The organism is Methylobacterium sp. P5_C11, from assembly GCF_054049775.1.
In genome coordinates, this window is the sequence record NZ_JBFULS010000041.1 from 1 (window position 1) to 48,749 (window position 48,749).

Here is a 48,749-nt window from a genome sequence, read left to right on the forward strand (position 1 = left end):
GCCCGGGCTGCTGGTGCCGGTGGCCGCGTTGGTGTTGACGCTGCCGCCCGCCGCCACCGTGCCGGCCACCGCGTTGGTGGTGGCCGCACCCGGCGCGTTGCCGCCCGAGGTCGAGACGTAGATCTGCTTGAGCGTCTCCGGCGTCTCCAGGTAGCGCGGCGCGATCTCCATCACGACGTGGTACTGGTTCAGCGGATTGTAGATCGTCGAGACCTGGCGCTGGCCGAAGGCGTCATAGAGGGTGTTGTCGATCTTGTTCGGCGTGATGCCGTAGCGGAACGCGGTCGCCCGGTCGATCACGACCCGGCTCTCCAGCCCGCCTTCCTGCTGGTCGGACGTCACGTCCGCGAAGGTGGGATCCTTCTGGAGGGCGGCCACCAGCTTCGGGGCGGCGGCGAACAGCTCCTCGGCGGTATCCCCCTGGAGGGTGTACTGGTACTGGGCGAAGCTCTGGCGCCCGCCCATCTGCAGGTCCTGGCGCGGGAAGACGTAGAGCCGCGCGCCCGCGACCTGCGCGAGCTTCGGCCGCAGCCGCGCCATCACGGCCGAGATCGGCGCCCGCTCGTTGAGGGGCTTCAAGCCGACGAACACATTGGCCGAGTTAGTGCCGCGGCCGCCCGTGAAGCCGACGACGCTTTCCACCGCCGGGTCCGCGCCGACGATCGCGGTCGCCTGCTTGAGCTTCTTCTCCATCGACTGGAACGAGATGCGCTGGTCGGCCTGGATGCCGCCCATCATCTGCCCGGTATCCTGCTCGGGGAAGAAGCCCTTCGGGACGATCACGTAGAGGTAGACGTTGAGACCCACCGTGGCGAGCAGGCTCAGCAGGACGAGGCGGGGATGCGCGAGCGCCACCGCGAGCGTCCGCGCGTAGGCGCCGAGCAGCCAGGTGAAGCCGCCCTCCAGGATCCGGATCAGCCAGTTCGGTCGCCGCCCCGCCGGGGGTTCGCCGTTCGGGCCGTGCCCCTCGGCCCGGAGCAACCGGGCACACATCATGGGGGTCGTGGTGAGCGACAACACCAAGGAAATCAGGATCGACAGGGACAGGGTGACGGAGAATTCCTGGAAGATCCGACCGACGAGGCCGCCCATCAACAGGATCGGCAGGAATACCGCGATGAGCGACAGGCTCATCGAGATCACCGTGAAGCCGACCTCCCGGGCGCCGATCAGCGCCGCCTGGAGCCGGGGCTTGCCCTCCTCGATGTGCCGCTGGACGTTCTCCAGCACCACGATGGCGTCGTCGACGACGAAGCCGGTGCCGATGATCAGGGCGGTGAGCGACAGGATGTTGAGCGAGTAGCCGAGCAGGTACATCGCCGAGAAGGTGCCGATGATCGAGATCGGCACGGCGACCGCCGGAACCAGGGTGGCCCGCCAGGAGCGCAGAAACCCGAACACCACCAGGATGACGAGGCCGACCGCCACCAGCAGCGTCTCCTCGGTGGCCGAGAGCGAGGCGCGGATCGTGGCGCTGCGGTCGCCGGTGAGCTTGATGTCGATGCCGCCGGGGAGCGCCGCGGTGATCTGCGGCAGGGCCTCCTTCACGGCGTTGATGGTCTCGACCACGTTGGCGCCGGGCTGCTTGTAGACGAACAGCAGCACGCCGGACTTGCCGTTGACGATGCCGAGGTTGCGCTTGTCCTCGACGCCGTCGAGCACCTGGCCGACATCGGTGAGCTTCACCGCCGCGCCGTTGCGGTAGGCCACGATGATGTCGCGGTAATCGGCGGCCTTGCGGCCCTGGTCGTTGGCGTAGAGCTGGTAACGGCGGTCCCCGGCATCGATCTCGCCCTTGGGCGAGTTGGCGTTGGCGGAGGCGAGCGCCGCCCGGATGCCCTCCAGGCCGATGCCGTAGTTGAACAGGGCCGTCGGATCGAGTTCGACCCGCACGGCCGGCAGGGACGAGCCGCCGATATCGACGTTGCCGACACCGGGGAGCTGCGAGAGCTTCTGCTGCACGACGGTGGCGGCGGAATCGTAGACCTGGCCGCGGGTCAGCGTCTCCGAGGTCATGCCGAGGATGATGATCGGCGTGTCGGCGGGGTTGAACTTCCGGTAGGTCGGGTTCTGCCGGAGGGCCGTCGGCAGGTCGGCGCGGGCGGCGTTGATGGCGGCCTGCACGTCGCGGGCCGCGCCGTCGATGTCGCGATTCAGGCCGAACAGCAGGACGATCCGGGTGGAGCCCAGCGCGTTTGTGGACGTCATCTCGTTGACGTCCGCGATGGCGCCGAGCCGCCGTTCGAGGGGCGCCGCCACGGTGGTGGCCATGGTCTCGGGCGAGGCCCCGGCCATCTGCGCCTGGACGAGGATGACCGGGAAGTCGATCTGCGGCAGCGGCGCCACCGGCAGCTTCAGGAAGGCGAACAGCCCGGCGAGCAGCACGCCGATCGTGAGCAGCGTGGTCGCCACCGGCCGCCGGATGAACGGCTCGGAGATGTTCACGGGTGGGGGCTCCCGGCTTCAGGCCAGGACGCCAGCTGCGTGAGAGACGGTGTCGGGCCACCGACCTTCGTCGCGGCAGGGGTGTTCGCCCCAATCGGTCGGTGACCGGTGTCGGTGGCAAAGCGCGACCTGCCCCCTCTCCCGTGCGAGAGAGGGTTGGGGTGAGGGGCGAGAACGTTCAGGATGGAGCACGCCATCGACGTACGGAGCCGTCGCGACTTCTCCGGATGCCGCACACCCCTCACCCTGTCCCTCTCCCGAACGGGAGCGGGGACCCGCGCTCCAGACAGCAGCTTTAGGGCCGCCTGCGACGGCTGACACCGCAAGCCCGCCGAGGGGGGAGGGAGAGCCGCGGGATCGTCCCGCCCCGTCACGGCAACACCTCGCCGCCTTCAATCTCCGGGCGCCGCCCGGAAATCCGCCGCTCCAGCCGGTCAAAAGCCAAATAAATCACCGGCGTCGTGAACAGGGTCAGCACTTGGCTGACGATCAGGCCGCCGGCGATGCAGATGCCCAGCGGCTGGCGCAGCTCCGAGCCGACGCCGGTGCCGAGGATCAGCGGCACCGCGGCGAAGAGCGCCGCCAGCGTCGTCATCAGGATCGGCCGGAAGCGCAGGAGGCAGGCCTGGAAGATCGCCTCGCGGGGCTCGAGCCCGTCCTCGCGCTCCGCCTGGAGCGCGAAGTCGATCATCATGATCGCGTTCTTCTTCACGATGCCGATCAGCAGCACGATGCCGATCACCGCGATGATGTCGAGCGACAACCCGAACAGCATCAGGCCGAGCAGCGCCCCGATCCCCGCCGACGGCAGGGTCGAGAGGATCGTGATCGGGTGGATGAAGCTCTCGTAGAGCACGCCCAGCACGATGTAGACCGTGACGATCGCCGCGAGCACCAGGAACAGCTCGTTGCCGAGCGCCGACTGGAAGGCGAAGACCGAGCCCTGCGGCACCACGCGGAACGAGGGCGGCAGCCCGATCGCGGCCCTGACCCCGTCGATCGCCTCCACGGCCTGGCCCAGGGCCGCGCCCGGGGCGAGGTTGAACGACACGGTGGTGGCCGGGAACTGGCCGAGATGCGAGATCAGGAGCGGCGCCCGCCGCTCGCTGATCCGCGCCACCGCGGAGAGCGGCACCTGCCCGTTGGTCGCCGTCGACGAGGGCAGGTAGATCGCGTCAAGGCTGCGCAGGGTCGTGTGCAGCTTCGGATCGGCCTCCAGGATCACCCGGTACTGGTTGGACTGGGTGAAGATCGTCGAGATGATGCGCTGGCCGAAGGCGTCGTAGAGGGCGTTGTCGATCGTGGCCGGGGTGATGCCGTAGCGGCCGGCGGTGGGCCGGTCGATGGTCACGTAGGCGGCGAGTCCCTGGCCCTGGTGGTCGCTCGCCACGTCGGCCACCACGGGCGACTTCGCCAACGCCTCGGTGAAGCGCGGCACCCAGGTCTCGAAATCGTCGATGTTCGGGCTCTCGAGGATGACCTGGTACTGGGTCGCCGAGACCGCGGTGTCGATGGTCAGGTCCTGGACCGGCTGCATGTAGAGCCGCATGCCGGGCTGATGGGCGGCGGCCGCCGAGATCCGCCGGATGATCGCGCTGGCGGAGGCCGTGCGCGCCGCCTGGGGTTTCAGGTTGATCAGCATCCGGCCGGAATTCAGCGTGACGTTCTGGCCGTCGACCCCGATGAACGAGGACAGGCTCGCCACGTCCGGATCCTTCAGGACGATCTCGGCCATCCGCTGCTGGCGCTCGGCCATGGCCGCGTAGGAGACCGACTGGTCGGCCTGGGTGATGCCCTGGATCACGCCGGTGTCCTGCACCGGGAAGAAGCCCTTGGGGATCACCACGAACAGGTAGACGGTGAGTCCCAGCGTGCCCAGAGCCACCAGCAGCGTCAGGCCCTGGTGGTCGAGGACCACCCGCAGGGAGCGCCCGTACGACGCGATCGTGCCGTCGATGGCGCGTCGGCCGAGGCGGGACAGAGCGCCCTCCCGCCGGCGGGGCGCGGCCTCGGGCACGTGCTTCAGGAGCCGCGCGCACAGCATCGGCACCAAAGTCAGCGACACCACCGCCGAGATGATGATGGTCGCCGCCAGGGTGATGGCGAATTCGTGGAACAGCCGCCCGACCACGTCGCCCATGAACAGGAGCGGGATCAGCACCGCGATCAGCGAGACGGTCAGCGAGATGATGGTGAAGCCGATCTCGCGCGAGCCCTTGAGCGCCGCCTCCAGGGGCGAGTCGCCGGCCTCCACGTGGCGGGCGATGTTCTCGATCACCACGATGGCGTCGTCGACCACGAAGCCGGTGGCGATGGTGAGCGCCATCAGCGACAGGTTGTCGAGGGAGAAGCCGTAGAGGTCCATCACCGACAGGGCGCCGACCAGCGACAGGGGCACCGACAGGCTCGGGATCAGGGTCGCCGACAGGCTGCGCAGGAACAAGAAGATCACCAGCACCACCAGGGCGATGGCGAGGCCGAGCTCGAACTGCACGTCCTCCACGGAGGCGCGGATCGTGGTGGTCCGGTCGGTGAGCGGCGCCACCGCCACGGCGGCCGGCAGGCTCGCCTGGAGCTGCGGCAGCAGCGACTTGATCTTGTCGACCGTGGCGATGACGTTGGCGCCCGGCTGGCGCTGGATGTTGAGGATCACGGCCGGCGTCGCGTCGGCCCAGGCGCCGAGCTTGGTGTTCTCGGGCCCCTCGACCACGTCGGCCACCTCCGAGAGCATCACCGGGGCGCCGTTGCGGTAGGCGATGATCGCGGAGTTGTAGGCCTTCGGGTCGCGGATCTGGTCGTTGGCGTTGATCGCGTAGGACTGCGTCGGCCCGTCGATCGTGCCTTTCGGCGTGTTGACGTTGAGGTTGGTGATCGTGGTGCGCAGGTCGTCGATGTTGAGGCCGTAGGCGGCGAGCGCCCGCGCGTTGAACCGCACCCGCACGGATGGGCGCTGCCCGCCCGAGATGCTCACGAGGCCGACGCCCGCCACCTGGCTGATCTTCTGGGCCAGGCGCGACTCGGCGAGGTCCCGGACCTGGGTGAGCGGCAGGGTCTTGGAGGTCAGCGCCAGCGTCAGGACCGGCGCGTCGGCCGGGTTGACCTTGGCGTAGACCGGTGGCGCCGGCAGATCCGAGGGCAGCAGGTTGCCGGCGGCATTGATCGCCGCCTGGACCTGCTGCTCGGCGATGTCGAGGGACAGGTCCAGGCTGAACTGCAGGGTGATGACCGAGGCGCCCGCGGAGGACTGCGAGGTCATCTGGTTGAGGTTGGCGAGCTGGCCGAACTGCCGCTCCAGGGGCGCCGTGACCGAGGAGGTCATCACCTCGGGGCTGGCGCCCGGATAAAAGGTCTGGACCTGGATGGTCGGGTAGTCGACGGCCGGCAGCGCCGAGACCGGCAGGTTCAGGTACGACACGCCGCCGACGATCAGGATCGCCAGCATCAGCAGCGTCGTGGCCACCGGGCGGAGGATGAACAGGCGGGACGGGTTCATCGCCGGCGCCCGCTATCCATCCCCGGGCCGGGGAGGGTGACACGTCCGGGCCTCGGGATCGCGAGGGACGGGTCTCCCGGGCTCGCCCTCATCCTGAGGCGCCGAAGCGGAGCGGAGGCCTCGAAGGAGCCCTCCAGACAGCGCTGCGATCCCTGGAGCCTTCCTTCGAGGCTGCTGCGCAGCACCTCAGGATGAGGGTGCGATTGGGACCGGCCTCCCGAAGGATTCCCGCGAACAGGGGCGGTGAGGCCGCGCGTCCTGCGCGCTGCCCCGCTCACTGCGCCTGACGGCGCCGGTGCCGACGACCGCCCTCCGCTGCGCCCTGCGCATCCCCGGCGCCGCCGGCCGACGTGCCGGGCTTCACCTCAGTCTTGCCGTCCGTCCTGCCGTCCGTTTTCGCCGCCGCGGCCTTGCCGTCGCCCGCGGCCGCTTGCGCGCCCTCGGTGATCCGCACCGGCGCGCCGTCCTTCAGCCGGTCGGTGCCGTCGGTGACGACACGGTCGCCGGGGTTCAGGCCGGAGACCACCACGGTGGTGGTCCCGTCGGTCTCGCCGGTCTTGATCGGCCGGACCGTGACCTTGCTGTCCCCGTCCATCAGGTAGACGTAGGTGCCGGGCGTGCCCTGGAGCAGGCTGGAATTCGGCACCAGGGTCGCGCCCCGCACCGTGTCGACGGTCAGCTTGGCGTTGACGAACTGGTTCGGGAACAGCTCCTCGTCGGAATTGTCGAACAGCGCGCGCAGCTTCACCGTGCCGGTGGTCGTGTCGATCTGGTTGTCGACTGTGTCGAGCCGCCCGGTGGCGATCTCGTGGGCGTCGCCGCGGTCATAGGCCCGCACGGTGAGCTTGGCGCCCGCCCGCACCTGCCGCATCACCCGCGCGACGTCGTCCTCCGGCAGGGTGAAGATCACCGAGATCGGGTGCAGCTGGGTCACCACCACGATCGCCGTGGAGGCGGCCGAGATGTAGTTGCCCTGGTCGACCTGCCGCAGGCCCACCCGGCCGTCCACCGGCGACGTGATGTGGGTGTAGGCGATGTTGAGCTTCTGCTGGTCGACGAGTGCCTGGTCGGCCGCGACCGTGCCCTCGTTCTGCTTCACCAGGGCGCCTTGCGTGTCGACGTTCTGCTTCGAGATCGAGTCCTGCCGGTTCAGGGTCTGATAGCGCTGCAGGTCGAGCTTGGAGTTCTGGAGCAGCGCCTGGTCGCGGGCGAGCTGGCCCTGGTACTGGGCGAGCAGCGCCTCGTAGGGCCGTGAATCGATCTGCGCGAGTTCGTCGCCCGCCTTCACGGTCTGGCCCTCGCGGAACTTCACCTGGGTGAGGTAGCCGCTGATCTGCGACTTCACCGTCACGGTGGCCAGCGGCGTCACCGTGCCGAGGCCCTGGAGCACCACCGGCATGTCGCCGGTCGTGACCGCCGCGATGCCCACCGCCTGCGGCATGTCGGCGCCGCCGTGCCGGCCGCCGCGGCCGCCGGTCCGTTGAGCGGTGGCGGGCTCCGCGCCCTTGTCGGTGCGCGCCTCGTACCAGCGATGGCCGATCGCACCGGCGCCGGCGAGCAGCACCAGGATCACGAGCCAGCGGATCGGCCGGAACCGCCGCCTCCGGACGTCGCGCACGGGCGCCTCACCGGGCTGATAGGCCCGGGCCGTGTCGGTCCGGATCGGAGAACTCTCGTTCATGCCTGACTAGAGCACAGGCCGGCCGCCTGCGCGACCGTCGGCACCCTATCCCTCGCTGTCCAAGCCCCCATTCCGGCCTCCGCGGCGTCGCATCCTGCCGCACCCCGGAGAGCCGCGTTGGAGCGGCCCTCCCGTCCGGGTCGACGATTCCGATCCCGCGGGCGGGAGCGTAAGCCCATAACGTTGTCCGGGCTCCGAACGGCTCCCTGCCGCGGCGACATGTTCACCGAACCGCGTCGCCGTGCGGGTCCAGAGGTGCCCGTTCAATGCGCCGTCACTAGGGCGACGAGGTTTCACTCGTGTTGCTGGCTTCCGCCGGATGGATCCGGCGCCGCGTAGGCCCGCAGCACCGCATGGAAGGCCGCGTCCACGGGCCTGACCGCCACGGCGCGGCGCAGGCCGATCCCGAGGCCGCCGATCAGCAGAGCCAGGGCCAGGCAGACGAGGAGGGCGTGCGAGGGGGACCGCATCGTCGGGTTCCGGTGCCGGTCCGGCGATCGGAGCGGACGCCCCCGGACATGCCGAAAGGGCCACCGACCCGCAAGTCGATGGCCCTTCGTGAGGACCGGAGCGGCACCCCGCTGACGGGGCGAGGGGGCGAAGCCCCGCCGGCGGTTGCGCCGCTCCGGCCGTGACCGCAACGTACGGTACGAGTGATGAATGTCAACATTCGTCAGTCGATCGGTGCGAGCTGGAATCGGGGTCTGTGCGAGCGCGCACATTCCGCAACGTGCGGCACCCATGGTAGAGGCCGCGGCGGAGCCGAGTTCCGTCAACAGGTCCTGCCCGCAAATCCCGCCCGCAAATCCCCTTCGGATCGAGCCCACCGATGTCCGGCATCGCGTTCCGCGCCGCATGAATCCCCTCTTCGCCGCGCTCCCGACGACGGTGTTCGAAACCATGTCGCGGCTCGCGCGCGTCCACGGCGCGATCAACCTCGGCCAGGGCTTCCCCGACGATCCGGGCCCCGAGGATGTCCGCGCGCACGGAGCCCGGGCGCTCCGCGAGGGCTGGAACCAGTATCCGCCGATGATGGGGCTGCCGGCCCTGCGGGAGGCGGTCGCCGCCCATTACGCCGCGCACCAGGGTCTCGACCTCGATCCCGAGACCGAGGTGATGGTGACCTCCGGGGCCACCGAGGCGCTGGCCGGGGCGCTCCTGGCGCTGATCGAGCCCGGCGACGAGGTCGTGCTGTTCGCGCCCATGTACGACGCGTACCTGCCCCTCGTCCGGCGTGCCGGCGGCGTGCCGCGGATCGTGGCCCTGCAGCCTCCGGCCTTCCGCCTCGACGAGGCGGCCCTGGCGGAGGCGTTCGGGGCGCGCACCCGGGTCGTGGTGCTGAACAATCCCCTCAATCCGAGCGCGACGCTGTTCGCGCCCGACGACCTCGACCTGCTCGCCCGCTACTGCCGACGCTTCGACGTGACCGCCCTCTGCGACGAGGTATGGGAACACGTGGTGTTCGACGGTGCCCGCCACCGGCCGCTGATGGCGCTGCCCGGGATGCGGGAGCGGACCGTGAAGATCGGCTCGGCGGGCAAGATCTTCTCCCTCACCGGTTGGAAGGTCGGGTTCGTCATGGCCGATGCCCGGCTGATGCGCGGGCTCGCCAAGGCGCACCAGTTCCTCACCTTCACCACGCCCCCGAACCTCCAGGAGGCGGTGGCCTACGGCCTCGGGAAGCCGGTCCCGTGGTTCGAGACGATGCGGGCCGGCTACGCCCGCTCCCGCGACCGGCTGGCCGGCGGCCTGCGCGACCTCGGCTTCACCGTGCTGCCGGCCCAGGCCACGTGGTTCCTCAACATCGACATCGCGGACCTCGGCTACGCCGACGATGCGGCGTTCTGCGAGGCGCTTGTCACCCGGCACGGCGTCGCGGCGATTCCCGTGAGCGCCTTCTACCCGGATGCCGCGGTGCGCAATATCGTCCGGCTGTGCTTCGCCAAGGAGGACGCCACCCTGGATGCGGCTCTCGACCGCATGCGCGGCCTCGCCGGGAGGGCGGCGTGAGCCGCGGGGGCGCCGTCCTTGCGGGGATCCGACCGGGGGGCCACATCGTTGGGCACGATGGCTTCCCCACGGATCCCGACCATGGACTTCACCCAGGCTGCCCAGGCCGGGCGCTTCGCCCGTGCCGAGACCTTGTCCGGCGGCGAGACCCGCTCCGGCCCCCGGCCCGCCTTCCTGTCGGCGGATCTCGGCCGCGAGGCGAGCCTCGCCCGGCTCGAGACGCTGGCTCACCTGATGGACACGGCCTTCGTCATCCCGGGCCTCAACCGGCGGGTCGGGTTCGACGCGCTGATCGGCCTCGTGCCGGTGATCGGCGACGTGGCCGGCATGGTGATCTCGTCCTTCATCGTCTACGAGGCCAAGCGCCTCGGGGCGCCGCGCTGGATGCTCGCCCGGATGGGGCTGAACGTCGCCTTCGACGGGCTGATCGGCGCAGTGCCGCTGGCGGGCGACCTGTTCGATGCCGCCTTCAAGGCCAACCGCCGCAACGTCCGCCTGCTGCGCCGCTGGATGGAGCGCAGCGGCGACGTGCGTCCCACCGAGATCGACGGCACCGCGACCCGGCTCGACGGCTGAGCGCGTCCGGCATCCGCTCCGCAGGCGGTTCAGCGCCCGCCCGGCCGGGTCCCCCGGCGGTGGGATCGCGCGCGGCGTGGTGCGGGAGGCAGCACGGATGAACGAAGTCACCCGTCCCGGTGGCGGCGAGGTCGTGCCGGCGCCGATGCCCGGCGCCCAGCCGCTGGTCCTGCGCCCGGACGAGGGCGCACCGCCCCCGGTCCCGACCGAGGCCGCCGGCCGACGTCTGCGCCTGTCGCCGCTCAACCGGCGCCGCGTCGACAATTTTCGCCGCAACCGGCTCGGCTACGGGTCGTTCCTGATCTTCGCGGTCCTGTTCGTCGCGAGCCTGTTCGCGGAATTCATCGCCAACGACCGCCCGATCCTGCTGTCCTACAAGGGCGAGTGGCTCGTCCCGGTGCTGGTCGACTATCCCGAGGAGAAGTTCGGCGGATTTCTCGCCACGACCGATTACCGGTCCTCCGAGATCCGCAAGGAGATCGCGGCGAACGGCTGGGCGCTGTGGCCGCCGATCCCGTTTTCGTACGACACGATCAACGAGGATCTGCCGACGCCCTCGCCGTCGCCGCCGACTTGGATGCTCACGGACGCGCAGTGCCGGCCCGTGGCGGAGAAACTCGGCGGGACGACCTGCGCGGACATCCCCTGGCACTGGCTCGGCACCGACAACACCACGCGGGACGTGCTCGCGCGGGTGATCTACGGCTTCCGCATCTCGGTGCTGTTCGGCCTGATCCTGGCGGCCATCTCCTCGGCGATCGGCGTGGTGGCCGGGGCCGTGCAAGGCTATTTCGGCGGCTGGGTCGATCTTGCCTTCCAACGCTTCATCGAGGTCTGGGGCGGAATCCCGACCCTCTACCTGATCATCATCATCTCGGCCTTCATCGCCCCGGGCTTCTTCGTGCTGCTCGGGATCATGCTGTTGTTCTCCTGGGTGTCGCTGGTCAGCGTCGTGCGCGCCGAGTTCCTGCGGGCGCGCAACTTCGAATACGTCCGGGCCGCGCGGGCGCTGGGCCTGTCGAACATCCGGATCATGACGGTCCATCTGCTGCCGAACGCCATGGTGGCGACGCTGACCTTCCTACCGTTCATCCTCAACGGCTCGATCACCACCCTCACATCGCTGGACTTCCTGGGATTCGGGCTGCCGCCGGGGTCGCCGTCACTCGGCGAGCTCCTGGCACAGGGGAAGGACAATCTGACGGCCCCGTGGCTCGGATTGACAGGCTTCCTAGTCATCGCCGTGATGTTGAGCCTGCTCGTCTTCGCCGGCGAGGCGGTGCGCGACGCCTTCGACCCGCGCAAGACGTTCGTCTGAGGCCCAGACCGGCGGGCGAAAATGACGCAGGCGGCCGTCATGCGTCCACACAACGGTGCGACGATTGACGGTCGTTCCGGCCCGGTCGGACGGCGACGGTGCGGCACCGTCCGGGATCGGACCCGAACCCGAGGGTAACGGTCTCTGCCGGCAACGAAAACCCGGCCACAGGATCCGACTAGCATTCGCGGGTCCGGCGGGGACAAAACGCCTCAGAAGTGTGCCCGAAGTACCGCCAATGCAACCATACCCTGTAAGCTGCGCAGGGTGTTGCAGACTTAGACTTTCGACAGATCACAGATAATTGTATGGAGCGTCTTGCATTTTTCAGACGCTATCTTAACTCGCGAAAAGTGAGGGTCCCAACAGGCTTTGTGCCCAGGAAAGTGAGAATGTCAGAAGCTGCGCCGACATCGCAATTGGACTACATCGAGCGGACCGTGGACGTCGTCGCGGCCTACGTTTCCAACAACTCGCTGCCGTCGGCCGATCTGCCGGCGCTGATCGCCAGCATCCACGAGGCGCTCAACACGATCGGATCCGGCCCCGCCGCCGCGACCGCCGAGAGCGTCGAGCGGCCGACGCCCGCGCAGATCCGCAAGTCGATTCGTCCCGACGGACTGGTCAGCTTCATCGACGGCAAGCCGTACAAGACGCTCAAGCGTCACCTGACCAAGCACGGGCTTGATCCGCAGAGCTACCGCGAGCGCTACGGTCTGCCGACCGATTACCCGACCACCTCGGCGAATTACTCGGCGCAACGCTCGGCCCTCGCCAAGAGCCTGGGGCTCGGCCAGCCCGGACGCGCCCAGTCCGCCGACAAGGACGAGTCCGAGCACGCCGAAGAAGCATCCGGCCCCGCGCAGGGCCGCCGCAAGGGCGGGGCCACCGCCGGCAAGGGCCGCGGCGCGAGCCGCAAGGTCGAGGCTGCCTGATCGTCCGGGACGCCGCGGTCGGAACCGGGACCCGGTTCAGGCCAAGGCGGCCCTGATCAGGCTGCGAGCCGCCCGTCCAGCGGAAAGACCTTGGCGGGGTTCAGCATCCAGTCGGGATCGAACACCGCCTTGACCCGCATCTGCTGCTCGAGATCGACCTGATCGTACTGGAAGCGCATCAGGTCGCGCTTCTCGATACCGACCCCGTGCTCGCCGGTGAGGCAGCCGCCGACCGCGACGCAGAGTTTCAGGATCTCGTCGCCGGCGGCCTCGGCCTTCTGCAACTCGCCGGGCCGGTTGATGTCGAACAGGATCAGCGGGTGCAGGTTGCCGTCGCCCGCGTGGAACACGTTGGCGACCCGCAACCCTTTCTCGGCGCAGATCGCGCCGATCCGTTCCAGCACCGGCCCGAGCTGGCCGGTGGGAATCGTGCCGTCCATGCAGATGTAGTCGGAGATCCGGCCGGTGGCGCCGAAGGCCGACTTGCGGCCCTTCCAGATCGCCGCGGATTCGGCCTCCGAGCGCGAGACCCGCACGCTGGTCGGGCGGAAGTCCTTCGCGATCCGCTCGATCCGCGCCAGCATCGCGTCGCACTCGGTGTCCGAGCCCTCGACCTCGATGATCAGCATCGCCTCGGCGTCGCGGGGATAGCCGGCCTGGGCGAAATCCTCGGTGATGAGGATCGCCTCCCGGTCCATGTACTCGATCGCCACCGGGATGATGCCGGCCGCGATGATCGCCGCCACGCAGTCGCCGGCATCCTCGACCTTCGAGAAGCCCACGAGGACCGGCCGCGCCCCTTCCGCCGCGCGCAGGATCCGCACGGTGGCCTCGGTGACGATCCCGAGCTGCCCCTCCGAGCCGCAGACGAGGCCGAGCAGGTCGTAGCCGCCGCTGTCGAGGTGCGGGCCACCGATCTCCACGACGGTGCCGTCGTTGAGCACCAGGGTGACGCCCAGCAGGTTGTTGGTGGTCACGCCGTATTTGAGGCAGTGGGCGCCGCCGGAATTCATCGCAATGTTGCCCGCGATGGTGCAGGCGAGCTGGCTCGACGGGTCGGGGGCGTAGAAGAAGCCCTCGTGGCTGACCGCGCCGGAGATCGCCAGGTTGGTGATACCGCTCTGCACCCGGGCGGTGCGGTTGGCGAAGTCGAGGTCGAGGACCTTGGTCATCTTGCCGACGCCCAGGATGATCGCGTCGGCCTGCGCGATGGCCCCGCCCGCCAGCGAGGTGCCGGCCCCGCGGGGCACGACCCGCACGTTGTTGGCGTGGCAATAGGCCATCACGGCGGCGACTTCTTCCGTCGTGGACGGCAGCACCACGGCCAGCGGCATCTGCCGGTAGGCGGTCAGCCCGTCGGTCTCGAAGGCCCGGCGCTCGTCCTCGCTCACCACCAGGGCCTCCGGCGCCACCAGGGGCGCGAGGCCCGCCAGGATCGCGTCGCGGCGGGCGAGGATCGCGGGGTCGGGATCGGGGAAGCGGATGGTCATGGGGCTTGTGCCCTCCTTCGGCCCGCGTGGCGGGATGGCGCTGCCGCAGCATGGACCCGCCGGCACGGGGCTTCAACCGGGCTGCGGCGCTGCGTCGTCCCCGCGTCACATTTCAACCACGACGACTGCCTAGCGTCACCGCACACGCTTCGCACCGCCGGCCCCTCGGGCCCGCGGACCCGGCCGGACGGGTCCAGAACGGATACGATGAACGCTCCCGCCTCCAGCGCCCTGCGCGACGACCGCCGCGACGACCCCTTCGAAGCGCCGTCCGCGCACCTCGCCACCACCCGCGACCTCGGAATGCGCAGCCTCCAGCTGGGCATCGCGGCCCTGCAGGAGACGGGTGCGGCGTTCCAGGGGCGGCTCGGCGTGGCCTTCGAGGAGGCGGTGCAGACGATCCTGCAGAGCAAGGGCCGGGTCATCGTCAGCGGCATCGGCAAGAGCGGGCATATCGGGCGCAAGATCGCCGCGACGCTGGCCTCCACCGGCACCCACGCCTTCTTCGTCCACCCCACCGAGGCGAGCCACGGCGATCTCGGGATGATCGCCCGGGACGACGTGATCATCGCGTTGTCGTGGTCCGGGGAGACCGCGGAACTGTCCGATCTCGTGGGCTTCAGCCGCCGCTTCTCGATTCCGCTCGTCGCCATCACCCGCAACGGCGAGAGCACGCTGGGCAAGGCCGCCGACGTGCTTCTCGAACTGCCGCGGGTGCGGGAGGCCTGCCCGCACGACCTCGCACCGACCTCCTCCAGTCTGATCCAGCTGGCGCTGGGCGATGCCCTGGCGGTCGCCCTGCTGGAGCGGCGCGGCTTCACCTCGGCGCGCTTCCACACCCTGCATCCCGGCGGCACCCTGGCGGCCCGCCTCAAGACCGTGCAGCAGGTGATGCACGGCCCCCAGGACATGCCGCTGGTGCATGAGACCGCACTGATGTCCGAGGTGCTGATCGAGATCGCGGCGCGGCGCTACGGCTGCGTCGGCGTCACCGACGGGGCCGGACGGCTGGTCGGCATCGTCACGGACGGCGACCTGCGCCGTCACATGGGCCCGGCGATCCTCGACACGCCGGTCTCGACGGTCATGACCCGCGACCCGATCACCGTCGAGCCGCACAAGCTCGCCCAGGCCGCGCTGGAACTGATGAATCGCCGGCTGATCACGGCGGTCTTTGCGGTCACGGACGGCCGGCCGGTCGGCATCGTGCACGTCCACGACCTGCTGCGCGCCGGCATCGCCTGACGTCCGGTCCGGTTCCCCCCGGGATCGGCGGCACCGGCATGGGCTGCGGCCGGAGGGGCATATCCCGACTGGTCAGGATCATACGCCCCAAGGCGAGACGGGAACGGGCGCCATCGCCGGCCGACCGCATGCCTGCGTCGGACCCCGGCCGATGGATGACCTGACCGTCCGCTAAAGCCGAGCCAGCAGCTCCGCCTTCTTGTCCGAGAACTCCCGGTCGGTGAGCACGCCGCGTGCGTGCAGATCGGCCAGCCGCTCGAGCGTCGCGAGCACGTCGCCCGGAGACGACCGGTCCGGCGCCGCGGCGCCGGTGAAGGCTCGGATCTCCGCCGGGTCGGCTTGGCGCGGATCCACCTGCTGCGGATCCACCTGCCGCGGGGCGGCGACCTCCGCCTCGATCCGGCGCAGCCTGTCGAGGGCAACGGCGCCGGCCGGCCCGGTGAAACCGAGGTTGCCGTTCGCCTGCGACACGCCGGTGATGCGGTGATCGCCGGTATCGTAGAGGGCGATGCCCGAGCCCGACTCGACGGCGAGCCGCCGACGCTCCGGAAAATAGGCGTAGCGCATCCCGTCCTGCGCGCCGGTGCTGGCCGGCGATCCCAGACCGGCCGGCCACCACTCGCCGCCGCCGCGCCGCGCCGCGGGCGCGGCGTCCGAGAAACTGCCCGCCGGCAGGGAGCCGGCCAGCTCGGTGCAGAGCGCACCGACCCGCGCCTTCAGGGCATCGTCGAACATCCGGCCGACCATCACCATGCCGCCGGCGAACCACTGGCCCATCCCCCCGAGATCCGGATGGTCGAACTGTGCCATCGTGCCGTGGCCGCGCTCCAGCGCCTGCACGAGATGGCGCACGGCATCGAGGCTGACGCCATGACGCTCGGCCACGCTCTGCAGTCCCGAGACGTGGTCGAACGGTCCGTCATCGAGGAAAACGTCGCGCGGGGCGCGGTCGGACGGGTTCATGAGCCAGCTCCCGATTCGTCGCAGGGCGGACCGGATCGGTGCAGGCCCGGCGCTCCGCCGCTCTCCCTGCCAGGCCTGTGGCGGTGAGCCCCAGGCCGGCGACGCCGGTGCGATGCGGACACAATCCCTGGTCGAAGGCCCCGGTTCCAGCCCGCCTCAGCCCGCGTCGGACGGGAACGCGCCCGCGATGGTGAAGTCCGTGATCGGCCGGCGGCCGTTCGGCGTCTCGCGGGGCCGCTGCTCCTCGGTGAGGTCCGCCTCGGGCGTCTTGCGGCCGACCGCGAAGGCGGCCTCGATCCGGTGGTTCTCGGGCAGGCGCAGGACCTCGGGGGCGCGGACATGGTCGAAGCCGACCATGCCGTGGGCGTGCCAGCCCTGGTGGATCGCCTGGAGCTGGAAGGCCAGCGAGGCGGTGCCGGCGTCGAAGGAGTGGCTGTAGGACGGCTTCAGCTCGTCGCCGACCTTCATGAGCCCGTTCGAGACCAGGAACAGGATCGCGCCGGTGCCGGACACCCATTTCTGATTGCCGGGCACCAGCAGGCCCAGGAAGGTCTCCCAGTTGGCGTCGTCCCGGATCGCGTAGAGGAACCGCCAGGGCTGCGAGTTGTAGGCGGAGGGCGACCAGCGCGCCGCCTCGATCATCCGCATCAGCTCGGATTGGGGCACGGCCTCGCCCGTGAAGGCGCGGGGCGAGTGCCGCTTCACGAAGACCGGATCGATGTCGTGGTCGGCGCGGCGGGACGGGGGCAGGCTCAAGGCATTCGTCTCCGGAGGGGCGGGGCGCCCCGGGCAAGGCCGAGCTTGCCCGAAAGGGCCGGCCGGAGGCAAACCCTGGGCCTACGCCACGCTGCGCTCGATCTCCTCTTCGTCGCAGATCACGCCGGCATTGCCCTCGAACTCGGCCGCGAGGTCGACGGGGGCGTGGGTCGGCGCCGGCGAGACCCGGTCGCGGGCGAAGGTCGCCAGGAACAGGCGCATGACGTGGCGGACGCCCGCGTCGTTGATGGTGCGCTGGTCCTCGTTGTAGTAGCGCCCGGCATTCACGTTGCTCGTGACGATGTCGTAAGCGGGGAAGTAGACCGCCCGCGGGTCGCCGCGGCCGACCACCTCGCCGGCCGCCACCCGCAGCACCGACTTGGAGTAGCTGTTCGACTCCATCACGTGCCGGTCCATGTAGGTGGCGATCATCGGCACCGGCGAGACCGTGAAGATCACCCGCGCCTTCGGGTTCACGCTCCAGAGCCGGTCGAGGAAGCCGTTGAGGTCGCCCAGAACCTCACCCGCGCCCGCGTTGACGCACTCGTAGAGGTCCGGATCGAAGGTGCCGCCCGCGACGCCCGGAGCCAGCGGCAGCGCCGCGCCGTCGGCCCGCCAGCGCCAGCCCTCGGTGAGGCCGAGCGTCAGCACGAACACGTCGAGCGTCTCGAACAGGCGGCGCACCTCGGCGAGGTGCGCGTCGCGCGCCGCGACAACCTCGGCCTCGCTGGCGAAGCCCGCCGGCTCGACCGTGGGACGGAACGGGTCGACGTAGCGGCCGTCGTCGCGCAGCCACGCCTTCAGCTCCGGCTCGAACTTGCCGTAGGCCCGGTCGAAAAGCTGCACGAACTGGCGCGTGTAGTAGAGGTTGCCGTACCGCGCCGAGAACGTGCCGAATTGGCGGGCATTGGCCTCCTCGGCGCTCATGCCGGGGGTCGGCGGCTCGGTCAGGTAGTAGTTGAAGCCGGCGCCGCGCACTGCCTCGGCCACCCGCTGGGCGAAGCAGGACCCGCCAGTGGCGACCTTGTCGGTCGGCCCGATCACGAACGTGTCCTTCGGGTGCGGATTGACCGCGAAGGGCGGCACGTTGGTGACGACCTTGCGCCAGAATCGCTCGGCCGGTAGACCCGTATACGGATTCAACGCCATCTTCGAACCCTCTTCTTCACGACGGCGACAGGCCCTCGGGGGTGCTGTTCCGTCCGCTGACACCGGCACGCGACGTGGCCCTGAACGACCTGCCCCGGCGCGCCCGCAGCGCGTTCACGTTCCCGACACCCAGTTGGGCGCCCACCTGGGCGACACCATGGCGGAACCGCGCCCGCGCCGCTACGACCCGTGACGGCCCGTCGATCGCGGTTCTGGGCAATTGCCAGGCGCGGGGCATCGCCCGGGCCATGCGCCTGCTCGCGCCGCGGAGCCCGGTGCGCTACCTGCCCATGGGCTCTCTGAAGCGCGACCACGGCCATGTCGACGGCCTGATCCGGACCCTGCGCGCCCACGACCACGTCTTCTCGCAGGCCTTCCCGGCCGGGCTGATCCCGGGCGGCGACGTCGCCACGCTGCGCGCCGCCGATCCGCGGCTCAAGCTGTTCCCGTCGATCGTGTTCTCGGCCTACCACCCGGACATGGTCTATGTCGGCCAGGCCTCCGACCTCGCCGCCCTCAGGCTGACACCGTCGCCGATGGGGCAGTACCACTCGGCGATCGCGCTGACCGCCCACCGGCTCGGTCTCGAGCCGAAGCGTACCGTCGGCCTGTTCCGCGAGGCGGTATTCGCCCGCCTGGGCTATCTCGACCACTGGGATCCGGCGGTCCGCGAACTCGTCGGCGCGGCCGCCGCCCTCGGCTTCGGGCTGGAGCGCGAGGTGACCCGCTGGGCGCGCCGCGGCGCCTTCATGCACCTGATGAACCATCCCAAGGTCCATGTCCTCGGCGACATCGCCGGGCGGTTGCTGCAGGAGAGCGGGCTGACGCCCGAGCCCGTGACGATCGAGGATTACCTCGGCGACGAACTGGCCCAGGACGTGGTCTGGCCGATCTACCCGCCGGTCGCCGAGCATTTCGGTCTGACCGGCTCGTACTTGTTCAAGGCGAAGCCCCGGGGCGACGACTTCCCGGTGCTCTACGACCTGCCGGGCTTCATCGCGGCGAGCTTTGCCATCTACGACGCGGCGGCGCCGGGCGACCTCGCCTGCCCGCGGGTTGAGGCGTGGCTCGCCGCGCCGGAGATCGTGGCGCTGTTCCGGGGCGGCTGAGGCCACGGCGGATCGCGATTCGGGTCCGCCGGATCGGTCGAGGCCTCGGGGATGCGGTCTCAGCCGGCGGCGCGGAGGGGCGCGCCCAGGCCCTCGACCATTGTCCGCACCAGCCGGTTGACCTCCTGCACCTGGAACGGCTTGCGCAGGAACAGGCTGCCGGGGACGCCGATGCGGCCGTTCGCGTCGGTGGAGGTATAGACCACCGGCCGGTCGGGATGGATCGCCCGGAAGGCGTGGGCCACCGTCCAGCCGTCGATCAGGCCGGGCAGGTGGATGTCGGTGAACAGCCAGTCGATCGCGGCGCCCCGGTCGCGCAGGATGGTCAGCGCGGCCTCGCCCGTCGAGGCCTCGATCACCCGGATGCCGTGCGTCTCGCACAGGCTCGCGATGATCTCGAGGAGCAGATAGCTGTCCTCGACGATGAGAACGCTCTGAGCGGGGCGCATGACGGGGTCCGATGTTCAGCCCCCGGATTAGCTATCGACAGGGTTGACGATCTCTTAAGGCGCCGCTGGATCCGTTACCGCCGGCCGGCGCCACGCCTGTTGCAGCGCCGCAACCGAGGCGGCGGAAATGGCCTTTCCGGCCCGTCGGCCCCGCCGCTGCCGCATTCCGGGTGCGTTCCGGGTGCGTCAGCGCACGCCACCGACCGGTGCGGAACGCCACCACGCCCCCGCGCCGCTCGGCGGAACCGTCGCTTAACCATCGACGCCTACCTAACGGCCCCAGGACTACGCGGACCCGCCTCGAAGACCCGCAGCCGGCCTTCGGCACCGCTCGAGGAGTGATACACCATGCCCCAGCGTTTCCGCGCCGCCGCCCTCGGCTTCGCGCTCGTCGCCGGCCTCGGCCTCGGCGCCTGCAGCAACGACAAGGACCTCGCCGACGCCTCCGCGTTCGGGGCGGGCGCCGCGACCCCGGGCAGCGCGCAGGACTTCGTCGTCAATATCGGCGACCGGGTGTTCTTCGAGTCGGATTCCACCGACCTGACACCCACCGCGACCGCAACTCTCGACAAGCAGGCCGCGTGGCTGCAGCGCTACCCGCGCTACACCTTCATCATCGAGGGCCATGCCGACGAGCGCGGCACCCGCGAGTACAACTTCTCCCTGGGTGCCCGCCGAGCCCAGGCGGTGAACGACTACCTCGCCACCCGCGGCATCGGGGCGAGCCGGATGCGGACCGTCTCGTACGGCAAGGAGCGGCCGGTGGCGGTGTGCAACGACATCTCGTGCTGGTCGCAGAACCGCCGCGCGGTGATCGTCCTCGATCGCGGCGCCGGCGCGTAACGGCGCGGCCCCCGCGTCACGGAGGCGGTGCCGACCACCGCCGCCGCACCGCGCCGCAGTTTTGCCGCGGTGCGGCGCATCTGATAGGCCCTCGCGCCGACACCGGATCGCAGCCGCCCCATGCCCGCCCGCCTTCGCACCCGCCTCGCGTTCGCCACCGCCCTCGGCGCCCTGCTCCTCGGCCACCCGGCCGTCGCGCAGGATGCCTCCGAGCTGGTGGTGCGCCTCGGCCGCATCGAGAACCAGTCCCGGCTCATGGCCGGCCAGATCGAGACCCTCCAGTACGAGAACCGGCAGCTCAAGGAGCAGCTGCGCAAGTTCCAGGAGGACGTCGAGTTCCGCCTGAACGAGGGCAAGGGCGGCAAGGCCGCCCCCTCGGCCGCCCCTTCCTCCAGCCCGGCCGGCACCGTCAACGGCGGCAATCCGGGGTCCGGGCGTCCCGGCAAGCGCGGCGACGCCTTCGATCCGGGGCAAGCCCCCGGCGCCCCGGGCGCGCCGATGCAGCTCGGCAGCACGCAGCCCTCCGCACCGCTGCCGCCCCGGGAGGCCGTCGAGGCCGCCGAGGCTCCCCCCCGGGCGCAGCGCCTGCCCCAGGGTGCGATCGACGAGGAGGATGCGGATGCCGGGGCTCCCGGCTACGACGAGCCGGTGGACCTGCGCCCGCCCGCCCGGACCGGCGCGATCCCGGCGCGTCCCCCCGAGAGCGTCGCGGCGACCCGGACGGGCGATCCGGCCGCGGATTACGACGCCGCGGTCGAGCTGTACCGCGCCAAGCAGTACGAGCAGGCCGAGATGGGCCTGCGCCAATTCATCCAGTCGCATCCGCGCGACAACCGCGTCTCAGGCGCGACCTACTGGCTCGGCGAGAGCTACCTCGCCCGCGGCCGCAACCGCGAGGCCGCCGAGCAGTTCCTGAAGGTCTCCACCGACTACGCCCGCTCCTCCCAGGCCCCCGACGCCATGCTGAAGCTCGGCGTCACGCTCAACGCGCTGGGCGCCCGCGAGCAGGCCTGCGCGACGCTGGCCGAACTCGACCGGAAATTCCCGAATGCAGGCAGCGGCGTCCGCCAGGGCGTCGCCCGCGAGCAGAAGCGCGCCCGCTGCGGCGCCTGAGCGACCCGGGCGACCCGGTCCTCGGCGCCCTTCACCCCTGGCTCGACCCGGCCGCGCGCGGCGGGCGGATCGTGCTCCTCGCCGTCTCGGGCGGCCCCGATTCGAGCGCCCTGATGCACGCCGCCGCGAGCCTGCGCGACGCGACCGGCGCGTCCGTGCAGGTCGCCACCGTGAATCATGGTCTGCGCCCGGGCTCCGCCGCGGAGGCCGAGGCCGTCGGCCACGCCGCGCGGGCACACGGCCTCCCCCACGCGATCCTGCCCTGGGTCGGCGCGAAGCCCGGCACCGGCCTGCAGGAAGCGGCTCGAACCGCCCGATACGCCCTGCTCGCCGCCCACGCCGAGGCGGTCGGCGCCGGCCTCGTGCTGACGGGCCATACGCAGGATGACCAAGCCGAGACGGTGCTGATGCGGCTCGCGGCCGGCAGCGGCCCCGCGGGGCTCGCCGGCATGCGCGCCGAGCGGGTTCTCGGCCCCGGCATCGTGCTTGGGCGTCCGTTCCTGCACCTGCCGAAGGCGGCCCTGGTGGCGTGGTGCGAGGCGCGCGGCCTCCCGTATGTGCGCGATCCCGCCAACGCGGATCCGCGCTTCGCCCGCGGTCGCCTGCGCGCGGCCTGGCCGGTCCTGCACCGCGAGGGCCTGACCCCGGCGCGCCTCGCCCGGCTCGCCGAGCGCGCCGCCCGCGACGAGGCCGCCCTCCGGAGCGCGGCGGAGCAGGCCCTCGACGGGATGCGGTCGGGGCCGGAGACGGAGGCGGCCCTATGCCTCGACGGGACCGCCCTGGCGGCGCTGCCGGATGCCGTGGCCCTGCGCTGCCTCGATCTCGCCCTGACTCGGGTCGGCGCTGCGCCGCGCCGACTCGAGCGCCTCGAAACCCTGGTCCTCGAATCGCTGCTGCCGGCCCTGCGCCGCGGCGCGCCGATCCGGCGCTCCCTGGCGGGGTATCTGGTCTCCGCCGACGCCGCCGGGATCGTCCGTCTCACCCCCGCTCCGCAGCGCAAGCAGGGGGGCGCCCCTGCTGCCCTCGCCGCAGGGGTCCCCGAATTACTTGGCAAGGGGGAGCCCCCCGCCTACATTGGTGAAGTGTGCACGGATGGACAGGAACAGCCGCGTGGCGTGTCCGTCCCGGGGGTCGCACGCGCCAAGGATTGATCGATGAACCCGAATTTTCGCAACTTTGCCTTGTGGGTCGTCATCTTCCTGCTGGTGCTGGCCCTCGTCACCCTGTTCCAGAACCCGGGGCACCGGGGCGGCGGCAGCGAGATCGCCTACAGCCAGCTGCTCAACGATGCCGATTCCGGCAAGATCCAGTCGGTGGTGATCTCCGGGCAGGATGTGTCCGGCACCTATGTCGGGGGCGGCAACTTCACGAGCTACGCGCCCAACGACCCGAGCCTGGTCTCCAAGCTCCAGGGCAAGGGCGTCCAGATCACCGCCCGTCCCCCGTCCGACAACACCCCCTGGTTCATCCAGCTGCTGGTGAGCTGGCTGCCGATCCTGGTCTTCATCGGCGCTTGGATCTTCCTCTCGCGCCAGATGCAGTCCGGCGCCGGCCGCGCCATGGGCTTCGGCAAATCGAAGGCGAAGCTCCTGAACGAGGCCCACGGGCGCGTCAGCTTCGACGACGTCGCGGGCGTCGAAGAAGCGAAGGAAGATCTCCAGGAGATCGTGGAATTCCTCCGCGACCCCCAGAAGTTCCAGCGGCTCGGCGGCCGGATCCCCCGCGGCGTGCTGCTCGTCGGCCCGCCCGGCACCGGTAAGACCCTGATCGCCCGGGCGGTCGCGGGCGAGGCCAACGTGCCGTTCTTCACGATCTCGGGCTCCGACTTCGTCGAGATGTTCGTGGGTGTCGGCGCCAGCCGCGTGCGCGACATGTTCGAGCAGGCCAAGAAGAACGCGCCCTGCATCATCTTCATCGACGAGATCGACGCGGTCGGCCGCCACCGCGGCGCCGGCCTCGGCGGCGGCAACGACGAGCGCGAGCAGACCCTGAACCAGCTCCTCGTGGAGATGGACGGGTTCGAGGCCAACGAGGGCGTGATCATCATCGCGGCGACCAACCGCCCCGACGTGCTCGACCCGGCCCTGCTGCGGCCCGGCCGGTTCGACCGCCAGATCATGGTGCCGAACCCGGACGTCACCGGCCGCGAGCGCATCCTGCGGGTCCACGTCCGCAAGGTGCCGCTGGCCCCCGATGTCGATCTCAAGGTCATCGCCCGCGGCACCCCCGGCTTCTCGGGCGCCGACCTGATGAACCTCGTCAACGAATCGGCCCTGCTGGCGGCCCGCCGGGGCAAGCGCATCGTCACGATGCACGAGTTCGAGGACGCCAAGGACAAGGTCATGATGGGCGCGGAGCGGCGCACCCTGGTGATGACCGAGGACGAGAAGCGGCTGACCGCCTATCACGAGGGCGGCCACGCCATCGTGGCGTTCAACGTCCCGGCGACCGACCCGGTGCACAAGGCGACCATCATCCCGCGTGGCCGGGCGCTCGGCATGGTCATGCAGCTGCCGGAGCGCGACAAGCTCTCCATGAGCTTCGAGCAGATGACCTCGCGGCTGGCGATCATGATGGGCGGCCGCATCGCCGAGGAGATGACCTTCGGCCCCGACAAGGTGACCTCCGGCGCCCAGTCGGACATCGAGCAGGCGACCCGGCTCGCCAAGATGATGGTGACCCGCTGGGGCTTCTCGCCCGAGCTCGGCACCGTGGCGTACGGCGACAACAACGACGAGGTCTTCCTCGGCATGTCGATGGGCCGGCAGCAATCGGTCTCCGAGTCGACCGCCCAGAAGATCGATGCCGAGGTGCGCCGTCTCGTCGAGACCGGTCTGGAGGAAGCGCGCCGCATCCTGGCCGAGCACAAGGACGACCTGGAGGCCCTGGCGCAGGGGCTGCTCGAATACGAGACGCTCTCGGGCGACGAGATCCGCAACCTCCTCCGCGGCCAGCCGCCGATCCGCGACGGCGGTGACGTGCCGCCGACCCCGGCCCGGGGCTCCTCGGTCCCCTCGGCGGGGCGGGGACGGCCGAAGGAGAGCGACGGTGGCCTGGAGCCGCAGCCGCAGGCCTGAGGCACTGGCGTTGACGACCATCGGAAGGGGCGCCGCGAGGCGCCCTTTTTCGTGCCGTGCGGCGATTTCAGGCGTCGCTGCCGCGGTCCTTGCAGCCGCCCGCAGCGGGCCTGCAGCGCCGATGCCTCCGTCGGCGGTGCGCTCTCAGGATCGGGCGCAGGTTCCCTCTCCCGGGCGGGAGAGGGACAGGGTGAGGGATCAGGCCGGTCCGAGCGTGCCTCGACGCGGCTACGCGGGGATGGTCCGCCCGATCCTGGTCCGTCGTATCCCTCACCCCGACCCTCTCCCGCACGGGAGTGGGGGCGCGTTGCACTCTCTCATCAGCGGCGGTGTCCGCCCGCAACGCGTGATCATCGGCGCATCGCCCGTGACAAACCGGCCCTCCTGTCGGCGGATCGACGCCGTCAGCTTGGCCGGAGGCTCGGCGTCGTCCGACGAATCGGGAACACAGAACCCGTTCCACAGGCCGTAGCGAGATCCCGATGCCGGTCTCGACCTATCTCGTCGTCGCCCTGGGCGCCGTCGTCGCCGGCTTCGTGCAGGGTCTGTCGGGCTTCGCGTTCGGGCTCACCGCCCTGTCGTTCTGGGCCTGGGTGATCGACCCGCAGCTCGCCGCCGTGCTCGCCGTCTCCGGTGCCTTCACGGGCCAGGTCATCGCGGCGGTCTCGGTCCGGCGCGGGTTCGAGCCCAGGCGCCTTGCGCCCTTCATCCTCGGCGGCCTCGCCGGCATCCCCCTCGGCGTCCTCCTGCTGCCGCGGCTCGACGCCGACGGGTTCAAGATGGTCCTCGGCCTCCTGCTCATGGTCTGGTGCCCGACCATGCTGCTCGCCCGGAACCTGCCGCGGATCACGGCCGGCGGCCGGCTCGCCGACGCCGCGGTGGGCCTCGGCGGCGGGATGATGGGCGGGCTCGGCGGCTTCACGGGCGTGCTGCCGACCCTCTGGTGCACCCTGCGCCGCTACGAGCGCGACGTGCAGCGCTCGGTGATCCAGAACTTCAACCTCGCGATGCTCAGCGTGACCCTGGCGACCTACCTCGCCGCGGGGCTCGTCACCCGGGCGACGCTGCCGATGCTGGCGGTGATCCTGCCGGCGATGCTGGTCCCGACCCTGCTCGGCACCCGGATCTATCTCGGCATCAGCGAGGTCGCCTTCCGCCGGCTCGTGCTCGGCCTGCTGACCGTCGCGGGCCTCGCGCTGGTCTCTGCCTCGGCGCCGCGGCTCCTGCAGCGCGCCGGGCGCCCCATTTCGACCGCCTTTGTCGGGGACCACCCCATTGACTCTGCCGGCCGGTGAGCCGCCTGCGGGCGCGATAATCTGCTAAGCTGTGCCCGGTCAGCGAAACCGGGCGCCGGAGACGTGATGGTGCGCAAGTATTTCGGAACCGACGGCATCCGGGGCCGGGCCAACGGGGTGATCACCCCGGAGCTCGCCCTCAAGGTCGGGCAGGCCGCCGGGCTCGTGTTCCAGCGCGGCGACCACCGGCACCGGGTGGTGATCGGCAAGGACACGCGCCTCTCCGGCTACATGATCGAGACCGCCCTTGTGGCGGGCTTCACCTCGGTGGGCATGGACGTGCTGCTGCTCGGGCCTGTGCCGACGCCGGCCGTGGCGATGCTGACCCGCTCCATGCGGGCCGATCTCGGCGTGATGATCTCGGCCTCGCACAACCCGTTCGAGGACAACGGCATCAAGCTGTTCGGCCCCGACGGGTTCAAGCTCAACGACGCGATCGAGCACGAGATCGAGGGGCTGATCGACGCCGACATGCACAAGCGCCTCTCCGGCTCGAACAACCTCGGCCGGGCCAAGCGCATCGAGAGCGTGCATGCCCGCTACATCGAGTTCGCCAAGCGGACCCTGCCGCGGCAGGTGACCCTGGACGGGCTGCGGGTGGTGGTCGACTGCGCCAACGGCGCGGCCTACCGGGTCGCCCCCGAGACCCTGTGGGAACTCGGTGCCGAGGTCATCGCCATCGGCACCGAGCCGGACGGGTTCAACATCAACCGGGATGTCGGCTCGACCGCCCCGGCCGCGCTGGTCGACATGGTCCGCGAGCGCCGGGCCGATATCGGCATCGCCCTGGACGGCGACGCCGACCGGGTGCTGATCGTCGACGAGAAGGGGCAGGTGGTCGATGGCGACCAGCTCATGGCCGTCGTGGCGCGCTCCTGGCAGGAGGACGAGCGCCTCACGCAGCCAGGCGTGGTCGCCACGATCATGTCGAATCTCGGCCTGGAGCGCTATCTCGGCGGCCTCGGGCTGACGCTGGCCCGCACCGCCGTGGGCGATCGCTACGTCCTCGAGCACATGCGCGCGCACGGCTACAATCTCGGCGGCGAGCAGTCCGGCCACATCATCATGTCGGACTACACGACCACCGGCGACGGCCTCGTGGCGGCGCTGCAACTCCTGAGCGTGGTGCAGCGCCAGGGCCGGCCGGTGAGCGAGGTCTGCCACTGTTTCGATCCGCTGCCGCAGATCCTCAAGAACGTCCGCTACGGCAGCGGCGAGCCCCTGCGCCAGGACAGCGTGGTCAGCGCCATCGAGCACGCCCGCGAGCGGCTCGGCAATGCCGGCCGCCTGGTGATCCGCCCCTCGGGCACTGAGCCGGTGATCCGCGTCATGGCCGAGGGCGACGACCGCGGCCTCGTCACCGCGGTGGTCGACGAGGTGGTCGACGCCGTCGCCCGGGCCGCGGCCTGACCGGTCAGGCCGGTTCGTAGGCGGCGCGCAGCTCCGCGGGTGCGGTCGTCCGCCACGCCGCCAGCAGCGCCGCCCGCAGGATCTCCTCCGCGCAGGGGTCGAGGTCGAGATTGGTCCAGCCCCGGCGCCCCCAGGCGCCGTCCAGGGGCGTGAACAGGTCCGGCTCGGCCTCGCACAGGGCGGCCTGATCCGCGGGCGCGAGGCGCAGCACCACCCGCGCCTCCTCGACCCACAGGGTCGCGAAGACCCGGCCGCCGACCCGGACATCCGGGTTGCCGCTGTGGGCGCCGGCCACCGCCTCGGGCAGCATCAGCGCCAGGATGCGCACGTCCTCGGGACCCATGCCGGTCTCAGCCCGTTCGAGGCCCGGGCGCCCGGGCGGCGGTGATCGGATCGCTCATGGATTCCTTCCACGACAGATGAACCGGACCGACGTGAAGAGGCGATGTGGCGAGCTGATGCCACGGAGACAAGCAACGCGCGCCCGAATGACCGCTTCGACAGGTCGGCAACGGATGTGCAAGCCTAACATTTAACGTTAAGCCGGATTTAAGACGTTGCTCGCATCCTTCACGCCGTACCCCGAGACCGCACGCCGCGCGTCCGGCTCACGAGTCCAGTGAAGGAATCCCTATGGCCCGCTCCAAGCTGAACGCTTTGGTGCGTAGCCTGACGCTCGCGGCGAGCGTCGGCGCGCCCTGCCTCGCCGCGGCCGCGGATCTGATGCTTCCGCCGCCCCCGCCGCCTCCGCCCCCGCCGATCGAGGTCGGCGGCGGCTGGTACCTGCGCGGCGACGTCGGCGCGAGCATCTACACCCGTCCGCGCTACAGCGACGCCTACGACTACACCGGCTATGCCGAGTCCAACCGCGCCTTCGGCAACGCGGTCGGCGGCGGCGGCTTCGCGGGCGTCGGCGTCGGCTACCAGTTCACCCCGTTCCTGCGCGGCGACATCACCGGCGAGTACCGCTACTCCACCGGCCTGCGCGGCAGCGAGTATTACAAGGGTCCGGATTTCGACAACGGCCTCGGCTCGTACGGGGTGAACAAGTCGAGCGGGCACTTCGATTCCGCGGTGGTCCTCGCCAACGCCTATTTCGACCTCGGCACTTGGTACGGCATCACGCCGTTCATCGGCGGCGGCGTCGGCTACGCCTTCAACCATGTCTCGAGCTACTCGACCAACCAGCAGTTCACCAGCCCGACCTACGGCTACGATTATGGGAACCCGATCTACGGCTGCGGCTGCGGACAACCGTCCTACAACTACGCCCCGGTCTACGACGCGAACGGCAACGCGGTCTACAACACCAACAGCGGCAGCAAGTTCTACAAGGACAAGACCAGCGGCAGCTTCGCCTGGGCGCTCCATGCCGGTCTCGCCTACAACGTGACCGACGCGCTGAAGATCGAGCTGGCCTACCGCTACCTGAACCTCGGCAAGGCCGAGACCGGACCGGGCTTCGTGCCGTGCTGCACCGGCAGCCTGCAGGCGATCAAGGTCAAGGACATCGAGGCGCACGACGTGAAGATCGGCCTGCGCTACTACCTCGGCGGCCTCGTCGCAGCGCCGCTGCCGCCGCTGATGCCGGAGCCGGTCCCCGGCCCGCTGGTGCGCAAGTACTGAGAACGGGCGGATCACATCCCGGTCGCGCACCGCGCGCGATCGGACCGGCCAGCGATGACGGCGCGGAGGGTCTCCGCGCCGTTTCGCGTTTCCGAACCGCCTCGCGGCCCACGGGGACAGTTCGGATTCATGGCCCGCGAAGTCACGGACAGACCGAATCGGGATACAGATATTGGGATCGAGCAACGGAGAATTAAGGTTACCGGCTTATCACCGTATCGAGGCCCGATCCGCCGACCGTCTCTTCCAGTCCCAGGGCGATCCCGATGCGTACCGTCACCTTCCCGCTGCTGGCGGTTCTCGGTCTCTGCGGCATGAACACCGCCCGGGCCGCCGATCTGGATTACGATTACCTGCGCGGCGCCGAGTACGACCCGGTCCCGGCTCCGGTGGTCGACTGGAGCGGCGTGTATCTGGGCGGCCACGGGGGGTATACCTCGGGTGGCCTCGCGCAGCGCGACGCGATGCAGTCCACGCTGGCGAACTACTTCAGCTATCGCGATATCGAGAGCGAGTTCAGCGTCTCGAAATTCCTGTCGCTCCCCGGGACCCGGACGCATGGAGCCAGCTTCGGCGCCTTCGCCGGGTTCAACGTGCAGTTCGACGACATCGTCCTCGGTATCGAGGCCGACTACACGCACACGGACCAGAACAGCTGGTCGACCAACAGTATCAGCCGCATCGTGACGACATCCGGAGGCAACTCCGAGACCGTGTATCTGTCCGGAACGTCGAACACGCGCATCGACGATTACGGCAGCATCAGAGCCCGGGCCGGCTACGCGTTCGGCAACCTGCTCCCCTACGTCACCGCCGGCGCGGCGATCGGCCAGGTGACGATCAACGACACCGTGGCGGTCCAGAATTACGGTTACAGCGCCACCACCTACGCGGCGAACCAGGCCCTAACGACCGGGCTTCCCGCGGCGGTCTACAATCACGGCTACGCGAGCTTCAATCCGAATTTCCCCCTCAACCGCTCGACGCCGGCCGGACAGGGTGTCCAGACCATCCCGTACGCGCCGACGACCCTGACGGCCAATGCGCGGACCAAGACCATCGGCGGCGTCGCGCTCGGCTTCGGCCTGGAATACGCCATCACGCCCAACATCCTGGTGCGCGGCGAGTACCAGTACGTGCGGTTCCAGGACTTCAACGGCCACAAGGCCGAGTTGAACACCGTCCGGGGCGGCGCGGCCGTGAAGTTCTGATCACGCCTCCCGCACCGGCCGGATCCCGACCATGACAGACCGTCTCCTCGCACCGCGGTCCCTGACGGCCCGCACGGCACTCCTCGTCGGTCTCGTGCTCGCCCATGGACCGGCCTCCGCCGGATCCGGGCGGCGCATTACGGTCCGTTCCCCGGCCCCGCACGTTCTGCGGGTGCGGCCTGTGCCGGCCGTCCCGCCGACCGTGCTGGTGCGTGGCTACCTGCCGCGCAACCACAACGTCCCGATGTACAACGAGCCGCCCCGCCGCGAGCCGGCGTGGTGACGGCCGCGGGTCGGCCTCAGCTCTCCAGCTCGCTGTCCCAGTACAGGTAGTCGAGCCAGGTGTGGTGGTACTGGCGGTGGTCGAACTCGGGCTGCCGGTGGTGCAGCTCGTAGCGCGTCGGCCGGCGCGGCTCGGTCATCAGCGGCATGTCCGCCTCGGCCGGCGTGCGGTTGGCCTTGCGCAGGTTGCAGGGCGAGCAGGCCGCCACGACGTTCTCCCAGCTCGACAGGCCGCCCCTCGAGCGCGGCACCACGTGGTCGAAGGTCAGGCCCCCCGAGGGCAGCCGCAGGCCGCAATACTGGCAGCTGAACCCGTCGCGCAGGTAGATGTTGTAGCGGGTGAAGGCCGGGCTGCGGGCGAGCGCCACGTAGTTCTTCAGGGCCACCACGCTCGGCACGCGCAGGGACCGCGAGGGCGAGCGCGCCTCGACGTCGTAGCTCGCCACCAGGGTGACGCGATCGAGGAACAGGGCCGTGAAGGCGTCCTTCCACGACCAGAGGGAGAGCGGATTGTACGAGAGCGGCCGGTAATCCGCATTCAGGACGAGGGTTTGGAGATCCATCATCGGCGGGACTCTTCGGACTGGCTCTGGCGCGGGGAACGCGCGGGACCACGCCTGCGCCCCGCCGGCCCGTCCGAACCGGCCGGGGGCCGATGCAGGACGAGCCGGCGCGCGGGACGACGGCTTGACGGGAGAGGCGGAGGGAACAACAGGGCGGCGGGCCGGCGCGCGGGGGCGCCGGTCGAGGCGGTAGCATCCGGAACGCGGCCGGGCCGGGCCGGTATCGCCACCAGCCGCGCCCTTTCGCGTAGCAACGAAAAGGCCCTGTCCATCAGGTGTTCATCTAATCCCAGCGTGACACCCTTGTGAAGCTTTTCCGGATGGGCCGCGGGGACGCACCCACAGCCGGCCGGCCGGCGCCGAATCCGGCCCGGGGCGGGCAGGGGCACGGTTTCGCCCTATTGCTCGCCCAGAGCGGCGGGCCGCCAGGAGGCCTGCCCGGTCCCCGATCGCCGCCGATTCGCCGAGGCCGGATTCCGACCGGCCGCCGCGCGCCCGACGAGAGGTTGCTCATGCATCGTATCCCAGCGCGGACCCGGCCGCCGCAGGGCGCCCCGCGCCCGTCCCTCGTGCTTGCCCTGCTCGCCGCGCTGGTGTTCGGAACCCCGGCGGCCCTGCCCCTGCCGGCCCGCGCCCAGGATCCGGCGGCCGCCGGCAAGTCCGCGGGCGACAAGCCCGCCGATGCCAAGGCCACGGACGCCAAGGCCACGGACGCCAAGGCCACGGACGCCAAGGCCACGGACGCCAAATCCCAGGAGACCAAGTCGCCCGCGGCGAAGCCCGCCGCCCCGCCCGCCGCCGCCCCAGTCGAGGTCCCCGAGCAGTTCAAGGTGGTCCGGGCCAAGCTCGACGCCGCCAAGGCCGAACTCGACGCCCGCGAGAAGCAGCTCGGTCATACGGACCTGACGGTGGTCGACCTCACCGCCATCCGCGACAGCGCCGCCACCGTCACCGAGGAGATCCGCACCCTGGTCACCCGGCTCGACGCGCCGCTCGAGGCCGCGCGCGAGCGGCTCGCCCAGCTCGGCCCGAAGCCGAAGGATACCCAGGAGAGCGCCGACGTGGCCCAGCAGCGCGTGGAGCGCGAGGCCGCGGTCACCCGCATCGACGAGACCCAGCGCCTCGCCCGATCCCTGGTGGTGCAGGGCGACCAGATCGTCGACCGGGTCTCGAACCGGCGCCGCGAATCCTTCACCCGCGACCTGTTCCAGCGCTCCCAGCCCCTGGCCGGCCCGGGCCTCTGGACCAAGGTGATGAGCGACGTGCCCCGGGACACGCGCGCCCTCCAGAGCGCGGTCTCCGATATCGGGCTGCTGTTCACCCGCAACGGCAGCATCGGCAATCTGCTGCTCCTGGGGCTCGCCTTCGGGATCTCGATCGCGCTGTATTTCGGCCGGCGCAACATCGCCCCCCGGGGCGCCCGCCGGGACGCGGCCCGGACCGATCCGTCGCGGCGCGCCGTGATGCTCGCCGCCTGGCGGGTGATCCTGCTCGGCACGGTGCCGGCGGTGGCCGGCTCCTACGCGGTCTACTACGCCCTGGACGCCACCAACCTGCTGCCGTCCCGGCTCCTGCCGGTGGCGGCCGCGATCCTCGGGGGGCTCGCCTTCATCGCCTTCGTGGAGGCCCTCTGCGACGGGCTGCTCAGCCCCGAGAAACCGGCGTGGCGGCCCGCCCCGGTGAGCGACGCGGCGGCCACGCGCCTGACCCGCCTCGCGGTCGGCATCGCCACGGTGATCACCGTGGTGAAGTCCGTGGAGGCCCTGAATTCCGGGATCTCGGCGGCCCTGCCGATCTCCATCGCCACGCGGGGCCTGGGCGCCGTGGCTACGGCCCTGATCCTGGCGGTCGGCCTGCACCGGTTCGCCGATACCGAGCAGGAGGAGGAGGCCTGCTTCGGCCCCTACGTGCCGACCAAGACCACCACGGGCATCGGCGGGCCGGCGCGGCTGCTCGGCTGGGCCGCGGTGGCGCTGATCGGGCTCGGCGCGCTGGTGGGCTACGTCGCCTTCGCGGCCTTCCTGATCGACCAGCTGATCTGGGACGCGGCCGTCCTCGTGCTGCTCTACCTGCTGGTCCAGAGCGTCGACATCTTCGTCGGCCGCGCGCTCAGCGACGAGACCCGGCTCGCCACCACGCTCCAGGCCAATACCGGCCTGCGCAAGCGCTCGCTCAACCAGATCTCGGTCCTGACGACCGGCGCCACCCGGCTCGTCCTGTTCCTGGCGGCCGCGGTCCTCGTGCTGGCGCCCTGGGGGCTCGACTCCACCGACATCGTCTCGTCGGTCCGGCAGGCCTTCTTCGGCTTCAAGGTCGGCGACGTCACGATCTCGCTCTCGAGCATCGCCTTCGGGATCGGCATCCTGATGGTCGGCGTGTTCATCACCCGCGGGGTGCAGCGCTGGCTGGAGAACACCTACCTGCCGGCCACCGACCTCGACGCGGGCCTGCGCAACTCCATCACCACGGTGGCGGGCTATTGCGGCTTCCTGATCGCGCTGGCGCTCGCCTTCTCGTATCTGGGCCTGAGCCTGGAGAAGCTCACCATCGTGGCCGGCGCCCTGTCGGTCGGTATCGGCTTCGGTCTGCAGTCGATCGTCAACAACTTCGTCTCCGGCCTGCTGCTCCTCTGGGAGCGCCCGATCCGGGTCGGCGACCAGGTGGTGATCGGCGACCAGGAGGGCATCGTGAAGCGGATCTCGGTGCGCTCCACCGAGATCCAGACCTTCGACCGCTCGGCCGTGATCGTGCCGAACTCCAATCTGATCTCCGGGGTCGTCAAGAACCGGGTGCGGGGCGACCGCTCGGGCCGGGTCAGCATCACGGTCAGCGTGCTGCGCAACCAGGATCCGGTACGGGCCGCCGAGATGATCGTCGGCTGCGCGCAGGCCCATGCCGACGTGCTCAAGGATCCCGCGCCCCGGGTGGTGTTCAAGAAGATCGGCGACCCGTTCCTGGAATTCGAGCTGCTGGTCTGGATCGTCGACGTCAGCCTCGGCCAGAAGGTGCTGACCGACCTGAACTTCTCCGTCTTCGCGACCCTGTCGGAGGCGTCCTTCATCCCGCCCCTCGGCCCCGGCTCCAGCATCGTGACCGTGCAGGGCCTCGACACGATGCAGAGCGCCATGGGCGAGATCGCCAGCCGCTTCATCCTGCCGGCGGCGGCGCCCGAGGGCGGCGATTCAGCCCGCGCCCAGCGTGACCGCGGCCTGCGCAGCGCCGGCGGCTGACCGGCCGCCGCCGGCCGCGAGCCGGACGGCGTTCCCGCCCGCAGCCTTGGCGGCATAGAGCGCCGCGTCCGCCCGGCCGAACAGCCGGGTCCGGGAGCCGCCGCCCGTCGCGATCCCCACGGAGGCGCCGATCCGCAGGACGTGGCCGCGATACGGGATCGGCCGGCTCAGCGCGGCGACGATGTGCCGGCCGCTCTGGGCCAGGGCGCAGGGGTCCACGGGCGCCCGCACGAGCACGGCGAATTCGTCGCCGCCGATGCGCGCCACCAGCGCCGCATCCCCGCAGACGGCGGCGAGCCGCGCGGCGGACCGCTGGATGCACAGGTCACCGGCCGCGTGGCCGTAGACGTCGTTGACCGGCTTGAACCCGTCGAGGTCGATGAGGATCAGGGCGCCGAGGGGATCCGGGGCGGAGCCGGCCGTCCCGGCGTCGAACTGCGCCTCGAAGGCGCGGCGGTTCGCCAGCCCGGTGAGGGGGTCGCGGTCGGCGCGCCGGCTCAGCTCGGACAGCCGGGCGATCTCCTCCGTGATGTCCTGCTTGGTCCCGAAGAGCCGGGCGGCCCGACCGCCTTCGGTCTCGACCGACGCGCGGATCCGGATCCAGCGCGGCCGGCCCCCGGCGGTGCGGATCTCGGCATCGAGCCGAAAGCTCGCCTGCCCGGTGATCGCCCGCTGGCGGATCGTCTCCAGCAGGCGCCGCGAGGCCGGCTCGTAGAAGTCCAGGATTTTTTCGCGGTGCAGCGCGCTGCCCCAGGGGATGCCGAACAGGTCGTGGACGCCCCCGGACCATTCGAGGGCGCCGTCGGCCAGTCTGCAGGACCACAGGCCTGTCCCGGTCGCCGCCAGCACGCGCTCCTGATGCGCCAGCACGCACGCTTGATGCGCCAGAGCATACTCTTGGCGCGCCAGCAGACCGGCCTGCTGCCGGATGACCGCCTGCTGCAACGCGCGCTCCGGCCCGGCGTGGGAGTCAGGGGCGGGGGCCGGCCCGAGCAGCGCCGACGCCGCGGCGCTCCCGCCGATAGCTGGATCGGGGGCCGTTTCCGCCAGGGCAGGGGAACGCTCGGTGGTCATGTCCGGGCGAGATTAGGCGCAAGGCCTTTGAGGAAGCCCTAACCGGCCGTGCGCGTCGGCCGGCGCGCGCCTATATGCTGTCCGGGCGGCGGGGCCGTCGCGGAGGCGGGTGAGACGTGAAGAGACGCGATCGGGACGGTCGACAGGCTGGACGCGGGCTCGGCCGGATGCTGCGGCGGGGGACGGGCGCGGTCGCGCTGGCCGCCGCGGCGGTGCTCGGCGGCTGCGCCAGCCAGGCGCCGACCAGCGCGGCGCTGCCGAGCATCTACCTGCCGCTGGCCAGCAACAGCGCGCATGTCGACGTCGAGGCGGCCCGCGACATGATCTCGTCCTATCGCCGCAATCGCGGCGCGCCGCCGCTGACGGTCGATCCCGAATTGCAGCGGCTCGCCGAGGCCGAGGCGGCCGCGATGGCGCTGGCCGACCGGCCGAGCCGGGCACAGACCGTCAAGGGCGCCGTGGAGCGGCTCGGCTACGCGGACGTGAACGCCAACCTCTCGGCGGGCTACCACACCCTGGCCGAGGCCTTCTCCGGCTGGCGCGAGAGCCCCCCGCACGACGCCACCATGCTGGCGCCCCGGGCGACCAAGATGGGGATCGCCACCGCCTACGCGCCGGGCTCGAAGTACAAGGTCTACTGGGCGCTGCTCACGGCCAAGTAGGCGTGCGCGACCGGGGCGATGATGGTCCCGCTTCAGCCCGGGCGGGGCGCGACGCGCTGCCGCGCGGGAGCGGGGACCCGCGCCCCATCCGGACGGCGCGGTCGGATCGCGATCGCGCTCCTGGACGCTGCGGCCGCCGCGGAGGTCCCTACGGCAGCCCCTTCACGTTCGGCACCGGCGGCGCCTCCTTGAGCAGGGTCACGGTCACGCGGCGGTTGGCCGGGATGTAGGGATTGTCGGGGAACATCGGCTCGGTGTCGGCCTTGCCGGCGACCGACGCGAACCGGTCGTCCGGGACGCCCGCCCCCGCCAGGATCTCTCGGACGCTGACCGCGCGGCCCGCCGACAGCTCCCAGGGGGGCGCGGCCGGACGCCGGCCGGGCCGGTCCGAGGCGGTGTAACCCGTGACGGCGATGCGGTTGGGCAACTGCCGCAGGGCCGGCCCGAGCTTCTCCAGGAGCTGGCGGGTGCGGTCGTTGGGCCGGGTCGAGCCCTCCGGAAACATCGAGCGCCCGTCCTGGTCGACGATCGACACGTCGAGCCCGTGTTCGGTCTTGGCGATCACGACGTTCTTGGACAGCTCTGCGAAGTCCGGCAGGCTCTGCAGGGCCTGCCGCAGGGAGGCGGCCGCGAGGCCGAAATTCTCGGGCTCCCCGGTGTCGGTGAGGCCGAACTCGCTGCTCTTGTTGAGCCGCGACGGGGTCGTGCGGTCGGTGGCCTGCTCGGGGGGGATGTCGCGCAGGTACTTCACGTGGTCGGCCGCCGGCAGGCCGTCGGACTCGATGATGCCGGCGAACTTCGATTCCTTGTTGACGCCGAAGGCGTCGCGCATCGAGCCCGCGACCATCTGCATCTTCTTCTGGTCCTGCGTGGAATAGGCCGCGACCATCACGAAGAAGCTCATCAGCAGCGCCATCAGGTCGGCGAAGGTGACGAACCAGCCGTGGCCGCCATGGGCGCCGCCGCGCTTCTTCTTGGCCATGTTACGCGGCCTGCTCCATCAGGGCCTCGCGATGGTTGTGCGGCAGGTAGGCGACCAGCATCTCGCGCACCAGCGTCGGGCTCTTCTGGTCGCGGATCATCAGGATGCCGTCGATGATCAGCGAGCGCGACACGTCCTCCTCCTCGAGCTTCACGTGCAGCTTGTCGGCCAGCGGCAGGGTGACCAGGTTGGCGATCACGGCGCCGTACAGGGTGGCGAGCAGCGCGGTCGCCATGGCGGGACCGAGCTTCGAGGGGTCGGACATGTTGGCGAACATCGCCACCATGCCGAGAATCGTGCCGATCATGCCCCAGGCCGGGGCGCAGTCGCCGTAGGCGCGGTAGACCTTCGAGCCCTCGTCGAGATGCATCAGGAAGTTGTCGCGGTCCCGCTCCATCGTGTCGCGGATGAACTCGCGGTCGTAGCCGTCGGCGATGTAGCGCGCGCCCTGGGCCAGGAACGGGTCGGAGATCTCCATGTTCTCCAGCGCCATCGGGCCGGACTTCCGCACCACGTCGGCGATCTTGGTGATCTCCTCGATCAGCTCCTGGGGCTTCACCGAGCGCATCATGAAGGCGAAGCGCAGGCCCATGGGCAGGCCGTGCAGGATCACCGAGAAGGGGAAGCGGATCATCGTGGCCGCGGTCGCGCCGCCGAACACCACCACCACCGCGTGCTCCGACGCGTAGGCGCCGAAATGCCCGCCATCGAGCATGATCAGCCCGACCACGACGCCGAGGCCCGAAAGCAGGCCGAGTGCGGTTGCGAGATCCATGAGGCGAAGCCCGATGCCGATTCGTTCAGGAAAGTCGGATCCCGGGGGCGGAAGACGGCCGGGCTGCCCACAGGATTAGGAAATCTTGCTGAACGAACCGTAAAGACGACCGTTTCCAACCTGTATCAGTCCGTCATCGCCCGTTCAGGCGCGGGACGGCATACCCGTTTCCCAAGAGGGGTTTGACCTGGATACGGCACGGATGCCGGCCGGGCGGGACCCGTCGGAGACGGCGTGAGACCCGGGTCACACGGGCCGCGCCAGGGGTGGCGGAGCGGTAAGATGGTTCGTCTGTACGGGCGGGTCCTGGGATTCCTGAAGGCGGAGCGGCGGCTGGCCATAGGCTTGGCCGCGACCAACGTCGTGCTGGCGATCGCGGCCTTCGCCGAGCCCCTGCTGATGGGCCGGATCATCGACCAGCTGACCCATCTCCAGCGCGGCGGCGACGCCATGGGCACGATGCTGCCCCTGCTCGCCGCCTGGGTGGCGTTCGGCTTCTTCACCATCGCGGCGGGCGTGTTCATCGCCCTCCACGCCGACCGGCTCGCCCACCGCAACCGCCTGTCGTCGATGGCGAGCTACTTCGAGCACGTCCTCGACCTGCCGCTCGCCTTCCACTCGGCCAACCATTCCGGCCGCGTCCTGAAGGCGATGCTGGAGGGCACGAACGGCATGGCGTGGCTGTGGCTCGGCTTCTTCCGCGACCACCTCGTCGCCCTGGTCTCGCTCGGCGTGCTCCTGCCGATGACCCTGTTCATCAACTGGCAGCTCGGCTCGATCCTGGTGGTGCTGGTGCTCGCCTTCACGGCGCTCACCACGTTCGTGATGCGCCGGACCGAGGCGCTCCAGGGGCAGGTCGAGGAATTCAATTCGGGGCTCGCCGCCCACGCCTCGGACGCGCTCGGCAACGTCGCGGTGATCCAGTCCTTCACCCGCGCCAAGGCCGAGAAGGAGGCGATGCGCGGCATCATCACCAACCTGCTGGCCGCGCAGATCCCGGTCCTGTCCTGGTGGGCGCTCGCCAACGTGGCGACCCGCGCCTCGGCGACCATCACCATGACGGCGATCTTCGTCACCGGCATCTGGCTCTACCAGGCCGGCACCACCACGGTGGGCGAGGTCGTGGCCTTCATGAGCCTCGCCACCGCCTTCGTGGCGCGCCTCGACCACGTGGTCGGCTTCGTGAACGGCCTGTTCCAGCAGGCGCCCAAGATCGCCGAGTTCTTCGAGATCTACGACACCGTCCCGTCGGTGGCCGACCGGCCGCATGCCCGGCAGGTCGCGCGCTTCGAGGGCGAAGTCACCTTCGAGGACGTCGCCTTCTCGTACGATGGCCGCCGCAGCGCCCTCGACGGCGTCTCGTTCTCGGCGCGGCCCGGCGAGACGATCGCCCTGGTGGGCACCACCGGCTCGGGCAAGTCGACGACGCTGGGGCTCCTGCACCGCAGCTTCGACCCGGCCGCCGGTGCGATCCGCATCGACGGGATGGACATCCGCGACGTCGGCCTCGCCTCCCTGCGCCACAACATCGGCGTGGTGTTCCAGGAGCCGATGCTGTTCGCCCGCTCGATCCGCGAGAACCTGCAGGTCGGCTGCCCGGACGCCACCGACGCCGAGATGCTCGATGCCCTGGAGCGGGCGCAGGCCAGCGCCTTCATGGCGCGCCAGCCCGCCGGGCTCGACACGGTCATCGGCGAGCGCGGCCGGTCGCTGTCGGGCGGCGAGCGCCAGCGGCTCTCGATCGCCCGGGCGCTCCTGAAGAACCCGCCGATCCTGATCCTCGACGAGGCCACCTCGGCGCTGGACGCCGCCACCGAGCGCAAGCTCCAGGGCGCGCTGGAGACCGTGATGGCGGGGCGGACCACCTTCGTGATCGCCCACCGCCTCGCGACGATCCGCAACGCCGACCGCATCCTGGTGTTCCACGAGGGCCGGATCGTCGAGGCCGGGACCTTCGACGCGCTGGTGGCCGAGGGCGGCCGCTTCGCCGAACTCGCCCGGGCGCAGTTCATGGCCGCGGAGGCGGAGGACGACGACGGGCTGGCGCTGGCGGCGTGAGGCCGGTCTGCCGCGGGCACGCCGTGGTCAGGGTGCGGCGTCCCCCCACCCGATCCGCCTGAAGAACCCCGCGATCGCCTCCGCCGCCCGGTCGGGATCCTCCCGGTGGGGGAAGTGCCCCACCCCCGGAAAGAGCGCCAGATCGAGATCGGAAAAGGTCTCGCCCAGGCGGTCGGTCCAGGCAAAGGGAAAGATCGGATCGTGCTCGGCCCAGCGCACGCAGGTCGGCACGCCGATCGGGAGCAGGGGCGGGGCCTCGCCCTTGAGCATCGCGATCCGCCCGGCATGGGCGGCCCGGTAATGCGCGAAGCCGCCCGCGAGGTTGCCGGGCTTGAGGAACGTGTCCACGAAGGCGTCCAGCACCGGATCGAACGCATCCTTCCGGTGCGACCAGTGGCGCAGGAAGTGGCCGATATAGGCGGCGCAGCTCGCCCGGCCGGCGCCCACCAGCGTCACCGCCAGGTCCATCTGGTTGAAGGACTGGTACCAGATCTCGCTGAGGCGGTCCGGTGCTCCCAGGCGGGGGCCGATCCCCGGATAGACGAAGTCGAACAGGAACAGGCCGGCGCAGCGCTCCGGGTTCGCCCGTGCCAGCGCCTGGATCACCGCCCCGCCGACGTCATGGCCGACGATGCCGGCGCGGTCGATCCCGAGGGCGTCGAGCAGCGCCACCATGTCGGCGGCCTGATCGGCCGGCCCGAAGGGACCCTCCGGCTTGTCGCTGTCACCGAAGCCACGCAGATCCGGGGCGATCAGGGTGTGGCGGGCGGCGAGCCGTCGCATCACGGGCTCCCAGGTCAGCCAGTATTCCGGCCAGCCGTGGAGCAGGAGCAGCGGCGCCCCCGTGCCGCAGCGCGCGACGTGCAGAGCGGCGCCGTTCGCGCGCACCGTCAGGTGCTCGATCCGGTCCATCGTCCCTCCATCTCGGCCCGCCGGGCCAGCATCTTCGCCTGCAGGCGGCTGCGGCGGGCGGCGATCACCGTGCCGTTGATCTCGCCGCCGAACAGGAACATGGCGGCGAGCCAGTAGAGGAACACCAGGAACACCATCGCGGTGGCCAGACCGCCGTAGGTCGACGCGTAGGCGTTGGAGAACCGGTCGAGGTAGTAGCCGAAGCCGAGGCCGGCGAAGAACCACAGGATGAGCGTCACCCCGATCCCCGGCAGCACCGACAGGATCGAGCGCCGCCCGGCCGCCACGAACTTGTGGGCGATGACCAGGACGACGGCCAGCAGCAGGGCCGTGACGCCGATCCGCCCGATCGCCACCGTGAGGCTCAGGGGCTCCAGCCCGGGCGCCACCAGCACGACGTTGCGCCAGATCAGCGGCCCCAGCACCACGAGCAGCGCGAAGGCCAGCATCGCGAAGGCGCCGCAGATCACGTAGCCGATCGATTCGAGCCGGGTCAGCCACCAGGGCCGGCTCTCCCGCAGGCCGTAGGCCCGGTTCAGCCCGACCCGCAGGCTCTCGACCCCCGAGGAGGAGAAGTACAGGGCGAACAGGGCGCCCAGCGTCAGCACGCCGCTGCGCTGCTCGGTGAGCACCCGGTGGACCTCGCCGACGATCGGCTTGGCGATCTCCCGCGGCCACGCATCGAAGATCAGGATTCCGGCCTCGTCGGCCAGCGACTGCGTGCCGAACAGGCCGGCGAGCGCCGCCAGCAGGATCAGGAACGGGAACAGCGACGTCAGCGTCGAGAGCGCGATGTGGCTCGCGATCGCCCAGCCGTCATGGGCGACGAAGCGCTGCGCGGCGAGGCCCGCGACCTCGAATCGGCTGCGGAGAGATTTCACGGGTGTCCAACGATCCTCGGGCGGAGCGGACCGCCGATGAACGGCGCCCGAGCCCGCCCGTCAACGCCGCCGGCCCGATCCGGTCCCGATCGCCGACCGGTGAAGCGCCCGCGCCACGCCGGGGTACCGGATGCGGATCGCTGTTGCGCCTCGCCGCCGCGATGCCCCTTAAGATAACGCCATGCTGAAGCCCGCACGCCCGTCGAGTCTCGCGTCCGGCGCCCTTCCGGCGCTGTTCATCCCGATCTGGGCCACGGGCTTCATCTCTGCCCGGGCGGTGGTGCCGCACGTCGACCCGCTGGCCTTCACGGCCGTCCGCTTCACGGCCGTCGCCCTGGTGCTGGCCGGGATCGCCGCGGCCTCCCGGGTGCGCTGGCCGGGGGACCGGGCGGGCTGGCGCGACCCCGTCATCGCGGGATTCCTGATGCAGGGGGTCTACCTGTCGGGGGTGTTCTGGGCGGTGAGCCACGGGCTGCCGGCCGGGATCGCGGCGCTGGTCGGCAGCCTCCAGCCGCTGCTCACCGCCCTCCTGGCGCGTCCGCTGCTCGGCGAGCGTGTCAGCGGGCGGCGGGCGGTGGGCATCCTCCTGGGCTTTGCCGGCACGGCCCTCGTGCTCGCCCCGAAGCTCGGCGCCACGGACCCGTCCGGGATCCCGCCGCGGGCGCTCGCTGTCAGCCTCCTGGCGGTCCTGGCGCTGACGCTGGGCACCCTCTGGCAGAAGCGCACCGGCGGCCGGGTCGATCTCCTGGCCGGCGCGACGCTCCAGTTCGTCGGCGGCATGGCCTGTGCGATTCCCCTCGCGCTCGCCTTCGGCAGCGTGACCTTCGAGCCGGTGGCGCCCCTGTGGCTCGGCCTCGCCTGGGCGGTCCTGGTCAACTCGGTGGCGGGGATCCTGCTGCTGCTGGTGCTGATCCGGCGGGGCGCGGTGGCGGGCGTCGCCGCGCTGTTCTTCCTGGTGCCGCCGGTGGCGGCGATCCTCGGCTACCTGCTGTTCGGCGAGGTGCTGACCCCCGTGCAGGGGGCCGGCATGGCGCTCGCCGCCCTCGGCGTGGCGGTGGCGAGCCGGGGCTGAGCCGCCGGGGCTGCGACCGAAGGCCCGGAAACCCTTCGCGGCCTCGCGGTTTGGTGCGCGCGGGCCATGACGGCCCTGCCGGCAACCGAGCGAGGCGATCATGGACCAGGAGACCATGGACCAGGACAAGCCCCGCGAGATCCGCCTCGCCCTCGACGCGATCCCGATGGGCGGCAAGGCCGAGGGCAAGGCGGGCGAGGACGCGGTGCTGTTCGTGCGCGACGCGTCCGGCGTGCGCGCCTTCCAGGCCAAGTGCCCGCATCTCGGGGCGCCGCTCGCCAAGGGCGAGATCTGCGGCGGCCGGCTCTACTGCCCCTGGCACAAGGCGGCCTTCGCCCTCGCCGACGGCAGCCTGGAGGAGCCGCCGGCCCTGGATTCGCTGACCCGGTATCCGGTTCGGATCGAGGGCGGCGAGGCGGTGGCGACGCTCACCCCAGAGCCCGCCCCGGCCAAGCGCGCGCAGACGCCCGTGTCCCACGTCCTGATCGTCGGCACCGGCGCGGCGGCGGCCGCCTGCGTGACGACCCTGCGCCGTGAGGGCTTTTCCGGTGCGATAACCCTGGTCGGCCGCGAGGCGCACCCGCCCTACGACCGCACCAAGCTGTCCAAGCAGTTCCTGGCCAAGCCCACGCCGCCGGAGAAGACCCTGCTGGAGCCCGATTTCGCTGCCGCGCATCAGGTCGCGCGCATCGAGGCCACGGCGACCCGGATCGACCCGGCCGCCCGCAGCGTCACCCTGGCCGACGGCCGTGTCCTCACCGGCGACGCGCTGCTGATCGCCACCGGCAGCCGGGCCGTGACGCCCGATTTCGAGGGGAAGGACCTCGACAGCGTCATGACCCTGCGCAGCCTCGACGATGCGGTGCGGCTCAGCGCCGCGGCGGAGGACGCCAAGCGCGTGGTGGTCATCGGCGCGGGCTTCATCGGCCTGGAGTCGGCGGCCTTCCTGACCAAGCGCGGGCTCTCGGTGACGGTGCTGTCCCGCGAGGAGATCCCCTTCGCCAAGCGCTTCGGCGAGGCCGTGGGCGCGGCCCTGAAGCGCTACCATGCGGGCAACGGCGTGACCTTCGTGACCGGCAGCGTCGCGCGGATCGTCGGCGACGCCCACGTCGCCGCGGTGGAGACCGAGACCGGGACGAGGCTGCCGGCCGACATCGTTCTCGTCGGTGCCGGCGCGGCGCCGGAGACCGGGATCGTCGCCGGGGTCGAGCCGGATGCGCATGGCGGTCTCCCGGTCGGCGCCGACCTGAAGCTCGCCGACGGCGTCTGGGTCGCGGGCGACATCGCGGCCTTCCCGGAACGCGGAAGCGGGCTCACGGCCCGGATCGAGCATTGGCGGCTGGCGCAGCAGCACGGCACGCATGTCGCGCGGGCGATCCTGGGGGCGACGGGCGGATTCGCCGGCGCGCCCTTCTTCTGGAGCAACCAGGGCGACAAGCGCCTGGATTACGGCGGCTACGCCCCGGATTTCGAGCGGATCATCCTGCAGGGCGATCCGGAGGCGCTCGACTTCATCGCCTACTACGTCCGGGATGGCCGTGCGGTGGCCGCCTGCAGCATCGGACGCAATCCGGCCTTCACGGCCTTCCTGCACCGGCTCGGTGAGAACCGGGTCCCGAGCCCGGAGGCGATCGAAGGCGGAGCGGATCTCGCCGCGCAGGCCTGACGGCCCGGCGCGGCCCGGAGACGCGTCACGTGTGACGAAGCGCCCGGCGCTGGAACCTGGACGGGGGCCCGCGCCTTGCGCTTCATTGCGCCCGCCGTCCGAGAAGCCGGGCCGATCCGGGAGGTCCCATGAACTCGATCATCGTCGTCGCCCTCATCTGCGCCGCCTCCGTCCAGGCCCCGGATTGTTCGCGCGAGACCGCCCTCGACGTGGTCACCGGACCCGCCCACACGCTTCAGGAATGCCTCGTGCAGGGACCGGTGCTGGCGGCCAATTCCGGGTTCAAGGGCGAGGACGGCGCCTACGTGAAGACGCGCTGCGAGCAGCGGCACTGAGACGGACACGTTCCGGCGGTCCGGACCACGGATCATCAATGTCGGGACCCGCGCGCATCCTCCCCCCGGGCGCCCCTTGACTTCGGTGGGACGGCCGTCGGACCGGCGGGACCGGTATTCAACTTCAGTTCAAGACGCCACAAACGAAATCTGCTTCGGCTCCGGACCGCGACAGGTTAAAAGACCCGATCCAAGACGACGCCACGCGAGCAAAAAACCATGTCCGCATCCCCCGCCATCCAGACCGAGCCGCAGGATCTCGTGGCCCTGACCAAGGCCGCCGGCGAGAGCGCCAAGGCCCTCGTCGCGGAAGCCACGCGCCGGGTCCGCACGCGGATCCTCGGGACGGACGGGCGGATCGATGCGGGCAAGCTCGAAGGGCAGCAGCACGCCGCCCATGGGCTCGCCTGGCTCGCGACCTACGCGGAGGCGATCCGCGAACTCGGCGGCTATGCCGAGCGCCTCCAGGCCGAGGGCCGGTTCGGCGAGACCGAGTCGCTCCTCGTCCGGATCGGCGCCGGCGAGTATCTCGACCAGCTCTTCTCCGGCATCCCGATGAGCCAGGCGGAAATGGTCCGTCCGACCGGCTCGCTCGGCCTCACCGCCAAGGAGGTGGCGTCCTACCGCTCCGATGCCGTCGAGACCCTGATCGCCGAGGGCAACACGCCGGAGAATCGTGCCGCCCTCGTGGCGCAGATGCGCGACGGCAGCGGCTCGGCCACGGTCGGTGCCTCGGGCCTCGACGAGGACATGGAGGCGATCCGCTCCGAGATGCGCCGCTTCGGCAAGGCTGAGGTGGTGGATCAGGCGCACGAATGGCACCTGAAGAACGCCTACATCCCGATGGAGATCGTGCAGAAGATGGCCGAACTCGGCGTCTTCGGCCTGACGATCCCCGAGGAATACGGCGGCATGGGCCTGCCCAAGACCGCCATGTGCGTGGTCTCGGAGGAACTGTCCCGGGCCTATATCGGCGTCGGCTCGCTCGGCACCCGCTCGGAGATCGCCGCCGAGCTGATCCTGTGCGGCGGGACCGAGGAGCAGAAGCAGCGCTTCCTGCCGAAGATCGCCGCGGGCGATATTTTGCCGACTGCCGTCTTCACCGAACCGAATACGGGCTCGGACCTCGCGAGCCTGCGCACCAAGGCCGTCAAGGACGGCGATACGTGGAAAATAACCGGCAACAAGACCTGGATCACCCACCCGGTCCGCGCCGACATCATGACCGTGCTGGTCCGGACCAAGCCCGAGGAGAAGGGCCACAGGGGCCTCTCCATGCTGATCGCCGAGAAGCCCCGCGGGACGGACGAGGATCCGTTCCCGGTCCAGGGCCTGTCGGGCGGCGAGATCGAGGTGCTCGGCTACCGCGGCATGAAGGAGTACGAGCTGGCCTTCGAGGGGTTCGAGGTGCCGGCCGCGAACCTCCTCGGCGAGGTCGAGGGCAAGGGCTTCGCCCAGCTGATGCAGACCTTCGAATCGGCCCGCATCCAGACCGCCGCGCGGGCCGTCGGCGTCGCCCAGTCCGCCCTCGATGTCGGCCTGCGCTACGCCGAGGAGCGCGTCCAGTTCGGCAAGCCCCTGGTCAGCTTCCCGCGGGTCGCCGACAAGCTCGCCATGATGGCGGTGGAGATCAACATCGCCCGACAGCTCACCTACTTCTCGGCCCGCGAGAAGGATGCCGACAAGCGCTGCGATCTGGAGGCCGGGATGGCCAAGCTGCTGGGCGCCCGCGTCGCCTGGGCGGCGGCCGACAACGCCCTCCAGATCCATGGCGGCAACGGCTTCGCGCTGGAATACCCGGTCAGCCGGATCCTGTGCGACGCGCGCATCCTCTCGATCTTCGAGGGTGCGGCCGAGATCCAGGCCCAGGTGATCGCCCGCCGCCTCCTCGAAGCCGCGTAGGGGCGTCTCGGGTCCGGCCTCGTCCCCGACGCCGGACCCGTCTTCGACCGGGCGGGTTCGCGCCGCCCGGGCCGGGACCTACTTGGTGATCTTCACCGAGACGGGATCGCTCGACGGAAACGTCTCCTCCAGGGCTTCGTCGAGGCGCTCGTCCAGCTTCTCCTGCCTGTTCTCGGGATTCTTGGCGTCGCCCGATTTGGCACTGCCCGGCTTGGCACTGCCCTGCTGGAAGCCCGGCTTGGTCTCGTTCTGCTTCTGATCCTCGGCCATGGCGCTCACTCGTCCGTGACGGGGGCACGCAAGGTGCCGGTGCGCATCAACGCGGGCAGCGGCCGGTGTTTCCGATTTTTCCAGTGTGAGCATCGATCGGCCGGAAGGCGAGATGGCGTCCGGTCAGAGTCTCCGTCGAAGCGGCCACACCGTCATCACGAGCGTAGCGAAGGGACCCAGGGCAGCGCGACCTCGGCCATCGTGGCGCTGCCCTGGGTTGCTTCGCTGCGCTCGCAAAGACGGCGGCGCCCGACCGCCAACCGAAAGCGGCATCAGGCCGTCGCGGGCGGCAGCCCGGCCGCCCGGACCCCGACCGGCCCGCGGGCATCGGCGCCGCGCATCACGGTCTCGTAGACCCGTGCCAGCCGGTCGAGATGCGCGTCGAGGCTCAGGGGCGCCGTCCAGTAGCGGCCATGGGCGGCGCGGCCCATCCGGGCCGCGAGCCCGTCATCGGCGAGCCGCCTCAGAGGGGCGGCCAGCGCCTCCGGATCGCCGGAACGGAACCAGAAGCCGGTCTCGCCGTCGACCACCGCCTCCCGACCCGCGCAGGCATCGCTGACGATCACCGGCGTGCCGCAGGCCAGGGCCTCGTACACGGTGAGCGGCTGGCCCTCGTACCAGACGCTCGGGAAGACCAGCGCCCGGGCCTGCCGCATCAGCGCCTGCACGCCGGCGGCGTCGCGCCAGCCGAGCATCGCGGCCTCGGGATAGCGCGCGGCGAGTTCGGCCCGCTGGGGGCCGTCGCCGACGAAGACCGCCCGCACCCCCGCCCGCCGGGCGGCCTCGGCGAAGATCGGCGCGCCCTTCTCGGTGGAGATCCGCCCGACGAAGAGGAAGTCGCCCGGCGGGCCGTCGTGCACCGGCGCCTGCGCCACCGCGATCGGGTTGTCGACCCGGTGGAACACGGTCCTGCGCGGCATCAGCGGCCGGACGACGCTCTCCTGGAGGTCGCTGATCGTCACGACGTGGCCGAATAGCTCCGGCAGGCGGGCCACCTGGGCGAGGCCGACGTGGCGGATCAGGCGGGCGACCTTGCGGGGGTAGCTTCGCGCGTCGCAGTTCGCGCCGATGCAGGCGGTCGACATCGGCGTGCGGTGGCAGATCCGCTGTTCCGGATAGGCGTAGAATCCACCCGTCGGGCAGACCAGGAAGAACTCGTGCATCGTGTAGAGGCAGGGCAGACCCGACGCCCGGAGCGCCGGGCCGATCGACGGCGAGAGCGCCTTGGCGAACGCGTGGACGTGGACCACGGTGTCGCGGGGATCGCAGGCGGCGAGTTCCGCCGCGAGGGCGCGGCGCGCCGGCCCGTTCCAGATCGCCTGCGCGGCGAAGGCCAGCTTGCTGCGCGCCGTGGTGACGTCGTCCTGCTCCAGGCAGACCACGCGGATGCCCGCGGCCTCCAGCCGGGGGTCCACCGGGCCGACCGCGGCGAACAGGCTGACGCGGATCCCGCGGGCGGCGAGGCCCAGGGCGGATTCGATCGCGACCTTGGCCTGGCCGCCGTTGATCGCGGCATGGTCTGCGACGAGGACGACGTGCACGTCAGGAATTCCGCCGCTCTGATCCGGGACCGGGATCTGTAAACGGCCGCGGTTGATCCCCCGTAAACCGGTCTTTGCCATCCTGCCGGCCTCCGAGACCGAGACGCGCCCCGAGAGGGTCACCATGCATGTCGTGATCCTGGCCGAGTTCGCGGCCGCCAGCGGCGGGGCCGAGAAGGTGGCCCTGGAATCGGCCCGCGGGCTCGCCGAGGCCGGGCTCGCGGTGACCTACATCCAGGCGATCCCGGGACCCGTCGATCCGCTCCTCGACCACGCCGGCATCCGCCGGATCGATCTCGGCCTGCCCGACATCTGGTCCCTCGGCGCCGCCCGGGCGGCGGCCGCGGGGG

At 70.9% G+C, this 48,749-nt stretch carries 40 protein-coding genes and 1 pseudogene; 23 read left to right on the forward strand and 18 right to left on the reverse strand.

The features are described from left to right. The 4 genes from ACXJKQ_RS19400 to ACXJKQ_RS19415 form a co-directional block, all read right to left on the reverse strand. Positions 1 to 2,445 (reverse strand): efflux RND transporter permease subunit (locus ACXJKQ_RS19400; protein ID WP_457107355.1); only part of this gene is annotated, 2,445 nt, incomplete at its 3' end. 370 nt (positions 2,446 to 2,815) lie between these two features. Then, positions 2,816 to 5,938 carry an MdtB/MuxB family multidrug efflux RND transporter permease subunit gene (locus ACXJKQ_RS19405; RefSeq protein ID WP_457107356.1) on the reverse strand — a complete coding sequence of 1,041 codons (3,123 nt, stop codon included), beginning with the start codon at positions 5,936 to 5,938 and terminating at the stop codon, positions 2,816 to 2,818. A 274-nt stretch (positions 5,939 to 6,212) separates the two neighbouring features. Continuing rightward, on the reverse strand, positions 6,213 to 7,619 hold the full coding sequence (locus tag ACXJKQ_RS19410; protein ID WP_457107357.1) for an MdtA/MuxA family multidrug efflux RND transporter periplasmic adaptor subunit: 1,407 nt from the start codon (positions 7,617 to 7,619) through the stop codon (positions 6,213 to 6,215). Positions 7,620 to 7,912: 293 nt separating this feature from the next. Continuing rightward, the gene (locus tag ACXJKQ_RS19415) at positions 7,913 to 8,089 is read right to left on the reverse strand and encodes a hypothetical protein (RefSeq protein WP_457107358.1); all 177 of its coding nucleotides are present in this window, start codon (positions 8,087 to 8,089) and stop codon (positions 7,913 to 7,915) included. A 385-nt stretch (positions 8,090 to 8,474) separates the two neighbouring features. Here ACXJKQ_RS19415 and ACXJKQ_RS19420 point away from each other — a divergent pair, with 385 nt between their 5' ends. The 4 genes from ACXJKQ_RS19420 to ACXJKQ_RS19435 all read left to right on the forward strand — a co-directional run bounded on the left by ACXJKQ_RS19420 (position 8,475) and on the right by ACXJKQ_RS19435 (position 12,458). Continuing rightward, positions 8,475 to 9,629 (forward strand): aminotransferase, encoded by a 1,155-nt coding sequence (locus ACXJKQ_RS19420; protein WP_457107359.1) that lies wholly within the window; start codon positions 8,475 to 8,477, stop codon positions 9,627 to 9,629. Positions 9,630 to 9,710: 81 nt separating this feature from the next. After that, on the forward strand, positions 9,711 to 10,205 hold the full coding sequence (locus tag ACXJKQ_RS19425) for a DUF4112 domain-containing protein (protein WP_457107360.1): 495 nt from the start codon (positions 9,711 to 9,713) through the stop codon (positions 10,203 to 10,205). 97 nt (positions 10,206 to 10,302) lie between these two features. Further along, a complete protein-coding gene (locus ACXJKQ_RS19430; RefSeq protein WP_457107361.1) occupies positions 10,303 to 11,523 on the forward strand; it encodes an ABC transporter permease in 1,221 nt (406 codons plus the stop codon). Positions 11,524 to 11,915: 392 nt separating this feature from the next. Further along, entirely contained in the window at positions 11,916 to 12,458 is a 543-nt protein-coding gene (locus ACXJKQ_RS19435; protein WP_457107362.1) for a MucR family transcriptional regulator, read from the forward strand. A gap of 56 nt (positions 12,459 to 12,514) precedes the next feature. Here ACXJKQ_RS19435 and ACXJKQ_RS19440 read toward each other — a convergent pair whose 3' ends face one another. Beyond that, positions 12,515 to 13,948 carry an FAD-linked oxidase C-terminal domain-containing protein gene (locus ACXJKQ_RS19440; RefSeq protein ID WP_457107363.1) on the reverse strand — a complete coding sequence of 478 codons (1,434 nt, stop codon included), beginning with the start codon at positions 13,946 to 13,948 and terminating at the stop codon, positions 12,515 to 12,517. A gap of 207 nt (positions 13,949 to 14,155) precedes the next feature. On the opposite strand from ACXJKQ_RS19440, the gene ACXJKQ_RS19445 reads away from it, so the two are divergent. Continuing rightward, positions 14,156 to 15,193, forward strand: coding sequence for a KpsF/GutQ family sugar-phosphate isomerase (locus tag ACXJKQ_RS19445; RefSeq protein WP_457107364.1), 1,038 nt, complete (start codon positions 14,156 to 14,158; stop codon positions 15,191 to 15,193). Between the two features lie 171 nt (positions 15,194 to 15,364). On the opposite strand, the gene ACXJKQ_RS19450 is transcribed toward ACXJKQ_RS19445, so the two are convergent. From ACXJKQ_RS19450 to ACXJKQ_RS19460, 3 genes are all read right to left on the reverse strand, one after another. Continuing rightward, a complete protein-coding gene (locus ACXJKQ_RS19450; protein WP_457107365.1) occupies positions 15,365 to 16,156 on the reverse strand; it encodes an SHOCT domain-containing protein in 792 nt (263 codons plus the stop codon). A gap of 156 nt (positions 16,157 to 16,312) precedes the next feature. After that, complete coding sequence (locus ACXJKQ_RS19455) at positions 16,313 to 16,912, reverse strand: nitroreductase family protein (RefSeq protein WP_457107366.1); 600 nt, start codon at positions 16,910 to 16,912, stop codon at positions 16,313 to 16,315. 81 nt (positions 16,913 to 16,993) lie between these two features. After that, positions 16,994 to 18,061, reverse strand: a complete 1,068-nt coding sequence (locus tag ACXJKQ_RS19460; RefSeq protein ID WP_457107367.1) for a GSCFA domain-containing protein — start codon at positions 18,059 to 18,061, stop codon at positions 16,994 to 16,996. A 41-nt stretch (positions 18,062 to 18,102) separates the two neighbouring features. Between ACXJKQ_RS19460 and ACXJKQ_RS19465 the strand changes: the two genes are divergently transcribed. Beyond that, entirely contained in the window at positions 18,103 to 19,170 is a 1,068-nt protein-coding gene (locus ACXJKQ_RS19465) for a WcbI family polysaccharide biosynthesis putative acetyltransferase (RefSeq protein WP_457107368.1), read from the forward strand. Between the two features lie 59 nt (positions 19,171 to 19,229). Here ACXJKQ_RS19465 and ACXJKQ_RS19470 read toward each other — a convergent pair whose 3' ends face one another. Next, a complete protein-coding gene (locus tag ACXJKQ_RS19470; RefSeq protein WP_457107369.1) occupies positions 19,230 to 19,619 on the reverse strand; it encodes a response regulator in 390 nt (129 codons plus the stop codon). A 348-nt stretch (positions 19,620 to 19,967) separates the two neighbouring features. On the opposite strand from ACXJKQ_RS19470, the gene pal reads away from it, so the two are divergent. From pal to glmM, 6 genes are all read left to right on the forward strand, one after another. After that, complete coding sequence (gene pal, locus ACXJKQ_RS19475) at positions 19,968 to 20,462, forward strand: peptidoglycan-associated lipoprotein Pal (protein ID WP_457107370.1); 495 nt, start codon at positions 19,968 to 19,970, stop codon at positions 20,460 to 20,462. Between the two features lie 120 nt (positions 20,463 to 20,582). Then, complete coding sequence (gene ybgF, locus ACXJKQ_RS19480) at positions 20,583 to 21,575, forward strand: tol-pal system protein YbgF (protein WP_457107371.1); 993 nt, start codon at positions 20,583 to 20,585, stop codon at positions 21,573 to 21,575. A 71-nt stretch (positions 21,576 to 21,646) separates the two neighbouring features. Further along, the gene (gene tilS / locus ACXJKQ_RS19485; protein WP_457107372.1) at positions 21,647 to 22,726 is read left to right on the forward strand and encodes a tRNA lysidine(34) synthetase TilS; all 1,080 of its coding nucleotides are present in this window, start codon (positions 21,647 to 21,649) and stop codon (positions 22,724 to 22,726) included. Between the two features lie 3 nt (positions 22,727 to 22,729). Further along, on the forward strand, positions 22,730 to 24,652 hold the full coding sequence (ftsH, locus tag ACXJKQ_RS19490; protein WP_457107373.1) for an ATP-dependent zinc metalloprotease FtsH: 1,923 nt from the start codon (positions 22,730 to 22,732) through the stop codon (positions 24,650 to 24,652). Positions 24,653 to 25,134: 482 nt separating this feature from the next. Beyond that, positions 25,135 to 25,947 (forward strand): sulfite exporter TauE/SafE family protein, encoded by an 813-nt coding sequence (locus ACXJKQ_RS19495; RefSeq protein WP_457107374.1) that lies wholly within the window; start codon positions 25,135 to 25,137, stop codon positions 25,945 to 25,947. A 69-nt stretch (positions 25,948 to 26,016) separates the two neighbouring features. Beyond that, positions 26,017 to 27,357, forward strand: coding sequence for a phosphoglucosamine mutase (gene glmM / locus ACXJKQ_RS19500; RefSeq protein WP_457107392.1), 1,341 nt, complete (start codon positions 26,017 to 26,019; stop codon positions 27,355 to 27,357). Between the two features lie 4 nt (positions 27,358 to 27,361). Here the strand turns inward: glmM and ACXJKQ_RS19505 are convergent, their stop codons facing one another. Beyond that, on the reverse strand, positions 27,362 to 27,700 hold the full coding sequence (locus ACXJKQ_RS19505) for an MmcQ/YjbR family DNA-binding protein (protein WP_457107375.1): 339 nt from the start codon (positions 27,698 to 27,700) through the stop codon (positions 27,362 to 27,364). 290 nt (positions 27,701 to 27,990) lie between these two features. Here ACXJKQ_RS19505 and ACXJKQ_RS19510 point away from each other — a divergent pair, with 290 nt between their 5' ends. The 3 genes from ACXJKQ_RS19510 (at position 27,991) to ACXJKQ_RS19520 (ending at position 30,477) form a co-directional block, all read left to right on the forward strand. Beyond that, positions 27,991 to 28,983: an outer membrane protein gene (locus ACXJKQ_RS19510; protein ID WP_457107376.1), complete on the forward strand. Its 993-nt coding sequence runs from the start codon at positions 27,991 to 27,993 to the stop codon at positions 28,981 to 28,983. 266 nt (positions 28,984 to 29,249) lie between these two features. Next, entirely contained in the window at positions 29,250 to 30,194 is a 945-nt protein-coding gene (locus ACXJKQ_RS19515; protein ID WP_457107377.1) for an outer membrane protein, read from the forward strand. A gap of 31 nt (positions 30,195 to 30,225) precedes the next feature. Further along, a complete protein-coding gene (locus ACXJKQ_RS19520; RefSeq protein WP_457107378.1) occupies positions 30,226 to 30,477 on the forward strand; it encodes a hypothetical protein in 252 nt (83 codons plus the stop codon). A 16-nt stretch (positions 30,478 to 30,493) separates the two neighbouring features. On the opposite strand, the gene ACXJKQ_RS19525 is transcribed toward ACXJKQ_RS19520, so the two are convergent. Further along, complete coding sequence (locus ACXJKQ_RS19525; protein WP_091716345.1) at positions 30,494 to 31,042, reverse strand: HNH endonuclease; 549 nt, start codon at positions 31,040 to 31,042, stop codon at positions 30,494 to 30,496. A gap of 509 nt (positions 31,043 to 31,551) precedes the next feature. Between ACXJKQ_RS19525 and ACXJKQ_RS19530 the strand changes: the two genes are divergently transcribed. Then, the gene (locus ACXJKQ_RS19530) at positions 31,552 to 34,269 is read left to right on the forward strand and encodes a DUF3772 domain-containing protein (protein ID WP_457107379.1); all 2,718 of its coding nucleotides are present in this window, start codon (positions 31,552 to 31,554) and stop codon (positions 34,267 to 34,269) included. On the opposite strand, the gene ACXJKQ_RS19535 is transcribed toward ACXJKQ_RS19530, so the two are convergent. Further along, complete coding sequence (locus ACXJKQ_RS19535; RefSeq protein WP_457107380.1) at positions 34,222 to 35,214, reverse strand: diguanylate cyclase domain-containing protein; 993 nt, start codon at positions 35,212 to 35,214, stop codon at positions 34,222 to 34,224. The two genes, ACXJKQ_RS19530 and ACXJKQ_RS19535, sit on opposite strands and share 48 nt — an antisense overlap. A gap of 296 nt (positions 35,215 to 35,510) precedes the next feature. Here ACXJKQ_RS19535 and ACXJKQ_RS19540 point away from each other — a divergent pair, with 296 nt between their 5' ends. After that, a complete protein-coding gene (locus ACXJKQ_RS19540) occupies positions 35,511 to 36,005 on the forward strand; it encodes a CAP domain-containing protein (RefSeq protein WP_457107393.1) in 495 nt (164 codons plus the stop codon). Positions 36,006 to 36,153: 148 nt separating this feature from the next. On the opposite strand, the gene ACXJKQ_RS19545 is transcribed toward ACXJKQ_RS19540, so the two are convergent. Both ACXJKQ_RS19545 and ACXJKQ_RS19550 read right to left on the reverse strand, forming a co-directional pair. Beyond that, a complete protein-coding gene (locus tag ACXJKQ_RS19545; RefSeq protein WP_457107381.1) occupies positions 36,154 to 36,987 on the reverse strand; it encodes an OmpA/MotB family protein in 834 nt (277 codons plus the stop codon). A gap of 1 nt (position 36,988) precedes the next feature. Continuing rightward, a complete protein-coding gene (locus tag ACXJKQ_RS19550) occupies positions 36,989 to 37,762 on the reverse strand; it encodes a motility protein A (protein WP_457107382.1) in 774 nt (257 codons plus the stop codon). A gap of 282 nt (positions 37,763 to 38,044) precedes the next feature. Here ACXJKQ_RS19550 and ACXJKQ_RS19555 point away from each other — a divergent pair, with 282 nt between their 5' ends. Continuing rightward, positions 38,045 to 39,820 (forward strand): glucan ABC transporter ATP-binding protein/ permease, encoded by a 1,776-nt coding sequence (locus ACXJKQ_RS19555; protein ID WP_457107383.1) that lies wholly within the window; start codon positions 38,045 to 38,047, stop codon positions 39,818 to 39,820. 27 nt (positions 39,821 to 39,847) lie between these two features. On the opposite strand, the gene ACXJKQ_RS19560 is transcribed toward ACXJKQ_RS19555, so the two are convergent. Continuing rightward, positions 39,848 to 40,732, reverse strand: coding sequence for an alpha/beta fold hydrolase (locus ACXJKQ_RS19560; RefSeq protein ID WP_457107384.1), 885 nt, complete (start codon positions 40,730 to 40,732; stop codon positions 39,848 to 39,850). Continuing rightward, entirely contained in the window at positions 40,711 to 41,613 is a 903-nt protein-coding gene (locus tag ACXJKQ_RS19565) for a YihY/virulence factor BrkB family protein (protein ID WP_457107385.1), read from the reverse strand. The genes ACXJKQ_RS19560 and ACXJKQ_RS19565 overlap by 22 nt, the downstream gene beginning before the upstream one ends. 181 nt (positions 41,614 to 41,794) lie before the next feature. Here ACXJKQ_RS19565 and ACXJKQ_RS19570 point away from each other — a divergent pair, with 181 nt between their 5' ends. The 4 genes from ACXJKQ_RS19570 (at position 41,795) to ACXJKQ_RS19585 (ending at position 46,588) form a co-directional block, all read left to right on the forward strand. Continuing rightward, positions 41,795 to 42,685: a DMT family transporter gene (locus tag ACXJKQ_RS19570; RefSeq protein ID WP_457107386.1), complete on the forward strand. Its 891-nt coding sequence runs from the start codon at positions 41,795 to 41,797 to the stop codon at positions 42,683 to 42,685. Positions 42,686 to 42,785: 100 nt separating this feature from the next. Next, complete coding sequence (locus ACXJKQ_RS19575) at positions 42,786 to 44,351, forward strand: FAD-dependent oxidoreductase (RefSeq protein ID WP_457107387.1); 1,566 nt, start codon at positions 42,786 to 42,788, stop codon at positions 44,349 to 44,351. 128 nt (positions 44,352 to 44,479) lie between these two features. Further along, positions 44,480 to 44,686, forward strand: coding sequence for a hypothetical protein (locus ACXJKQ_RS19580; RefSeq protein ID WP_457107388.1), 207 nt, complete (start codon positions 44,480 to 44,482; stop codon positions 44,684 to 44,686). 219 nt (positions 44,687 to 44,905) lie between these two features. Beyond that, positions 44,906 to 46,588, forward strand: coding sequence for an acyl-CoA dehydrogenase family protein (locus ACXJKQ_RS19585; RefSeq protein WP_457107389.1), 1,683 nt, complete (start codon positions 44,906 to 44,908; stop codon positions 46,586 to 46,588). Between the two features lie 78 nt (positions 46,589 to 46,666). Here the strand turns inward: ACXJKQ_RS19585 and ACXJKQ_RS19590 are convergent, their stop codons facing one another. After that, positions 46,667 to 46,858 (reverse strand): hypothetical protein, encoded by a 192-nt coding sequence (locus ACXJKQ_RS19590; RefSeq protein WP_457107390.1) that lies wholly within the window; start codon positions 46,856 to 46,858, stop codon positions 46,667 to 46,669. A gap of 272 nt (positions 46,859 to 47,130) precedes the next feature. After that, positions 47,131 to 48,399, reverse strand: a complete 1,269-nt coding sequence (locus tag ACXJKQ_RS19595) for a glycosyltransferase family 4 protein (RefSeq protein WP_457107391.1) — start codon at positions 48,397 to 48,399, stop codon at positions 47,131 to 47,133. A 124-nt stretch (positions 48,400 to 48,523) separates the two neighbouring features. On the opposite strand from ACXJKQ_RS19595, the pseudogene ACXJKQ_RS19600 reads away from it, so the two are divergent. Then, a pseudogene (locus ACXJKQ_RS19600) lies at positions 48,524 to 48,749 on the forward strand (glycosyl transferase family 1); the annotation flags it as partial.

Excerpts from the sequence above, each read along its gene's own strand:
- ACXJKQ_RS19405 (WP_457107356.1), bottom strand. The coding sequence starts at position 5,938 with ATGAACCCGTCCCGCCTGTTCATCCTCCGCCCGGTGGCCACGACGCTG.
- ACXJKQ_RS19410 (WP_457107357.1), bottom strand. The coding sequence starts at position 7,619 with ATGAACGAGAGTTCTCCGATCCGGACCGACACGGCCCGGGCCTATCAG.
- ACXJKQ_RS19415 (WP_457107358.1), bottom strand. The coding sequence starts at position 8,089 with ATGCGGTCCCCCTCGCACGCCCTCCTCGTCTGCCTGGCCCTGGCTCTG.
- ACXJKQ_RS19420 (WP_457107359.1), top strand. The coding sequence starts at position 8,475 with ATGAATCCCCTCTTCGCCGCGCTCCCGACGACGGTGTTCGAAACCATG.
- ACXJKQ_RS19425 (WP_457107360.1), top strand. The coding sequence starts at position 9,711 with ATGGACTTCACCCAGGCTGCCCAGGCCGGGCGCTTCGCCCGTGCCGAG.
- ACXJKQ_RS19430 (WP_457107361.1), top strand. The coding sequence starts at position 10,303 with ATGAACGAAGTCACCCGTCCCGGTGGCGGCGAGGTCGTGCCGGCGCCG.
- ACXJKQ_RS19435 (WP_457107362.1), top strand. The coding sequence starts at position 11,916 with ATGTCAGAAGCTGCGCCGACATCGCAATTGGACTACATCGAGCGGACC.
- ACXJKQ_RS19440 (WP_457107363.1), bottom strand. The coding sequence starts at position 13,948 with ATGACCATCCGCTTCCCCGATCCCGACCCCGCGATCCTCGCCCGCCGC.
- ACXJKQ_RS19445 (WP_457107364.1), top strand. The coding sequence starts at position 14,156 with ATGAACGCTCCCGCCTCCAGCGCCCTGCGCGACGACCGCCGCGACGAC.
- ACXJKQ_RS19450 (WP_457107365.1), bottom strand. The coding sequence starts at position 16,156 with ATGAACCCGTCCGACCGCGCCCCGCGCGACGTTTTCCTCGATGACGGA.
- ACXJKQ_RS19460 (WP_457107367.1), bottom strand. The coding sequence starts at position 18,061 with ATGGCGTTGAATCCGTATACGGGTCTACCGGCCGAGCGATTCTGGCGC.
- ACXJKQ_RS19470 (WP_457107369.1), bottom strand. The coding sequence starts at position 19,619 with ATGCGCCCCGCTCAGAGCGTTCTCATCGTCGAGGACAGCTATCTGCTC.
- pal (WP_457107370.1), top strand. The coding sequence starts at position 19,968 with ATGCCCCAGCGTTTCCGCGCCGCCGCCCTCGGCTTCGCGCTCGTCGCC.
- ybgF (WP_457107371.1), top strand. The coding sequence starts at position 20,583 with ATGCCCGCCCGCCTTCGCACCCGCCTCGCGTTCGCCACCGCCCTCGGC.
- ftsH (WP_457107373.1), top strand. The coding sequence starts at position 22,730 with ATGAACCCGAATTTTCGCAACTTTGCCTTGTGGGTCGTCATCTTCCTG.
- ACXJKQ_RS19495 (WP_457107374.1), top strand. The coding sequence starts at position 25,135 with ATGCCGGTCTCGACCTATCTCGTCGTCGCCCTGGGCGCCGTCGTCGCC.
- ACXJKQ_RS19505 (WP_457107375.1), bottom strand. The coding sequence starts at position 27,700 with ATGGGTCCCGAGGACGTGCGCATCCTGGCGCTGATGCTGCCCGAGGCG.
- ACXJKQ_RS19510 (WP_457107376.1), top strand. The coding sequence starts at position 27,991 with ATGGCCCGCTCCAAGCTGAACGCTTTGGTGCGTAGCCTGACGCTCGCG.
- ACXJKQ_RS19515 (WP_457107377.1), top strand. The coding sequence starts at position 29,250 with ATGCGTACCGTCACCTTCCCGCTGCTGGCGGTTCTCGGTCTCTGCGGC.
- ACXJKQ_RS19520 (WP_457107378.1), top strand. The coding sequence starts at position 30,226 with ATGACAGACCGTCTCCTCGCACCGCGGTCCCTGACGGCCCGCACGGCA.
- ACXJKQ_RS19525 (WP_091716345.1), bottom strand. The coding sequence starts at position 31,042 with ATGATGGATCTCCAAACCCTCGTCCTGAATGCGGATTACCGGCCGCTC.
- ACXJKQ_RS19530 (WP_457107379.1), top strand. The coding sequence starts at position 31,552 with ATGCATCGTATCCCAGCGCGGACCCGGCCGCCGCAGGGCGCCCCGCGC.
- ACXJKQ_RS19540 (WP_457107393.1), top strand. The coding sequence starts at position 35,511 with ATGCTGCGGCGGGGGACGGGCGCGGTCGCGCTGGCCGCCGCGGCGGTG.
- ACXJKQ_RS19545 (WP_457107381.1), bottom strand. The coding sequence starts at position 36,987 with ATGGCCAAGAAGAAGCGCGGCGGCGCCCATGGCGGCCACGGCTGGTTC.
- ACXJKQ_RS19550 (WP_457107382.1), bottom strand. The coding sequence starts at position 37,762 with ATGGATCTCGCAACCGCACTCGGCCTGCTTTCGGGCCTCGGCGTCGTG.
- ACXJKQ_RS19555 (WP_457107383.1), top strand. The coding sequence starts at position 38,045 with ATGGTTCGTCTGTACGGGCGGGTCCTGGGATTCCTGAAGGCGGAGCGG.
- ACXJKQ_RS19560 (WP_457107384.1), bottom strand. The coding sequence starts at position 40,732 with ATGGACCGGATCGAGCACCTGACGGTGCGCGCGAACGGCGCCGCTCTG.
- ACXJKQ_RS19570 (WP_457107386.1), top strand. The coding sequence starts at position 41,795 with ATGCTGAAGCCCGCACGCCCGTCGAGTCTCGCGTCCGGCGCCCTTCCG.
- ACXJKQ_RS19575 (WP_457107387.1), top strand. The coding sequence starts at position 42,786 with ATGGACCAGGAGACCATGGACCAGGACAAGCCCCGCGAGATCCGCCTC.
- ACXJKQ_RS19580 (WP_457107388.1), top strand. The coding sequence starts at position 44,480 with ATGAACTCGATCATCGTCGTCGCCCTCATCTGCGCCGCCTCCGTCCAG.
- ACXJKQ_RS19585 (WP_457107389.1), top strand. The coding sequence starts at position 44,906 with ATGTCCGCATCCCCCGCCATCCAGACCGAGCCGCAGGATCTCGTGGCC.
- ACXJKQ_RS19590 (WP_457107390.1), bottom strand. The coding sequence starts at position 46,858 with ATGGCCGAGGATCAGAAGCAGAACGAGACCAAGCCGGGCTTCCAGCAG.